A 57,368-nucleotide genomic window follows, 5' to 3' on the forward strand; every position below is an offset into this window, starting at 1 on the left:
ACGAGTTGGGCGAGTGGCTCTCGGCCGCGCAGGCCCGGGTGCCGGTCAAGGCCGTCGACCAGCCGCGCGTCGTGCTGTTCGCCGGCGACCACGGGCGCTCCTTCAGCGGGATCAGCGCGTTGTCGGTGATGTGGATGCCCTCCGGGCACACCTCCGTACAGCACTTCGTGATGTTGCAGTACCCCAGGCCGTGCTCGTCCTGGGCCGTCTTCTTGCGGTCCAGGCCGGTCTCCTCCGCCGCGTCCAGCGGGTGCATGTCCAGCTCGGCCACCCGCATGAGGAAGCGCGGGCCTGCGAACGCCGTCTTGTTCTCCTCGTGGTCGCGCACCACATGGCAGGTGTCCTGGCACAGGAAGCACTCGATGCACTTGCGGAACTCCTGCGAGCGGTCCACGTCCATCTGCTGCATCCGGTAGTCGCCCGCCTTCACCCCCGGCGGCGGCACGAAGGAGGGGACCTCCCGCGCCTTCGCGTAGTTGAAGGACACGTCCGTCACCAGGTCCCGCACCACCGGGAAGGCCCGCAGCGGGGTCACCGTGATCGTCTCCTCGCGCGAGAAGACCGACATCCGGGTCATGCACATCAGACGCGGCCGGCCGTTGATCTCCGCGCTGCACGAGCCGCACTTGCCCGCCTTGCAGTTCCAGCGGACCGCGAGGTCGGAGGCCTGGGTGGCCTGGAGGCGGTGGATGATGTCGAGCACGACCTCGCCGTCGTTCACCTCGACGGCGAAGTCCTCCAGCTCCCCGCCCTCCTGGTCGCCCCGCCAGACCCGGAAGGCCGCTTTGTAGCTGCTCACTCGTAGAGCTCCTCTTCGGCCAGGTACTTGACCAGCTCCTCCTTCTCGAAGAGGGCGAGCAGGTCGGGACGGATGGGCTCGGTCGTCGTACGGGTCAGCTCGATCTGGCCGCGCTCCGGGTCGGCGGCCGCCGGGTCCCCGGTCGGGTCGGCCAGCCGGCAGAGCAGATTGACCCGCCGCCACTCGCGCTCCATGGCGGGACAGTCCTCGCGGGTGTGGCCGCCGCGGCTCTCCGTGCGCTCCAGCGCGGCGCGTGCGACGCACTCGCTGACCAGCAGCATGTTCCGCAGGTCCAGCGCCAGGTGCCAGCCGGGGTTGAACTGCCGATGGCCCTCCACCCCGGCCCGCCGCGCCCGGGCCCGCAGCTCGGCGAGCTTGTCCAGGGCGTGCGCCATCTCGCCCTCGCGCCGGATGATGCCGACCAGGTCGTTCATCGCCTGCTGGAGCTCTTGGTGGAGGGTGTACGGATTCTCCGGCTGCGCGCCCTGCTCGGGCCCCTCCGCGCTGAACGGACGCAGCGCCTCCGCCGCGGCCGCGTCGATCTGGGCCTCCTCCACCGGCGGGCGCACGGCGAGCCCCTGGGCGTACTCCGCGGCGTGCTGACCCGCCCGACGGCCGAAGACCAGCAGGTCGGAGAGCGAATTGCCGCCGAGGCGGTTGGAGCCGTGCATACCGCCCGCGACCTCGCCCGCCGCGAAGAGGCCGGGCACGCCGACCGCCGCCGCGGTGTCGGACTCGACGGCGATGCCGCCCATCACGTAGTGGCAGGTGGGGCCGACCTCCATCGCCTCGGCCGTGATGTCGACGTCCGCCAGCTCCTTGAACTGGTGGTACATCGACGGGAGCCGGCGCCGGATGACCTCGGCCGGCATCCGGGTCGAGACGTCGAGGAACACTCCGCCGTGCGGGGAGCCGCGGCCCGCCTTCACCTCGGCGTTGATGGCCCGCGCCACCTCGTCGCGCGGCAGCAGCTCGGGAGGGCGCCGGTTGTTGTCCGGGTCCTCGTACCAGCGGTCGCCCTCCTCCTCCGACTGCGCGTACTTCTCCTTGAACACGTCGGGGACGTAGTCGAACATGAACCGCTTGCCCTCGGAGTTGCGCAGCACTCCGCCGTCGCCGCGCACCGACTCGGTGACCAGGATCCCCTTCACCGACGGCGGCCAGACCATCCCGGTCGGATGGAACTGCACGAACTCCATGTTGAGCAGCGGGGCGCCGGCGAGCAGCGCCAGCGCGTGCCCGTCCCCGGTGTACTCCCAGGAGTTCGAGGTGACCTTGAAGGACTTGCCGATCCCTCCGGTGGACAGCACGACCGAGGGCGCCTCCAGGACGAAGAAGCGGCCGGACTCGCGCTCGTAGCAGAAGGTCCCCGAGACCTTCTCCCCGTCCTTGAGGATGTGCGTGACCGTGCACTCCTGGAAGACCTTGAGCCGGGCCTCGTACTCCCCGAACTCCTCCTTGTCCTCCTGCTGCAGCGAGACGATCTTCTGCTGGAGGGTGCGGATCAGCTCCAGGCCGGTCCGGTCGCCGACGTGGGCGAGGCGGGGGTACTCGTGGCCGCCGAAGTTGCGCTGGGAGATCTTGCCGTCTTTCGTGCGGTCGAAGAGCGCGCCCCAGGTCTCCAGCTCCCAGACCCGGTCGGGGGCCTCGCGGGCGTGCAGCTCGGCCATCCGCCACTGGTTGAGGAACTTCCCGCCCCGCATCGTGTCGCGGAAGTGGACCTGCCAGTTGTCGCCGGCGTTCACATTGCCCATGGAGGCGGCGATGCCGCCCTCGGCCATCACCGTGTGGGCCTTGCCGAACAGGGACTTGCAGATCACCGCCGTACGGGCGCCCCGCTCGCGCGCCTCGATGGCGGCGCGCAGGCCGGCGCCGCCCGCTCCCACGACGACGACGTCCCACTGCTGCCGTTCGAGCTGCGTCATGTCAGGCACCCTCCATCTAGAACAGCCTCGGATCGTCGAAGGCGCCGGACGCGACGAGATACACGTAGAAGTCGGCGAGCGCGACGCTGATCAGCGACGCCCACGCCAGCACCATGTGCCGGTCGTTGAGCCTGCCGACCATGCCCCAGAGGCGGTAGCGCACCGGGTGCTTGGAGAAGTGCCTCAGCCGGCCGCCGACGATGTGCCGGCAGGAGTGGCAGGAGAGGGTGTACGCCCAGATCAGCACGATGTTGATCAGGAAGACGATGGTGCCGAGGCCCATGTGGCCCCAGGCGTACTCCTCGTCGCGGAAGGCGAGCACGGTGTCGTACGTGAGGATTCCGGCGACGGGGAGGGCGGTGTAGAAGAAGTACCGGTGGATGTTCTGCAGGATCAGCGGGAAGCGGGTCTCGCCGGTGTACTTCTTGTGCGGCTCGGCGACCGCGCAGGCCGGGGGAGAGGCCCAGAATCCCCGGTAGTAGGCCTTGCGGTAGTAGTAGCAGGTCAGCCGGAAGCCCAACGGGAAGATCAGGATCAGCAGGGCGGGGGACAGGCCCCACCAGCTGCCGAAGATCTCCCAGTTGGGCCCGCCGCGCATCGGCTCGCAGTTCTCGGCGAGACAGGGCGAGTAGAAGGGCGACACGTACGGCGCCGCGTAGTAGTCGGCGTTGGCGAACGCCCGCCACGTCGAGTAGACGACGAAGGCGAGCAGCCCGCCGGCGGTCAGCGCCGGGGCGAGCCACCAGCGGTCCGTCCGCAGATGGCGGGGGCCGATGGCCGCGCGCGTCGCGCCGTGTACGCCCGTATTGATTTGTGGTGGTTCGGTACCTGTGGCCAACGAAGGCTCCGTATGGAGTGGATTCGGGTATGGCTCCGGTCTGCCTGCCTTCTGCGGGCCGGGCCGTCAGGGGGCGTGCCGGTCGCGGGCGCCCAGTCCCTCGTCGTCCGAGTCCGTCCATAGCGCGTGGTTGTACGGAGCGTCCGGGATGGTCACCAGTTCGGTGCGGCCCGGGGTCTTCTGCTCGGCGCGCGGGGCCGGCCCGGCGGCACGCAGCTGATCGACGGTCTGCTCCAGCTGCGCCACGCGCTGGACGAGCTCGTCCAGGCGCTGCTGCATCGCCGTCAGGTCTTCCTGCTGGGACATGACTTGCCCTCACTTCCGCAGGGTGCGGTGGCATCGCTCATGCGCCTGCGAGTGTCGCGCGTCACATCCCCGCTTGTGAAGGGGACGTACGGGGATTCCCGGTGCATGCGCTGACAGCGCGCCCCTTGTGGTTCCGATCTCACTCCCACCAGTTTCTCCCTTCTTGCGGCGGTATGGCCGATTCTCCGTTGGGCCGCATGGGTGGCCTTGCGCCAAGGCGTCGCCGTGTCGCCGCCACCCTGTGTGCCCTGTCGACTTCAGTGAGTGGGAATCGGTGTGATCATCTCTAAATTCCACAAACCAGGACGAAGAGGTACAAGCCATGTCCCAGGTCGACGCGCTACGCGGGAGGACATGCTCCCGAACGCTCCGCTCCGTCGCGCTGCTCGCCGGCGGAGTGCTCGCGCTGCCCGCCCTGGCGGGCTGCAGCTCCGGCGACGGCGAGAGCGACGCCAAGGCCGCGGCCCAGGACATCGCCCCTGCCGCCCGCGACCGGATCAAGGACGGAGGCACACTGCGCTGGGCGGTCGACGCGATGCCCACCACGCTCAACGCCTTCCAGGCTGACGCGGACGCCACGACGAACCGGATCGCCGGGGCCGTGCTCCCCGCCCTGTTCACCCTGGACGCGCGCGGCCGCCCGCAGCGCAATGCCGACTATCTGGAGTCGGCCGAGATCGTCGACCGCGAGCCGAAGCAGGTCGTGCTCTACAAGCTCAACCAGGAAGCGGTCTGGAGCGACGGCCGGGAGATCGGCGCGTCCGACTTCGTCTCCCAGCAGCGGGCGCTGAGCGGCAAGGACTCCGCGTACTGGACCGCGCGCAACGCGGGCTACGAGCGGATCGAGAAGATCGAGCGCGGCGGCAACGACCTCGAGGTCAAGGTCACCTTCGACAAGCCGTACGCCGACTGGCAGTCCCTGTTCACCCCGCTCTACCCCAAGGAGGTGACCGCGACCCCGACCGCCTTCAACGACAAGGCCCGCAGCGCCCTCAAGACCACGGCGGGCCCCTTCCGGCTGGACAAGGTCGACGCCAAGGCGGGCACGGCCACCCTCGTCCGCAACACCCGCTGGTGGGGAGACCAGGCCAAGCTGGACACCCTGGTGCTGACGGCCGTGCCGCGCGACAAGCGCGCCGCCGCGCTCGCCGCGGGCAAGGTCGACATCGCCGACATCGACCGCAAGACGGCCGACCGCATCTTTCTGGCCACCCGGGACGCAGGCGCGGGCGGCACCCCGCTCGCCCACGGCCCGGCCGCCGACGTCACCCCCGCCGACGCGCTGAAGTCCTGGGCGGCGGCCAACGGCTCCGACGAGGAGAAGGCCGAGGCCGCGCTCAAGGCCCGCGAGGCCGCCGAGAAGGCGGCCGTCGCGTACGCCGCCGAGCAGGAGGGCCTGCGCGGCTACGTCGTACGGAAGTCGCTGGAGCCCGCCTACACCCAGCTCGCGCTGAACGGCGAGTCCGGGCCGCTCGCCGACGACCGGGTCCGCCGGGCCGTGGCCCGCGCGCTGGACCGTCAGGAGATCGCCGACGCCGTGCTCGCCCCGCTGGGGCTGCCCGCGGTCCCGCCCGGCAGCCATCTGGCGCTGGCCGGCCAGCGGGCCTACACCGACAACAGCGGAGCGCTCGGCGAGCAGAGCGCCCAGGAGGCGCAGGCGCTGCTGGCCGACGCGGGCTGGGTGCCCGGCGCGGCGCGCAAGCCGGCCGTCCCGGCCAAGGCGAAGCCCAGCAAGGCCGAGAAAGAACAGCAGAAGAAGAAAGAGGACACCGCGTCCGACGAGGGGATGTACATCGTCGGCGACGACAAGCCCGCCGCGGGCCGCGAGGCCGGCGACACCCGCATCCTCGCGCCCGCGCCGGCCGAGGCCCTGGAGGGCATGGCCGTCCAGCGCAGGGCGGCCTCCGCGTCTGCCTCAGCCTCGGCCTCTGCTTCTGCCTCTACCGGCGAAGCCAGGGGCGGCAAGGACGCCGAGGACGCCGAGGCCCGCACCCAGGCGAAGGAGAAGGGCGGCATGGCCGGCGCGTACGCCCCCCGCGGCACCGCGGCCCCCGCGCCCGCCCCGGCCGCCGGCAAAGGCGGCCCGCTCCGCAAGAACGGCAAGACGCTGACCTTGCGTTTCGTGCTCCCCTCCGGCCCCGGCTCGGAGTCGCTGCACACCGTGGGCGGCAAGATCGCCCATATGCTCGACCAGATCGGCGTGAAGACCGAGATCGCCAAGGTCTCCGACGAGAGCTACTTCAAGGACCACATCGCCTCCGGCGAGTACGACCTGGCGCTCTACTCCTGGCCCGCCACCGCCTACCCGGCCACCGACGCCCGCCCGATCTTCGCCAAGCCGGAGCCCGCCGCCGACGGCTCGCTGCTGGTGGAGCAGAACTACACCCGCGTCGGCACCGACTACATCGACCAGCTCTTCGCCCAGGCGGCCTCCGAGCTGGACGAGGACGAGTCCCGCGACCTGATGCGCAGGGCGGACGCCCGGATCTGGGCGGCAGCCGGGTCCATCCCGCTCTACCAGCGTCCCGAGCTGGTCGCGGCCAAGCCCAGGCTGGCCAACGCGGGCGCCTTCGGCTTCGCGGCGCCCCGCTATCAGGACATCGGGTTCAAGAAGTCGCAAACCGCGAAGGCGGCGAAGAAGTAGCAGGTCGCAACCTCAGAACTGCCTCAAGTTCCTTGCCCGCCGGCGACGCCGGCGGGCAGGATCGGGCCACCCATTGACCTGGCTCCACGCACCATCCCGCGTATCCCCCACACCCTCTGTGGTTCATCTCCCGATCGGCCCGGCAAGCCGCCCGCGCGGCGGCCCCGTACCATGGGACTCAGCCGTGGCGTGTCCGCCCGGCGGGCGGACGAGGCTACGACCGTCAGACGCCTGATCCCACGATCGAGAGAAGCGCCAGTCAGCATGCCCACGCGCCACGACATCCGTAACGTCGCCATCGTCGCCCACGTCGACCACGGCAAGACCACCCTGGTCGACGCCATGCTGAAGCAGGCCGGCGCCTTCGCCGCGCACGCCGCCGAGCACCTCGACGACCGCATGATGGACTCGAACGACCTGGAGCGTGAGAAGGGCATCACGATCCTGGCGAAGAACACCGCCGTCAAGTACCACCCCAAGGACGGCGGGGCCCCGATCACCATCAACATCATCGACACCCCCGGCCACGCCGACTTCGGCGGCGAGGTCGAGCGCGGCCTGTCGATGGTGGACGCGGTCGTCCTCCTCGTCGACGCCTCCGAGGGCCCGCTCCCGCAGACCCGCTTCGTGCTGCGCAAGGCGCTCGCGGCGAAGATGCCCGTCATCCTCTGCATCAACAAGACGGACCGCCCGGACTCCCGGATCGCCGAGGTCGTCGACGAGACGTACGACCTGTTCCTGGACCTGGACGCGACCGAGGAGCAGATCGAGTTCCCGATCGTCTACGCCTGCGCCCGTGACGGCGTCGCCTCGCTGACCAAGCCCGAGGACGGCACCGTCCCGACGGACAGCGACAGCCTGGAGCCGTTCTTCTCCACGATCCTCGACGCCGTCCCGGCCCCCGAGTACGACGAGGCCGCGCCGCTGCAGGCGCACGTCACCAACCTCGACGCCGACAACTTCCTCGGCCGTATCGCGCTGCTCCGCGTCGAGCAGGGCGAGCTGAAGAAGGGGCAGACCGTCGCCTGGATCAAGCGCGACGGCACGATGTCCAACGTCCGCATCACCGAGCTGATGATGACCGAGGCGCTCACCCGCAAGCCGGCCGAGAAGGCGGGCCCGGGCGACATCTGCGCGGTCGCGGGCATCCCCGAGATCATGATCGGCGAGACGCTGGCCGACCCGGAGAACCCGATCGCGCTGCCGCTGATCACGGTCGACGAGCCCGCGATCTCGATGACCATCGGCACCAACACCTCGCCGCTGGTCGGCAAGGGCGGCAAGGGCCACAAGGTCACCGCCCGTCTGGTGAAGGACCGCCTGGACCGCGAGCTGATCGGCAACGTCTCGCTGCGCGTGCTGCCGACCGAGCGCCCCGACGCCTGGGAGGTGCAGGGCCGCGGCGAGCTGGCGCTGGCCATCCTCGTCGAGACCATGCGCCGGGAGGGCTTCGAGCTGACCGTCGGCAAGCCCGAGGTGGTCACCAAGGAGATCAACGGCAAGCTGCACGAGCCGATCGAGCGCATGACGATCGACTCCCCCGAGGAGCACCTCGGCGCGATCACGCAGCTGATGGCGACCCGCAAGGGCCGCATGGAGACGATGACCAACCACGGCTCCGGCTGGATCCGCATGGAGTGGATCGTTCCGTCGCGTGGCCTCATCGGCTTCCGCACGGAGTTCCTGACGCAGACCCGCGGCACCGGCATCGCGCACTCCATCTTCGAGGGCCACGAGCCGTGGTTCGGCGAGCTGCGCACCCGTAACAACGGCTCGCTGGTCGCCGACCGCCCGGGCACGGTGACGCCGTTCGCGATGATCAACCTCCAGGAGCGGGGCGTCATCTTCACGGAGGCCGGCACCGAGGTCTACGAGGGCATGATCATCGGTGAGAACTCGCGCTCCGACGACATGGACGTGAACATCACCAAGGAGAAGAAGCTCACCAACATGCGCGCCGCGTCCGCGGACACCACGGAGAACGTGGTGCCGCCGCGCAAGCTGTCGCTGGAGCAGTCCCTGGAGTTCTGCCGCGACGACGAGTGCATCGAGGTGACCCCGGAGACCGTTCGCATCCGCAAGGTCGTCCTGGACCAGAAGGAGCGCGGCCGCACCGCCTCGCGCGCCAAGCGCAACTGACGCGCCTGACGAGTCCTCAGAGAACGGCCCGGCTCCCCGCGGAAAGCGCGGGGAGCCGGGCCGTTCGTCAATTCCTTTTCCTGGCCCAAGTGTCCGGATATCGACCTCGGCACTCCGGAACATGTATTAACGGTCCGTTTCGAGGGTGTCTGTCTGGACTCGCTTTGTCCGGATTTCGGGCGGCGGAGATCCGTCGATGTTGTCAAAACGAGACCCTTTAAGTGTGGTTTACGGCCCGACCGTACTTAATAGTTGGCTCCATTGAGCTCGGGTCAATGGGTCAGACGCTGTGGGGAGCGCCGACTCACGAGCACACTCGGGGCATGTGAAACGAGCGTCGTCAGGGGTGTCGGCGCGCGCCTTCTTTGCCCTTCTTGTAGTGATAAGTGGACTCATGAGGAGGAACCCATGCGCGGTGCCAAGAGCGCCAAGTGGGTAGCGGGTGCGATCGTCGTCGCCCTGGCAGCGACCGCCTGTGGCGGCGGCAGCGACAAGAGCGATGACATGAACGCTGGCAAGGCGGATCCCAACGGGATCCTGATTGCCCAGCTGAGCGAGCCGCAGAACCCGCTGCAGCCGGCGAACGCCAAGGAGAGCCAGGGCAGTCGCGTGCTGCGCGCGATCTTCTCCGGCCTCGTCGACTACGAGCCGGGCACCGGCAAGCTCGTCTACGTCAACGCCGAGTCGGTCACCCCCAACGAGGACTCGTCGGTCTGGACCGTCAAGCTCAAGCAGGGCTGGAAGTTCCACGACGGCACGCCGGTCACCGCGAAGTCCTACGTGGACTCGTGGAACTGGTCCGCCAACGTCAAGAACAACCAGACCAACTCCAGCTGGTTCCAGGACATCAAGGGCTACGAGGACGTCCACCCCGAGAAGGGTGACCCCAAGGCCACTGAGATGTCCGGTCTGAAGGTCGTCGACGAGAGCACCTTCACCATCTCCCTCACCGGCTCGGTCTCGTACTTCGCGTACAAGCTCGGCTACGACGTCTGGGCGCCGCTGCCCGAGGGCTTCTTCAAGGACCCGAAGGGCTACGGCGAGAAGCCGGTCGGCAACGGTCCCTACAAGTTCGAGACCTGGGACCACAAGAAGGTCATCAAGGTCCGCAAGTTCGATGGCTACACCGGGCCGAACAAGGCCAAGAACGGCGGCATCGACTTCAAGAACTACACCACCGCCGAGGCCGCCTACTCGGCCCTGCGCTCGGACCAGCTCGACTGGATCGAGCAGGTCCCGGTCACCTCGCTGAAGAACTACAAGCAGGACCTCGGCGACCGCGCGATCGACCAGGAGTACTCCGCGGTCCAGTCGATCGTCCCGGCGTTCTACACGGACCAGTTCAAGGACATCAACCCCAAGGTCATCCAGGGTCTGTCCATGGCGATCGACCGTGACACGATCACCAAGACGGTCCTCAACGGCACGCGTACCCCGGCCGACTCCTACGTCGCCCGCGGTGTGCTCGGCTACAAGGCCGGCGCGCTGGGCGACGTCGTGAAGTTCGACCCGGCCAAGGCCAAGGCCCTCATCAAGGAGGGCGGCGGCGTTCCGGGCAACAAGATCTCGATCCAGTTCAACGCCGACCAGCCGCACAAGCCGTGGGTCGACGCGGTCTGCAACTCGATCCGTCAGAGCACGGGCGTCGAGTGCATCGGCGACTCCAAGCCGGACTTCCAGGCCGACCTGAACGCGCGTGACAACAAGCAGGTCAAGTCCATGTACCGCGGTGGCTGGGTGCTCGACTACCCGGTCAACTCGAACTTCATGCGCGACCTGTACGGCACCACGGCCGCCGGTAACACCAGCGGTTACTCCAACAAGGAGTTCGACGAGCTGTCCGACAAGGCCGACAAGGCCAAGACGCTCGACGAGACGGTGAAGATGTACCAGGAGGCGGAGCAGCTCCTGAAGAACAACATGCCGGCCATCCCGCTGTGGTTCTACAAGAACAACTCGGGTCAGTCCAAGAACGTATTCGGCAAGATCGTCTACGGTCAGGACGGCGACCCCCTCTTCACCGACGTCCAGGTGAAGGCCAAGAAGTAAGCATCGGGAACCGAGGCCGGTGTCGCTGCTCCGGGAGGAGCGGCGGCACCGGCCCTCAGGCGTAGGCCCGGGGCTCTCCCCCACACCCCGCGGCGGAGAACACTCTGACTAGGCCATCGCCGACCCCTCACGGCATGGAGGCATGATGGGGCGTTACGTCGCAAGGCGACTGCTCCAGATGATCCCGGTGTTCATCGGGACCACTCTGTTGATTTTCCTCATGGTCCACATCCTTCCCGGCGACCCAATCCGGGCGATGTGGGGAGACAAGGCAGCCGACCCCGCACAGGTCGCGCAGCTGCGCCATGAGTTCGGGCTCGACCAGCCCTTGTGGAAGCAGTACATCGATTACATGCTCGACCTGTTCCAGGGCGACTTCGGCAAGACCTTCGGCGGTCGTCCCGTCAGCGAGGAGATGGCCGGGGCCTTCCCTGTCACGCTTCGGCTGACCGCGGTCGCGCTCATCATCGAGATGATCGTCGGTCTCGGCCTCGGCGCATGGGCCGGTCTGAAGGCCGGCAAGGCGCCCGACAGCGGCGTCCTGATCTTCACCCTGATCGTCATCTCGATCCCGGTGTTCATCCTCGGCTACCTGGCCCGCTTCCTCTTCGCCGACACACTCGGCTGGGTCGCGCCAAACGTCGAAGACTCCATGGACATCAGCCAGTTGTTCCTACCTGGCTTCGTCCTGGCCATGCTCTCCATGGCCTACGTCGCACGGCTGACGCGCACGACCTTCGCCGAGAACCTGCGCGCGGACTACATGCGCACGGCGCTCGCCAAGGGCCTGCCGCGCCGCCGCATCGTCGGCGTCCACCTGCTGCGCAACTCACTGATCCCCGTGGTCACCTTCCTCGGCACCGACATCGGCGGCTTCATCGGCGGCGCCGTCGTCACCGAGGGCATCTTCAACGTCCAGGGCGTCGGCAACCTGCTGTACAAGGCGCTTCAGCAGCGCGAGGGCGCCACCATCGTCGGTGTGGTCACCGTCTTCGTCCTGATCATTCTTGTGATCAACTTGATCGTCGACCTGCTGTACGCGGTCCTGGACCCGAGGATCCGGTATGCCTGACGTGACCAAGGCCACGACCGTCGACGCGAAGGTCGACGCCATCGCGCCCCCGAAGGCCGAAGCGGCCGCCGAGGCGCCGAAGAAGCAGGGCAAGCCCCGCGGACTGTGGGGCGACGCCTGGTACGACCTGCGCCACCGCCCGATGTTCTGGGTCTCGGCGACGCTGCTCGCCCTGCTGATCGTGATCGCGGCCTTCCCCGGCTGGTTCACCAGCGCCGACCCCCGGGCCGGCGATCTGACCAACCACTATCTGACCAAGCCGGAGCTGGGGCACTTCTTCAGCGCCGAGTGGTTCGGATACGACGCCCAGGGGCGCTCGATCTACGCGCGTGTCGTCTACGGCACCCGGGCGTCGATCCTCGTCGGCGTCGGCGTGACCCTGGTGATCACCTTCTTCGGCGGTCTGATGGGTCTGCTCTCCGGCTACTTCGGAGGCTGGCTCGACTCGATCATCTCCCGTATCACCGACATCTTCTTCGGCATCCCCTTCCTGCTCGGCTCGATGGTCGTCCTGAACGCCTTCACCGAGCGCAAGGTGTTCGTCGTGATCCTGGCGCTGGCCTTCCTCGGCTGGACCTCGATCTGTCGAGTGACCCGTTCCTCGGTGATCACGGCGAAGCAGGCGGACTATGTGACGGCGGCCCGCGCCCTCGGCGCAGGCACCAGCCGGATGCTGTTCCGCCATGTCCTGCCGAACGCGCTCGCCCCCACCATCGTCGTCGCCACCATCTCCCTCGGCGGCTTCATCTCGGCCGAGGCCACCCTGTCCTACCTCGGACTCGGTCTCGCCGACCCGACGATCTCCTGGGGCATCGACATCGCGTCCGGCAGCGAAGAGATCCGTAACAACGTTCATGTGCTGCTCTTCCCGGCCGGCATGCTGAGCCTCACGGTCTTCGCGTTCATCATGCTCGGCGACGCGGTCCGCGACGCCCTCGACCCGAAGCTGCGCTGAGGAGGGCGTACGTGACCATCATCGAAGAAACAGCAAGCGTCCCGGCGCCCCGCCACGGTGACTCCGACGGCACTCCGCTGCTCGAAGTCCGCGACCTGCACGTCGAGTTCCACACTCGCGACGGCGTCGCCAAGGCCGTCAACGGCGTCAACTACAGCGTCGACTCCGGCGAGACCCTCGCGGTCCTCGGCGAGTCGGGCTCCGGAAAGTCCGTGACCGCGCAGGCGGTCATGGGCATCCTCGACATGCCGCCCGGCAAGATCCCGCAGGGTCAGATCCTGTACCGCGGGCAGGACATGCTCACCATGAGCTACGAGGAGCGGCGGAAGATCCGCGGCCGGAAGATCGCGATGATCTTCCAGGACGCGCTCTCCTCCCTCAACCCCGTGCTCTCCGTGGGCTACCAGCTCGGCGAGATGTACCGGGTGCACCAGGGCCTGTCCAAGAAGGATGCCAAGGCCAAGGCCATCGAGCTGATGGACAGGGTGAAGATCCCGGCCGCCCAGGCCCGGGTCAACGACTACCCGCACCAGTTCTCCGGCGGTATGCGCCAGCGCATCATGATCGCGATGGCGCTGGCCCTGGAGCCGGACCTGATCATCGCCGACGAGCCCACGACCGCTCTGGACGTGACCGTCCAGGCCCAGGTCATGGACCTGCTCGCCGATCTTCAGCGCGAGTACAACATGGGCCTGATCCTGATCACCCACGACCTCGGCGTCGTCGCCGACGTCGCGGACAAGATCGCGGTCATGTACGCGGGCCGGATCGTGGAGACGGCGCCGGTCGACGAGCTCTACAAGCGACCCGCGCACCCCTACACGCGCGGCCTGCTCGACTCGATCCCGCGCCTGGACCAGAAGGGCCAGGAGCTCTATGCGATCAAGGGCCTGCCGCCCAACCTGCTGAAGATCCCGGCGGGTTGCGCGTTCAACCCGCGCTGTCCCAAGGCGGACGACCTCTGCCGTTCGGAGATTCCGGCCCTCGCGCCGGTGACCGAGCAGGACGGCGCCGAGCTGCCCGGCCGCGGAAGCGCGTGCCACTTCTGGAAGGAGACGATCCATGGCTGAGCTCAAGAAGACTGACGAGCCGACGGACGCCGTGGACGCCACCCCGAACGTCACCGAGGTCGAGACGGTCGACGCGCGCAGCGAGGAAGAGGCCGTCGCCGCTCTGGAGGCGAAGGTCGACCGGGGCGAGCCGATCCTCCAGGTGCGCAACCTGGTCAAGCACTTCCCGCTGACCCAGGGCATCCTCTTCAAGCGGCAGATCGGCGCGGTCAAGGCCGTGGACGGGGTCTCCTTCGACCTCTACCAGGGCGAGACCCTCGGCATCGTCGGCGAGTCCGGCTGTGGCAAGTCCACGGTCGCCAAGCTGCTGATGACGCTGGAGACGGCGACCGCGGGCGAGGTCTTCTTCAAGGGCCAGGACATCACCAAGCTGTCCGGGCGCGCGCTGAAGGCGGTCCGCCGGAACATCCAGATGGTGTTCCAGGACCCGTACACCTCGCTCAATCCGCGTATGACGGTCGGCGACATCATCGGCGAGCCCTTCGACATCCACCCGGAGGTGGCGCCCAAGGGCGACCGCCGCCGCAAGGTGCAGGACCTGCTGGACGTCGTCGGTCTCAACCCGGAGTACATCCACCGGTACCCGCACCAGTTCTCCGGCGGCCAGCGCCAGCGCATCGGCATCGCCCGGGGCCTGGCTCTCAACCCCGAGATCATCATCTGCGACGAGCCGGTCTCCGCGCTCGACGTGTCGGTCCAGGCTCAGGTCATCAACCTGATGGAGAAGCTCCAGGACGAGTTCAACCTCTCCTACCTCTTCATCGCGCACGACCTGTCGATCGTCCGGCACATCTCGGACCGGGTCGGCGTGATGTACCTCGGCAAGATGGCCGAGATCGGCACGGACACACAGATCTACGACCACCCGACGCACCCCTACACCCAGGCGCTGCTGTCGGCGGTCCCGGTGCCCGACCCGGCCGCCCGCGAGGGCCGCGAGCGGATCATCCTCACCGGCGACGTCCCGTCGCCGGCGAACCCGCCGTCCGGCTGCCGCTTCCGCACCCGGTGCTGGAAGGCCGAGGACAAGTGCGCGACCGAGACGCCGCTGCTGGCGATCCCGCAGCGGTTCGTCGGCGCGGACACCCCGGCGGCGCATGAGTCGGCGTGTCACTTCGCCGAGGAGAAGGACGTCGTCCACGCGGCGTAGCCCGTCAGTTCCATACGAAGGACGCCCCGGCCGACAGGCTGGGGCGTCCTTCGTCGTCTGCGCTCGTCCGTACGGGCGTAGAGAATGTGCGCTCTCTTGATGCATGGGGTGATATTTGGGCCTAAGTCGCACCGAGGACTCGGGAGGAACTCCATGCGTTCAGCCACGCACGCCAAGTGGGCCGCATGCGTTGCGGCGGTCGCCCTCGCGGCCTCGGCCTGCGGCGGCGGGAGCGACAGCGGCGGCGGCAGCGGCGCCGACGGGATCGTGAGCTCGTCCTGGGGCGATCCGGCGAACCCGCTGGAGCCGGCCAACACCAACGAGGTGCAGGGCGGCAAGGTCATGGACATGATCTTCCGCGGTCTCAAGCGGTACGACCCCAAGACCGCCGAGGCCAAGGACATGCTCGCCGAGAAGATCGCGACCACCGACGGGATCAGCTTCGCCGTCACGATCAAGGACGGCTGGACCTTCAGCAACGGCGAGAAGGTCACCGCCCAGTCCTTCGTGGACGCCTGGAACTACGGCGCGAACCTGAAGAACAACCAGCGCAACGCGTACTTCTTCGGCTACATCGACGGCTATGAGCAGGTCCACCCGGCCAAGGGCCGGCCCACCGCCGACACCCTGAGCGGCCTCAAGGTCGTCGACGCCCTGAACTTCACGATCAAGCTCAACCAGAAGTTCTCCACCTTCCCCGAGACCCTCGGCTACGCCGCCTTCTCGCCGCTGCCCCAGGCCTTCTTCAGCGACCACGAGGCCTGGCTCGCCAAGCCGATCGGCAACGGCCCCTACGCCGTCGACTCGTACGCCAAGGGCGCGAAGATGGCCCTGCGGAGGTGGGACGGCTACCCCGGTCCTGACAAGGCGCAGAACGGCGGCATCGACCTCAACGTCTACACGGACAACAACACCGCCTACACCGCCCTGACGGCCGGCACCCTCGACCTCGTCGACGACGTGCCCGCCGCACAGCTGCGCAACGTCAAGGCGGACCTCGGGGACCGCTATATCAACACCCCCGCGGGCATCATCCAGACGCTCGCCTTCCCCTTCTACGACAAGGCGTGGGACACGCCCGACGGGGCGAAGGTCCGCACCGGCCTGTCCAGGGCGATCAACCGCCAGCAGATCACCGACACCATCTTCCAGAAGACACGTACGCCCGCGACCGACTGGACCTCGCCCGTCCTCGGCGAGGACGGCGGCTTCAGCACGACGCTGTGCGGCGAGGCCTGCGAATACGACCCCGCCGAGGCGAAGAAGCTGATCGACGAGGGCGGCGGCATCCCCGGCGGCCAGATGAAGCTCACGTACAACGCGGACACCGGCTCGCACAAGGAGTGGGTGGACGCCGTCTGCAACAGCATCAACAACGCGCTCGGCAACGACGGCGCCTGCGTCGGCAACCCGATCGGAACCTTCGCCGACTTCCGCGGCCAGATCACCCAGTCCAAGATGCCCGGGCCCTTTCGGGCCGGCTGGCAGATGGACTACCCGCTGATCCAGAACTTCCTCCAGCCGCTCTACTACACCAACGCCTCGTCCAACGACGGCAAATGGTCCAACGAGCGGTTCGACGACCTGGTCGACCAGGCCAACGCCGAGACCGACCCGGCGAAGGCCGTGGACCTCTTCCAGCAGGCCGAGGAGGTCGTAAGGGACCAGATGGCGGCGATCCCGCTCTGGTACCAGAACGGCAGCGCCGGCTACTCGGAGCGCGTCTCCAACGTGGCGCTGAACCCCTTCAGCCTCCCCGTCTACAACGAGATCAAGGTCGCCTGACGCGGCGGACGGCACCCGGCCCGGCGCGCGCCCCTTGCGCCGGGCCGCACCCATCCCTGGACCGACCGACCGCCCCACCGACCGACTCAACGACCGACTGCCAGACCGACCGACTGACCGATCCCGGAGCCCTGGGAGCCCTTCATGGGACGTTATGTGATCCGGCGTCTGCTGCAGATGATCCCGGTCTTCTTCGGCGCCACGCTGCTGATCTTCCTCATGGTCAACGTGATGGGCGACCCCATCGCCGGACTCTGCGGCGACCGGCAGTGCGACCCGGCGACCGCCGCCCAGCTGCGCAAGGAGTTCGGCCTCGACAGGCCCCTGTGGCAGCAGTACGCGACCTACATGGGCAACGTCTTCACCGGCGACTTCGGCACCGCGTTCAACGGCCAGGAGGTCACCGAGCTGATGGCCGAGGCGTTCCCGGTCACGCTCCGGCTCACCCTCGTCGCCATCTTCTTCGAGATCGTCATCGGCATCACGCTCGGCGTGCTCACCGGTCTGCGCCGCGGCCGTCCCGTCGACACCGGGGTGCTGATGCTCACCCTCGTGGTCATCTCCGTGCCGACCTTCGTCACCGGACTCGTCCTCCAGCTGCTGCTGGGCGTCGAGTGGGGGATCATCCAGCCCGCCGTCTCCGCCGAGGCGCCCCTCGACGAGCTGCTCGTCCCCGGTCTGGTGCTCGCCTCGGTCTCCCTCGCGTACGTCACCCGGCTCACCCGCACCTCCATCGCGGAGAACGCCCGCTCCGACTATGTGCGCACCGCCAAGGCCAAGGGACTCCCCAGACGGCGCGTCGTCAACAAGCACCTGCTGCGCAACTCGCTGATCCCGGTGGTCACCTTCATCGGAACCGATATCGGCGCGCTGATGGGCGGGGCGATCGTCACCGAGCGGATCTTCAACATCCACGGCGTCGGCTACCAGCTCTACCAGGGCATCCTGCGCCAGAACACCCAGACCGTCGTCGGCTTCGTGACCGTGCTCGTGATCGTCTTCCTGCTGGCGAATCTGCTGGTCGACCTCTTGTACGCCGTTCTCGACCCGAGGATCCGCTATGCCTGAGCCCCAGCGCCCGTACGACGACGACCAGGCGATGGCTCCCACCGGCGCCGGCGGCGGGATGGACCTCGCCATGAGCGAGGGAGAGACGCTCGAGAAGACGCCCGGCGGGCCGCTGGGCACCGGGCCCGCCGAGAAGCCCCGCAGCCTGTGGTCCGACGCCTGGCGGGACCTGCGGCGCAACCCCGTCTTCATCGTCTCCGGCCTGATCATCGTCTTCCTCGTCGTCATCTCGATCTGGCCGTCGCTGATCGCCTCGCAGAACCCGCTCTCCTGCGATCTGGCCAAAGCCCAGCAGGGCTCCCAGCCCGGCCACCCGTTCGGCTTCAACGGGCAGGGCTGCGACGTCTACACCCGTACCGTCTACGGCGCGCGGACCTCGGTCACCGTCGGCGTCTGCGCCAGTCTCGGCGTGGCGCTGCTCGGCTCCGCGCTCGGCGGCCTCGCCGGATACTTCGGCGGCGCCTCGGACGCGGTCCTGTCCCGGATCACCGACGTCTTCTTCGGCATCCCCGTCGTCCTCGGCGGCCTGGTGCTGCTCTCCGTGGTCACCAGCACCACGGTGTGGCCCGTCATCGGCTTCATGGTGCTGCTGGGCTGGCCGCAGATCTCCCGTATCGCGCGCGGCTCGGTCATCACCGCCAAGCAGAACGACTACGTCCAGGCGGCGCGGGCGCTCGGCGCCTCCCACTCCCGGCTCCTGCTCCGGCACATCAGCCCCAACGCCGTCGCGCCGGTCATCGTCGTGGCGACCATCGCGCTGGGCACGTACATCTCGCTGGAGGCGACCCTGTCCTACCTCGGCGTCGGGCTGAAGCCGCCGACCGTCTCCTGGGGGATCGACATCTCGTCCGCCTCGCCGTACATCCGCAACGCCCCGCACATGCTGCTCTGGCCGGCCGGGGCGCTGGCCGTCACCGTGCTCGCGTTCATCATGCTTGGCGACGCGGTGCGCGACGCCCTCGACCCCAAGCTGCGCTGAGGAGCCCGCCATGCTGCTCGAAGTGCGCGATCTGCGCGTGGAGTTCCACACCCGCGACGGCGTCGCCAAGGCCGTCAACGGCGTGAACTACTCGGTGGAGGCGGGCGAGACGCTCGCCGTGCTGGGCGAGTCCGGGTCCGGGAAGTCCGTCACCGCGCAGGCGGTCATGGGCATCCTGGACACGCCCCCCGGGAAGATCACCGGCGGCGAGATCCTCTTCCAGGGCAAGGACCTGCTCCGGCTGGGGGAGGAGGAGCGGCGCCAGATCCGCGGGGCCGGGATGGCCATGATCTTCCAGGACGCGCTCTCCTCGCTGAACCCGGTGCTGAGCGTGGGCGACCAGCTCGGCGAGATGTTCGTCGTCCACCAGGGGATGAGACGCAAGGCGGCGCGGGCCAGGGCCGTCGAGCTGATGGAGTGGGTGGGGATCCCCGGAGCGCGGGAGCGGGTGGGGCAGTATCCGCACCAGTTCAGCGGGGGCATGCGCCAGCGGATCATGATCGCGATGGCGCTGGCCCTGGAGCCCGCGCTGATCATCGCGGACGAGCCGACGACCGCGCTGGACGTCACCGTCCAGGCCCAGGTGATGGACCTGCTGGCCAAGCTGCAGAGCGAGCTCGCCATGGGGCTCGTCCTGATCACCCACGACCTGGGCGTCGTGGCGGACGTCGCCGACAAGATCGCGGTGATGTACGCGGGGCGGATCGTCGAGACGGCCCCGGTCCACGACGTCTACAAGGCCCCCGCCCACCCCTACACCAAGGGCCTGCTGGCCTCGATCCCGCGCCTGGACCACAAGGGCCGCGAGCTGTACGCCATCAAGGGCCTGCCGCCGAACCTGACGAGCATCCCGTCCGGCTGCGCGTTCCATCCGCGCTGCCCGCTGGCAAGGGACCGCTGCCGGGCGGAGACGCCGCCGCTGTACGAGGTGTCGCACGAGCGCGGCAGCGCGTGCCACTTCTGGCAGGAGGCCCTCCGTGGCTGAGGCGATCCTCGAGGTCCGCGACCTGGTCAAGCACTATCCGCTGACCCAGGGCATCCTCTTCAAGCGGCAGATCGGCGCGGTCAAGGCGGTGGACGGGGTTGACCTCGATCTGGCGGCGGGCGAGACGCTGGGCATCGTCGGCGAGTCCGGCTGCGGCAAGTCCACGCTCGCCAAGATGCTCGTCCATCTGGAGCGGCCGACGGCGGGGGCGATCCGCTACCGGGGCGAGGACATCGCCAAGCTGTCCGGGCGCGCGCTGAAATCGGTCCGCCGGAACATCCAGATGGTGTTCCAGGACCCGTACACCTCGCTCAACCCGCGGATGACGGTCGGCGACATCATCGGCGAGCCGTACGAGATCCACCCCGAGGTCGCTCCGAAGGGCTCGCGCCGGCAGAAGGTGCAGGACCTGCTGGACGTCGTCGGGCTCAACCCGGAGTACGTCAACCGGTACCCGCACCAGTTCTCCGGCGGCCAGCGCCAGCGCATCGGCATCGCGCGCGGCCTCGCGCTCCAGCCGGAGATCATCGTGGCCGACGAGCCGGTCTCCGCGCTGGACGTCTCGGTCCAGGCGCAGGTGATCAATCTGCTGGACAAGCTCCAGAACGAGTTCAGCCTCAGCTACGTCTTCATCGCCCACGACCTGTCGATCGTCCGGCACATCTCCGACCGGGTGGGGGTGATGTACCTGGGCCGGATCGTGGAGATCGGCACGGACGCGGAGATCTACGACTACCCCACGCATCCGTACACCCAGGCGCTGCTCTCGGCGGTCCCGGTCCCCGACCCGGAGGCGCGGGAGCACCGCGAGCGCATCATCCTCACCGGAGACGTCCCCTCCCCGGCGAAGATCCCCTCGGGCTGCCGCTTCCGCACGAGGTGCTGGAAGGCGCGGGAGCGCTGCGAGCTGGAGGTGCCGCTGCTGGCGGTGCCGGCGGTGCTCCGCCTGGGGGAGGGTCCGGCGAGGCATGCGTCGGCGTGCCACTTCGCGGAGGAGAAGAGGGTGGTGCCCTAGCCGCACCCTCAGCCTCGCGGGCTGCCTGCGCAGGGCATGTTGCTCCCGCCCCGGGGGTACGGCCTGCGGCCGTGTCCTCAATCGCCGGACGGGCTGGGTTTCCCCGGGCGTGGGCGCGCACATTCAGCCTCGTGGGGGTCCCCCCGGACGAAGTCTGGGGGAGTTTGAGGCGCGGGGTCCGGGGCGGAGCCCCAAAATCAGCCTCGCCGGCGTTTGAGGCGCGGGGTTCGGGGCGGAGCCCCGCGGGCGGCCCGCACAGGGCACGTCACCCTCGCTCCAGGGGGCTACGCCCCCGTACGGCCTGCGGCCGTGTCCTCAAGCGCCGGACGGGCTGAAATGGCGCGCCGGTCCTCCGGAAAGTGGCAGGCCGTCAGGTGGCCCTCCTCGTTGCCGGGGAGACGGGTCAGCGGGGGGATCTCCTCCGCGCAGCGGGACTGGGCCTTCCAGCAGCGGGTCCGGAAGCGGCAGCCCGACGGAGGCAGGATCGGCGACGGCACGTCTCCGGTCAGCCGGATCCGCCCATGAGCCGCCCCCGCCCCCTCCGCCCCCTCGCCCAGCCTCGCCTCCGGAACCGCCGAGAGCAGCGCGTGCGTGTACGGATGACGCGGCCGGCGGTAGATCGAGTCCCGGTCTCCCAGCTCCACCACCCTGCCCAGGTACATCACCGCGACCCGCTGCGAGAAGTGCCGTACCACCGCCAGATCGTGGGCGATGAAGAGAAAGGCGATGCCCAGCTCCCGCTGGAGCTCCTGGAGCAGGTTGACGACCTGCGCCTGGATGGAGACGTCCAGCGCCGAGACCGGCTCGTCCGCGACGATCAGCTTGGGCTCCAGCGCCAGCGCCCGCGCGACGCCGATGCGCTGGCGCTGGCCGCCGGAGAATTCATGCGGGAAACGGTTGTAGTGCTCGGGGTTGAGCCCGACGATCTCGAGCAGCTCCCGGGTGCGGGCCTCCCGCCCGCCCGGGGGCCGGATGCCGTTGATCTCCATCGGGCCCGAGACGATCTTGCCGACCGTCTGCCGCGGATTCAGCGAGGAGTACGGATCCTGGAAGATCATCTGGATCTCCGCGCGCACCGGCGCGAGCGCTCTGCGGTCCGCGTGGCTGATGTCCCGCCCCCGGTAGACGATCCTCCCGGCCGTCGGCTCAAGGAGCCGCGTCAGCAGCCGCCCCGTCGTGGACTTTCCGCACCCGGACTCGCCGACGAGCCCGAAGCTCTCGCCTTCGTACAGCGTCAGATCGACGCCGTCGACCGCCTGCACGGCCCCGACCCGCCGCTTGAAGGGGAAGCCGCCCATGATCGGGAAGTGCTTGGTCAGCCCCTCCGCCGTCATCAGCACCCGTCGGCCGTCGCGTGGAGCGGGGACGGTCGCCTCTCGCACCTCGTGCGCCATGTCGTGCCTCCCTATCCCAGCCGCGGCTTGATCTGCTGGGCGAACACGGTCCGCCGCTGCTCGACCGTCAGATGGCAGGCCGCGCCCCGCCCTTCGCCCAGCTCGGGCCGTACGTCCTCGCAGCTCGCGCCCCCGACCAGCGGCGGGAATCCGCACCGCGGATGGAAGGGGCACCCCGACGGCGGCGCGAGCAGACTCGGCGGCGCGCCCGGGATCGGCGTCAGCGGCTCCGAGACGTCCGAGCCGAGCCGCGGCATCGACCCCAGCAGCCCCCAGGTGTACGGATGCTGGGGCGCCCGCAGGATCTCCCGTACCGTGCCCCGCTCCACCGCCCGCCCCGCGTACATCACCAGCAGATCGTCCGCGATGTCGGCGACCACCCCCAGATCGTGGGTGATCATGATGATCGCCGAGCCGAACTCCTGCTGGAGGTCGCGCAGCAGATCGAGGATCTGCGCCTGAACGGTCACGTCCAGCGCGGTCGTCGGCTCGTCCGCGATCAGCAGCGCCGGGTCGCACACCAGCGACATCGCGATCATCGCGCGCTGCCGCATGCCCCCGCTGAACTGGTGCGGATAGTCGTGCGCGCGCAGCTTCGGCTGCGGGATGCCGACCTTGTCCAGCATCTCCACCGCCCGCGCCCACGCCTCGCGCCGGGAGGCGCCGGTGTGCTTGCGGTACGGCTCGGAGATCTGCCGGCCGATCGTGTAGTACGGCGACAGCGCGGTCAGCGAGTCCTGGAAGATCATCGCCGCCTTGTTGCCGCGCAGCCGCTCCAGCCTCCGCTCCCCGGCGCCGGTCATCTCCTGCCCGTCCAGCACGATCTCGCCCCTGGTCTCGGTGAACTTGGGGTCGTGCAGCCCGAGGACGGACAGGCTGGCGACGGACTTCCCGGAGCCGGACTCGCCGACGATGCCGAGGGTCCGGCCGCGCTCCAGATCGAAGGAGATCCCGTCGACCGCCTTGACGACGCCGTCCTCGGTGAAGAAGTGGACGTACAGATCGCGTACGGAGAGAAAGGGGCGGTCGGCCTCGGGCTCCGGCGGGCGACTGCTCTTGGTCACGGTGGTCACGATGCTCAGGACTCCTAGGCCAGCCGCACACGCGGATCGAGCAGGGCGTACACCGCGTCCACGACGATGTTGAAGAAGACGATCGCCGCCGCGCTGATCAGCATCACGCCCATCAGCATCGGCAGATCGGTGAGCTGTACGGACTTCACGGCCAGCTGCCCGAGGCCGTGCAGCGTGAAGGTGTACTCGGTGATCATCGCGCCGCCGAGCAGCGACCCGAGGTCCATGCCGAAGATGGTCAGCACCGGGGCGACCGCGCCCCTCATGGCGTACCGGAAGAAGACCGTCCGGCGTGCGAGCCCCTTGGCGCGGGCGGCACGCACATGCTCCTCCTGGAGCTGCTCGACCATCAACGAGCGTGACAGGCGGCTGTAGTTGGCGATGAAGATCATGGACAGCACCAGCCAGGGCAGCAGCATTCCGCTGAACCAGCGCGCGGGGTTCTCGGTGAACGGCCGGTACTCCGGCTGGTCCATGATGCCGAGGTCGGAGACGAAGAACGCGAGGCAGAGCACGCCGACGAAGTAGATCTGGAGCGAGGAGCCCAGCAGCGAGAGCGAGCTGAAGAACTTGTCCACCCAGGTCCCGCGGCGGGCGGCGGCCAGCAGGCCGATGCCGACGCCGACGGTGAGGAAGACGGCCGCGCCGCCGACGGCCAGCGAGAGCGTGGTGGGCAGCCGGTCCAGGATGGTGCCCCAGACGGGCTCCTGGTTGACGAAGGAGTAGCCGAAGCAGGGCGCGTCGCAGGGCCCGACGGAGAAGTCGCGGCCGGCGAAGATCCCGACCATGAACTGCCAGTACTGCACGGGGATCGGCTTGTCGAGGCCGAGGTTGCTGTTGATGAGCGCGAGGGCCTCGGGATCGCAGTTCTTCCCGCAGGCCAGCCGGGCGGGCTCGGCGGGCAGCGCGAAGAACAGGAAGAAGGTGACCGCGCTGATCACCAGAAGGATGACGAGCGCGCCGAGCGTGCGGCGGACGAGGAATCTCAGCATGGCTTCGCGGGCTTCCGGTGAGAGGGACCGGGGAGGACCAGGGAGGACTGGGGAGTACCGGGGGAGGGCGGCGCCGGGCGCGACCTGGCGGAGACCCCGGGGCCCCGGGGGAGGCGCCCCGTCCGCGCACGGGCGGGGCGCCCCGATGCCCTGGGCCGGCTGGGCCGGTCGCGGACGGCTACTTCACGAAGACGGCGGTCGGGTCCACGGCCCCGTACGGCTCATGGAACTTCACACCGCCGACGCCCGAGCCCCAGAGCGTGAACAGCCGGTTGTAGAAGATCGGCACCTGAGGCACCTCCTCGGTGAGGATCTTCTGGCTGATCTTGATCCACTCCGAGCCGGCCTGGTCGATGTCGCCGATCTTCTCCGCCTTGGCGATGTCCGCGTTGACGGAGGCGGAGTCGAGGTGCGCGTAGTTCGCCGAGTCGTCGTAGACGTTCTTGCCGTCGTACAGCGGCGGCACGACGGTCGAGGCCGACGGCCAGTCGGCGCCCCACGAGGAGCGGTAGGCGTCGAACTGGTTCTTCACCTTGCCGATCTGCGTGTAGTACGTCGTGGAGTCGATCTCCTTCTTCTCCACCTGGAATCCGGCCTTCTCCAGCGCCCGCTCCACGACCACCGCGGAGTTCTGCGCGGGACCGGTGTTGGCGTAGGCGTAGACGATCGTCTTGCCCTCCTGCCCGGCCTCCTTCAGCAGCGCCTTCGCCTTCTCCGGGTTGCCCGCCGGGTACTTCTTCTTCTCGAACGGGTCGAAGGGCTGGTATCCCTTGAGCGTCGGGCCGACCAGACCGCCCGCCACCTCGCCGGCCTTCACTCCGCCGTACTGCTGGAGCACCTGACCCGAGGGCCACGCCCAGGCCAGCGCCTGCCGCACCCGCTTGTCCTTCAGCCGGTCCATGTTGAAGCTGACGACGTCGACGTACGGCTGGGTCTTGGTGAACGACCTGGCCATCGCGTCCTTGTTCTTGAGGACCGTGGAGATCAGCGAGGGGTCGACCGCGTTGGTGAACGTCATCCCGGTCCGGTCGGCGCCCTGCCCGGCGACCAGCCGGCGCGTGGAGTCCACCCACTGGTGGCCGAAAGTGACCGAGAACTTGTCGACGTACTGATGGCGCACGGCGTCGGTCTTCGGGTCCCAGCTGGGATTCCTGACGAACTCGATGCCCTTGTCCGGCTTGAAGTTCTGGATCTTGTACGGGCCTGAGGCCACCGGGGCCTTGTCGTACCTCTCCTGGGTGTCCTTGGCCGCCGGCACCGCCGTGATGTTCGGCATGGCGACCGCGAACGGCACCTCGGCGCGCGGCTGGTCGAAGTGGAAGACGATCGTCTTGTCGTCCGGCGTCTCCAGCACGCTGTCCGGCAGATGCTTGCCCTTGTACGGGCCGTCCGGAAGCGCCTTACGGAAGGTCTGGCCGGGACCCGAGAGCCACTGCTGAAGGTAAGTCGGGCCGCTGACCTGGTACTTCGCATACAGCCGCTCGACGCCGTGCCGCACGTCCCGGGACGTGATCGGCGTGCCGTCCTCGAACTTCAGCCCGTCCTTGAGGGTGTACGTCCAGGTCTTGCCGCCGTCCGTCGACTTGCCCGTGTCGGTGGCGAGGTCGCCCACCAGCGTCACCTTGCCGGTCGCGTCGTCGACCTTGTACGTGGTGAGCGTGCGGTTGAAGAGCGTCTGCATGATCAGCTCGTCGCTGACGTAGATCTGCCCGGGGTCCAGATGCTCGAAGGCGTCGCGCTGGAGCACGGTGACCGTGCCGCCCTTCTTCGCGCCCGGGAGATCGGGGGCGGGACCGGTGGAGTCCTGGGCGGTGCCGATGGAGATGGTCTGCTGCTTGATCTCGGGCTCCTTGGACGGCTTGTCCTTGCCGTCGCCGCCGCCGCTGCTGCAGGCGGAGAGCACGAGAGCGCCGGCGGCGACCGCGATGGCCGGGATCCGCACTCTGCGCGAAAGGGTGGTGGACGTCATGGTCTTCATGCACCTGCCTCATGGGACGGAACACTGAATGACGTGCGACGAGCCGTGCGATGTGCGTTGCGGTGCGCCGTGCTGTGCCGTGCTTTTGTGCCCTGCCCTGCCGTGCGTCAGTGCTTGGTCTTCGGGTCGATGGCGTCCCGGACCGAGTCCCCGAGAAGGTTGAAGGCGACGACGAAGATCACCATGGCGATGCCGGGGAAGAACATGTACGTGATGTCGCCCTCGTAGAACTCCGCGCCCTTGGCGAACATCCGCCCCCAGTCCGGCGTCGGCTCCACGAGCCCCACCCCGAGGAAGGAGAGCCCGGCCTCCAGGGTCACGAAGTTGGGCAGCATCAGCGTGGACTGCACCAGGATCGGCGTCGTCACATTGGGCAGCAGCTCCTTGCGGATGATGCGCCAGGGCGGAGCGCCGGTGACCTTGGCCGCCTCGACGAACTCCCGCTCGCGCAGGCTCAGCACCTGCGACCGCAGCAGCCGGGCGAGCGTCATCCAGCCCAGCAGCCAGAGCACCAGCACCAGCGCCGTGACCCGGAAATAGGTCGGGGTCTCCTTCTGCGGGCTCACGAAGAGCGCGGTGACCACCGGCATGAAGGCGACGAAGAAGAGCTGCTGCGGGAAGGAGAGCAGAAGATCGATGAACCGGCCGAGGAAGTAGTCGGTACGGCCGCCCATATAGCCTGCCGTGACGCCGACGAGGATTCCCGTGAGCGTGGACAGGACGGTCGCGGCCAGACCGATCAGCAGCGACGTCCGGATTCCGTACACCAACTGCATCAGCACGTCGCGGCCCAGCCGCGGTTCGATGCCGAACCAGAATTCGCCGTCGATTCCGCCGTTCGGCTTCATCGGGTAGCTGGTGATCGGGTCGAGTAATTCAGGGCGGTCGAGGCCGTACGTCGTGTACGGATCCTTTCCGTACAGCCAGCCGATCACCGGGGCGAGCGCCGCGACGAGGAAGAAGAAGAGCACGACGTACGCGGCGAGCACGCCGGTGCGGTCGCGTTTGAAACGCCGCCACGCCAGCTGGCCGGGAGACCGGCCGACCAGGCTCCGGTCCTCCGTGGCCGGCGCGACAGGAAGAGCGCCGGCGTCGGCGTCCGGGATCGCCCCGGGGACGCCGGACTCGGCACGGGATGGAATCGTCACGTCTGTTCACGCCCCCGCACATTCATGGCTCACGGTTCATGGCTCGCGTTCATGACGTACGTGCAGCCGTCGCGGACATCGAAGAAATGCCGCGGGGTTGAGCGGACTGTGGCAATGGCGCTCTACGCGAGTCAAGAGTCGGGGAGCGGAAGCCGTGATATCTGCGCGTATCTTGAGCGAAGGTTTTGCAGATCGACGTGACGGCGTGCTTGACAGTCCGTCAGGGCGAGCGACATAGCTCGATAAATGCCCATCAAACTCGTTAACACACAGGCAACTTGACTGTCGCAACTCCGATATACGAACGCGCCACCCTGAACAGCGTACGGCCGTGCGGGTGCCGTAGACCGGCCGGGTCCTCGCCATGGGGCCCCGGCCGGTCGCACCCCCCTCCCCGCAAAGGGCGGCTATGCCCTGAAGGCCCTTGTTCAACGCTGAGCAGCGATGCACCATCGCACTGTGACTCTTACACGGGGGGCCCGGATCACCGGCGCGGTGCTGTGCGCCGTGCTCGCGCTCATCACGGGCGCATGGATCGTCCGGGATCTCACGGTGGCGGACGGTCCGCTCGACCTCTGGCGCTTCTGGACGGGCGCCGGCGTCCGCGGCATGGCCTTGGAGCCGCTGGCGACGACGCTGGTGGACCCACTGCTCCTGGTGGTCTGCGTCGTGACGGCCGTCGTCGTCCTGCGCTCGTCGATCGCGGCGGCGGTGCTGGTCGCCGCGGGAGTGATCACCCTCGCGGTACGGCTGCCGGGACTGTGGGTCCTCAGCTCCTCCTGGATGGACCTCCAGGCCACGGACGACCTGCGCACCCGCGCGCTGTACTGCGCCTTCGCGGCGCTCGGCCTGGGCGTCGGCCTGCTCATCGCCGCGGCGGCGGGCCGCCGGCCGGCGGACGCCGACGAGCCGGCGCCGACGCGGCTGGGCGAGCGGGTGTCCGTGCCGGCGGGGGTGCTGCTCGTCGCGGCGGCGATCGTGCTGACGGCGTGGGAGATCGACGCGGCGCGGCAGTACCGGGGGCGGGTCGAGTACGCCGACCGGTTCACCGGCAGCGAGTCCATCAGGCTCGCCCTGCTGGGGACGCCGCCGGGCTGGCTGATGGCCTCGATCGCGGCCATAGCGGCGACGGCGGGCGTGGGCGCACTGACCCGAACGGTCTCCGCGCGCCCGCTGGGCCTGGTCGCGGGCCTGTTCCTGACGGCCCTGGGCGGAGCGAACGTCCACACGGCAGCCCGCCACGACCTCCTGACACACCTCGGCGACCTGCCGTCGAGGGAGGGCCTCGTGGTCCTCTCCTGGCTGTTCGAACTCGCGGCGGGCGCGACGATCCTGCTCACGCTCTCCCGCGCATCGCCCCCAACCCAAGAGACGCCCCCACCCCCTGTCCCCTGGTCCCCTGGCCCTCCACCCCCTTCAACCCGGCCCCCAGGCTGGTAGGGGGTGTGAGTGCGCGGGTCGCCCCGGCTGGAGGTTCTGTCCTAAATCGCCGGACGGGCTGGATGTGCGGGTCGCCCCGGCTGAAGGCTTCGTCCTCAATCGCCGGACGGGCTGAATAGCTGCCGGGCGGCTGATTTTCAGCCCGTCCGGCGTTTGAGGACCGGGGTCCGGGGCGGAGCCCCGCGGGAGGGCCGAGCCTGTCAGCCCGGTCCGGCGGGGCTGATTTTCAGCCCGTCCGGCGTTTGAGGACCGGGGTCCGGGGCGGAGCCCCGCAGGAGAGCCGAGCCCGTCGGCCCGGCCCAGCAGCGTCGCGCCCCCCTCAGCCCGTTGGGGGTCCCCCCGGACGAAGTCTGGGGGAGATTGAGGACAAGAAGCGGGTAGGGGCGGGGAGGGGCAGACCCCCCCTACCCCTACCCCAACCCCAACGCTTCCCGCACAAACCCCACCTGCACCACCAGCAACCTCTCCGCCACATCCTCCTGCCGCGTCATATGCGTCACCCCGCTCAGCGGCAGCACCTCGTGCCGCCTGCCCGCCGCCAGCAGCGCCGACGAGAGGCGCAGCGTGTGCGCCATCACCACGTTGTCGTCCGCCAGGCCGTGGATGATCATCAGGGGGCGGGCCGGCTCCTGCGCCCCCGACAGGCCCTCGTCGGTGACCAGGGAGTTCGTCGCGTAGACGTCCGGCTGCTTCGACGGATCGCCCAGATAGCGCTCGGTGTAGTGGGTGTCGTACAGCCGCCAGTCCGTCACCGGCGCCCCGGCCACCGCCGCGTGGAAGACGTCGGGCCGCCGCAGCACCGCGAGGGCGGCGAGGTAGCCGCCGTAGGACCAGCCGCGGATCGCGACCCGGTCCAGGTCCAGCGGGAAGGACGTCGCCAGGGCGTGCAGCGCCTCGATCTGGTCGTCGAGGGTGAGCGGGAAGTCGTCCTTGATCGCCTTCTCCCACGCGGGAGAGCGGCCCGGCGCGCCCCGCCCGTCCGCCACGATCACCGCGAAGCCCTGGTCCGCGAACCACTGCGAGGTGAGGTGCGCGTTCTGCGCGGCGAGCACCCGCTGGCCGTGCGGCCCTCCATAGGGGTCCAGAAGGACCGGAAGCAGCCCATCCGACTTCTTGTACTCCGTGGGCAGCAGCACCGCGCACGGAATCCGGTGCGCCCCCGCCTCGCACAGCCGCACCTTCGCGCTCAGCACCGGCTGCTCCGCGTGCGAGGCGACCATCGCGATCTGCTTCCCCTCCCGCAGGACCTGCACGGACGCCCCGCTCGCCTCCGTACGCGAGGACGCCAGCACCGTCACCCCGCCGGACCGCACCGCCGAGTGGACCCCCGGACCCTCCGAGACCCGCTCGACCCCCAACTCGTTGACCCGGTACACATGGACTTCGCCGACCTCGGGGTCCGCCGCCGTCTCGCCCGCCGTCGCCGAGATCAGGACGTCGCTCTCGCCGATGTCCAGCACCGCGCGCGGATGCAACTGCGCCCCGGTCAGCGTCCGGTCGCCGACCGCCAGCACCCGCGCGCCGCCCTCGTCCGTGATCCGTACCAGCCGCCCGTCCGGCGCCCAGGCGGGCGCCCCGGGGAACAGATCCAGCCACACCGGGTCCTCGTCGACGTGCACGGTCCTCGTCGCGCCCGACGCCGTGTCCACGGCCAGGAACAGCTGGGTGCGCTGGTCCCGCGCCTGCACCAGCAGCAGCGGAGCGCCCGCGGCCGACCAGTGCACCCGCGCCAGATACGGGTAGCGCGCCCGGTCCCAGGTCACCTCCGTGCGCTCGCCGTCCAGCGTGTAGAGGAACAGCCGCACCTCGGCGTCGGGCGTCCCGGCCGCCGGATAGGCGATCTGCTGAGGCTCCTGCCCCGGATGCGCCGGATCGGCGATCCACCAGCGCCGTACGTCCCGTTCGTCCACGCGGGCCACCAGCAGCCGGTCCGACTCGGGCGCCCACCAGAAGCCGCGCGAGCGGTCCATCTCCTCGGCCGCGATGAACTCCGCGAGCCCATAGGTCGTGTGCTCGTCCTCGGGCTCGGCCAGCGCCCTGTCCCCCTCGCCCTCCGCGCCCGTCACCCGCAGCGCGCCCTGCGCCGTGTACGCGATGTGCCGCCCGTCGGGGGAGGGCCGCGGGTCGATCACCGGCCCCGGCGTCGGCAGCTCGCGCGCGGTCCCGGCCCGCAGCTCGGCCGTGAACAGCCGTCCCGACAGTGCGAAAGCAGCCAATTCCACGGTCTGGTCCACCGCGTAGCCGACGATCCCCGCCGACCCCTCGCGGCTGCGCTCGCGCCTGGCCCGCTCCTGGGCCGACAGCTCCTCGTCCGCACCGCCGAGCAGCGCCTGCGGATCCGCCGCGAGCCGCTCGGCCGGCCGACCCCCCTCCGGATCCAGATCGAGCACCCATAGCCGTCCGGTCCGGTCCGTCCCGGACGTGGAGCGGATGAACACCACCCGACCGCCGTCCGGCGACACCGTGAAGGCCCGGGGCGCCCCGAGCGTGAAGCGCTGGGTCCTGGCGTACTGACGTGGGAAGGAGAGCTGCCTCGTGGTCATGCGACCGAACCTAGCGTTCGTGCGCCCCCATGTGCTGCTGTGCACCGATCGATGCGTTGGCACGGATAGTTATGATCCGTAGCGCAAGGTGGGTATGAATCCCCTGGCACATGCGACCTGCCCGTTCCGGACCGAGTATCTGTGGAGGTGAACCGCCGTGGCACTCTCGATTTCGGCGGTGGTGCTGCTGGCGATCGTCGTCTTCCTGCTGGTCCGGAAATCCGGGCTGAAGGGCGGGCATGCGGCGGTCTGCGTGTTGCTCGGGTTCTATCTGGCCAGCTCGTCCGTCGCGCCGACCATCACCGAGCTGACGACCAACGTGGCAGGCATGATCGGCGGCATCAAGTTCTAGCGCGGCGGGCCAGGCCGCGCGGCGCGTCCCGCCTCGTAGGCTGTCCCGTATGAAGGATCTGCCCGCCCGCCGTCTGCTGCTGGTGCACGCGCACCCGGACGACGAGTCGATCAACAACGGCGCGACCATGGCGCACTATGCCGCCGCCGGCGCCCAGGTCACCCTGGTGACCTGCACCCTCGGCGAGGAGGGCGAGGTCATCCCGTCCGACCTCGCTCATCTCGCGCCCGACCGGGAGGACCGCCTCGGCCCCCACCGGATCGGCGAACTGGCCGCCGCGATGAAGGAGCTCGGCGTCGAGGACCACCGGTTCCTCGGCGGGCCGGGCCGCTTCCGCGACTCCGGGATGATGGGCGTGGCGCAGAACCACCGCACGGGCGCGTTCTGGAACGCCGACGTGGACGACGCCGCCGCGCATCTGGTCGAGGTGATCCGCGAGGTGCGGCCCCAGGTGCTGGTGACGTACGACCCGCACGGCGGCTATGGGCACCCGGACCACATCCAGGCGCACCGGGTCGCGATGCGCGCGGCCGAGCTGGCCGCCGACCCCGGCTTCAGGGGCGACCTCGGCGAGCCGCACGCCGTCTCCAAGATCTACTGGAACCGCGTGCCGCGCTCCGTCGCCGAGGAGGGCTTCGCACGGCTGCACGATGCGGGCGGCGCGGACTTCCCGGGCATCGCGTCGATCGACGACATTCCAGGCGTGGTGGACGACTCCGAGATCACCGCGGAGATCGACGGCACGCCGTACGCCGAGCGGAAAGCCGCCGCAATGCGCGCCCATGCCACCCAAATCGCCGTGGACGGACCCTTCTTCGCACTCTCCAACGATCTGGGACAGCCGATCTTCGCCATGGAGTACTACCAGTTGGTCCAGGGAGAGTCCGCGGCGCCGGCGGGCGCACGCGAGCACGACCTCTTCGCGGGGGTGGCGGAGCAGTGAGCGGCGGCAGCGGACACGACGCGCCCGGGGCGTGGCTGGCCCAGTCGCCCAAGCCCGGCCGGATCGCCGCGTACCTCGGCCTCGCCGTCCTCGGTGCGGTCGTCGGCGTCGCGGGCTCGCTGGTCCAAGGGGCGTGGATGCCTGCCGGGTTGCTGCTCGCGCTGCTCGGCGCGGCAGGGCTGTTCTATGGCGCGCGGCGCGCTATGGGCACCCAGCTCGGCGTGGTCGTGCCGGCCGTCGGCTGGCTGACGGCGGTCGTGCTGCTGAGCATCGGCCGGCCCGAGGGCGACGGGCTGTTCTCCGCGGGGCTCGGCCCGCTCGTGTTCATCCTCGGAGGAATGGCCGTCGCTGTGATGTGTGCCACCATGACCGGGCCGACGCAACCGGGTTCGGGGCCCAGCCGACTTGGCAAGTGAGGGGCCTGCGGGACCCCCGGCACGCGGCCGGACCTGCGGACCCCTATGGTGGGTCGCTCCAAGGGGTGGGAAGCCGCTGAACTGACCATGCCCGTACGGTCGGCGGAATGTCGCTTTCCACAGTCCAGGGTGTGTGTTGGCGGCGTTCAGTATGGTGGTGCGCGCCGCCGAGCCGCCCACAGCAGTAGCAATCCAGTAAGAAACGGGCGGCGAGGCCAACCGGGAGAACCTGCTTTGAGTCGTGAAACTGACAGTTCGTCCTCCGGCCCCCAGGGGCGCGGTGGAGCTGCGTACCCCTCGGGGACACCGCCGTACGGATCCCGCCAGTATCCGTCGCTGCATCCCACGCAGGACGCTCCGGACGAGGGCGCGGGCGCCGCTCCCGAGCCGCAGCCGGATGAGCCGAAGACCGAGACCACGCTGACGACGCGTATCCGGATCAACATTCCGGGCTCGCGGCCGATTCCGCCGGTCGTGATGCGTACGCCGATGAGCGACGTGGACGCCAAGGCGGCCAAGTCCGGCAAGTCCGGAGTCTCCTCGTCGTCGCCTTCGTCGGCTTCGACCGCGTCGTCCGCATCCTCCTCGGGCTCCGTCCCGGGCGCACGCCCGGGCGACGGCGAGAGCGAGCGCACCGGCGGGACGCCCTGGCCCGAGTCGCCGCAGACGACTCAGGAGACGCCGATCCCGTCCGCCGAGCCGGCGGGCGAGGACAAGGCGCCGACGAGCGACTGGTTCGCGCCGCGCAAGTCGCCGGCTCCCGGCCCCGACGCGAGCGGCTCCGGTCCTGCTCCTGGTTCTGGTCCTGCTTCCGGTTCCGGCTCCGTGCCCGGCGGCACGAACGGCGCGGGCCTCGCCGCCCTCGCCGGCCAGCCGTCCGCGCCCTCTGGCCCCTCCGGTCCGTCCGCGCCTGGGCGGCCCGCCGCGGCCGAGCGACCGGGCGCCGGGCTGCCGTACTTCTCGGACGGCGGCACGTCCGCCGAGCCGGGCGCGCCCGCCGGCCCCGCCGGAAACGGCTTCGCCCCCGCGACTTCCGCCGGCCCCGCCGGAAACGGCTTCGCGCCCGGACGCAACACGCCTCCGTTCGGCGTGCGTCCCCCCGGAGCGTCCGACCGGCCTGCCGGGCCCACGGCCGGCCCGTCCACCGGCAGCATGCCCATCGTCCCCCGCCCCGGCGGCTCGGGCCCGCAGAACCCCGGCGCAGCCCCCGGCGGCCCCGTCGGCGCACCCCGGATGTCCGACGACACCGCGATCCTGACCCCGCAGCAGCCCGCGCCCGACGGCGGCGGCCATGTCTCGGGCGACACGCTCACCAGCGGCATCCCGGTCGTCTCGCCGGAGCACCACCGCTCCCCGTTCCCGCCGCAGGGCGGCCCGGGGACGGGCCCTGGGACCGGCTCGAATCCGCTCGCGCCCCGGATCCCGTCGCCGTACGAGCCCGAGGACTTCTCCGCGCCGGAGTTCGCCGGCGGTCCCGGCGCGGCCGGCGGCCCGGTCGTGCCCGTCCCGGATCCCGCTGAGACCACGCCCGCGTCCCGGCCCGCGCCGCCCGCCAAGAAGGGCCGCTCCAAGCTGGTCCTCGTCGGCGTGGGCGTGTTCGTCCTGGTCGGGCTCGCGTACGGCGCGGGGCTGCTGCTCAACCACTCCGACGTGCCGAAGAGCACCACGGTCCTCGGCGTCGACATCGGCGGCGGCACCAAGGACGAGGCGGTCAACAAGCTCGACCGCGCCCTCGGCAAGCGCGCGGCCGCCCCGCTCCAGCTCTCCGTCGGCGGCAAGAAGACGCAGCTCGCCCCGGACAAGGCCGGTCTGACTCTGGACAGCCAGGCCACGGTCCGCGCCGCCGCGGGCAACGACTACAACCCCGTCTCGGTGATCGGCTCCCTCTTCGGCGGCGAGCGCGTCGCCGAGCCGGTGATCGTCGTCGACGAGGAGAAGCTCGGCGTCGCCCTCACCGACCTGGCGGGCGTCTCGGGCTCGGCGACCGAGGGCACGATCAACTTCGTGCCCGGCAAGGCCGTCGGGGCGCCCGGCAAGGCGGGCCAGACGCTGGACGTCGGCCGTTCGATGATCTCGGTCAAGGACGCGTACCGCGCCCAGGTCGAGACCGGCAAGCCGAACGTCGTCGAACTGCCCGTCGCCACCCGCCAGCCGACCATCACCCAGGCCGAGATCGACCAGGCGATGAAGTCGTTCGCGGAGCCCGCGATGTCCGGCCTGATCACGATCAAGGCGGGCGGCAAGCAGATCCAGTTCGGCCCCGCGAAGTCGCTGCCGAAGATCCTCTCCATGAAGCCCATCGACGGCAAGCTGGTCGAGGTCTACGACAAGCAGGCGATCGAGGAGCTCCTGGCGGGCGTCTTCGACGGCATCATGATCACCAAGGGCGACGGCAAGCAGCACGAGGTCACCGCCGACGACGTGGCCCAGGCGATGGGCCCGGCCCTGCGCGGCAAGACCCCAGCGGAACGCACGGCGATCATCGCGCTGAACCCGAGCTGATCGGGGTCCTCGCTTCCTGTCGGAGCTTCCGCCGGTCCAGGCGGAGGCTCCGACAGCCGTGGCTGCGCGTATGCGGCGCGGACCATCGCGAGGTCGATGACTTTGGGTCTCCACGCGAGAACCCGCTGCCATTGCGCAGCCACGACGTCCCCAGCAAGGACGATCCCCTCAACGTGGGAGCCCCCACCTCCCGTCACAGGTCCCGCGCCGTCCCCTCGATGGCGGGCCCGCAGTCCTCGGGGAGGCTCTCGACGACGAGTGCAAACGCCTCCTCGAGGGTGTCGACATGACCGAGGCTGCCGACACCGAGCGGGCCCCTGACCCAGAATTGACCGTTCTTCCCCTGGGGATACACGGAGCCCCCGACAGGAGTGGAATTTGGTCGCTGTGCGAAGAACATGACGCCGTGGCTCACTCCGGGAAAGAGCCTCCGAAGGTATGGCTGCGCGTACGCGGCACGGACCACGGCGGGGTCGACCACGTCGTCTCCGTCCTCGATGAGGCGGCGCCATTGAGCGGCCACGATGTCTGCGACCGACGTGATGCTCTCGCTGTCGCTCACAGGTCCTCCGTCGTGCCGATGATCGCCGGGCCGCAGTCGGCGGGAAGGTTGGCGGCGAACACACCGCCTACGTTCTCAGTCACGTGATGTCGTCACCTCGTCAGTCCGATCCCGCGAAGTCGCCGCCGAAGATGCGTCCATGACGCCACGTCACCGTACCTGCCGGCCCTACTTCCAGGGGACCGTGAGCCAGGGGCTCTCCGCGTCGCTCGTGAGGATGCGGTGGGCGTCCAGCACCTCGGTGTACCACTCGCCGAAGCCCTCCTCGTCGAAGTGGAGGCAGCGGCCCAGGACGAAGGCCGTCGAGAACTCCTCCCACGAGTCGTACTCGGCCTGTGCGGCCTGTGCGGCGCGTATCAGCGCGTCCTCGGCCTCGGCGAGGTCGCAGTAGCGGGCGCCCAGTCCCCAGCGCGCCATGCTCGCGGCGCGGCCGTAGTCCCAGGCGAGAACGGTCCGTACGTACCCGTCGGCAGGCAGCAGCCCGTCGGCCCTGAAGCGCGCCTCGTACCGCAGGATCCGCCCGACGAGCTGCTGCATCGCCTCGATCCCGCCGGGGACGCCGCTGTCGCCGGTCTCCTGCTCGCGGCGGAGCATGGCCCGTTCGACGAGCGCTCGCCACAGGGTGACGTCGACGGGTGCGCCGTACTCGTCCACCAGGATCTGGCGCAGCTCCAGCACGAAGTCCCAGAACGGGCTGATCACACCGCCGTTCAGCAGCCGCTCCTGGCTGCCCTGCCAGTCCTCCCGGTCCGTCACGCCCCACCATGTGTCCAGGCGGTGCCGCTCCTGGGCGTAGCCCTGGCCGTGATGGGTCGGCAGCGCGTTCCACAACTCCCCGTTGCGCACGTTCAGATGCGCCGCGCAGCCCAGCCCCCGCACCACGGCCTCCTCGGTCGGACCGCCCACGCGCAGCGTGCGCAGGTTGCCCGCCTCGGTGTTGGCGGTCCGGGCGTCGTGCTCGCGCCACAGCGCGCGCTCCGAAGGAGTGCCCGGCAGGAACATCTCGCTCGGCGTACCCGGGTTGACGGCGAGCCAGGCGGTGTCGTCGTGCCACACCTCGGCTGTCCACCCCAGGCTGACGGAGAAGTAGACCGTGTCCGCCGCCGGCACGGGCAGCTCGCCCTCCGTCAAGAACGCGTAGCACTCGCGCCCGGTCCGCCCGTCCACGTACGGAGTCCGTATGACGGTCTCCGGATCGTCGTCGGCGTCGTCGCGCGCCATGGCATGGAACAGCTGCGTCCCGGCCAGCACATCGAGATACGTCTCCCGGTCCCCCCGCACCTTCGCCGCGTACAGCTGTTTCTCCACGTCGGTCGGCGCCTGCCATGCACTGGTGGTCATGGCACCGAACCCTACAAACTCAGTTCAGCATCGCCCGCGCCGCCCGCGCCCTGCCGCGGATCGCGGCCGCCGTCGTCGGCTCGACCGCCGCCACCACGTCCGCGTACGCGTCCAACTCCGCCGCCCCGGCCAGGAACTCGCCGCGCTCGACCAGCAGTTGGGCGCGCTCATAGCGCAGGCGGGCGGGGTGGGAGGGCAGCAGGAGGGAGAGCTCGACGGCCCATAGGGCCACGTCCGTGCGCTCCGGGCGGGCCGCGGCCCAGGCGCGGATGTTGTTCAGGATGCGGACCATGATCTCCAGCGGATCGGCGGGCGTCAGCATCGACGGGTCGAGCGGCGCGCCCGTCGCGCCCGCCACCAGGAGCTCCGTGTCCGCGCCGGTGAGGAGGCGGCCGCCCGCGAAGGGGTCGGCGAGGATCTGCTCGTGCGGGGCGCCGAAGCCGACGACGAAGTGGCCGGGGAGCGCCACTCCGTACACCGGCGCGCCCGCCCGGCGCGCGACCTCGATCCAGACCACCGAGAGCAGGATCGGCAGTCCGCGGCGGCGGCGCAGGACCTCGTGCAGCAGAGAGGACTCCAGGCGCTGGTAGTCGGCGGGGGAGCCCCTGAAGTCGCACTGGCCGCCGAGGAGCGCCGCCAGCGCCGACGCCCAGGCCGGCGGGGTGGCCAGGCCGAAGGGGAGCAGCCCGGCCAGCCGGTCCAGCTCGATCTGGGCCTCGTCCTCGCCGCCCTCGCCCAGCGCGGGATCCGCCTCCGCGCCGACCAGCAGGCACAGCAGCGCGAGGTCCGGCCGCTCAGAGCGGACCTCCTCGGCGAACCGGCGCCGCCGCTCGGCGGCGCCGCCGTCGCCCGAACGGTCGCCGGAACGACCGCCGGGCAGGTCACCGGACCAGTCGCCGGACCAGTCGGGGGACTCGTCGGGGGATTCGTGCATACGCGACTCGTACCCGCCTAGGCAGATCGGAAGTGGTGGTAGCGGTGGTGGACCGTGAAGCCCATTCCCTCGTACAGCGCACGCGCCCCTTCATTGTCCGACTCCACCTGGAGCCACGCCGCCGAAGCGCCCTCTTCCAGTGCCCGCCGGGCCAGAGCCGTCATCACCGCGGTCGCCAGACCCAGCCGGCGCGCCTCGGGGGCCACCTCCACCGCCATGAAGCCCGCCCAGCGGCCGTCGACCACGCACCGCCCGATCGCCGCCGGGGCGTCGCCCGGCCCGCCCTGACCGGGTACGGCGGCGAACCAGACCGAGGGACCGCTCTCCAGCACCCGCAGCACATGGGGGCCGGGCGACACGGAGCGCTGGTAGCGCCGCAGCCACGCCTCGTCCACGGAGCGTGCCAGGCGTACGGCGGAGACGTCCGCGTCCAGGTCGCCGACCGGGGCGAGCCCGCCGGTCCGCACCTCCGCCGAGACCTCGCGCAGCCAGCCGCGCGCCTCGAGCTGCGCGCAGAGCTCCTCCTGCGTCCCCGCCGCCCCGGTCGAGGTCTGTATATAGGGGGGCAGCGACCGCCGCCCGTACCACTCGCGCACCCGCTCCAGCGCGTCGTCGAGCGGCAGCCCAGGGTCGCCGAGCGGCAGCACCGAGTTGGCGCGCCGGGTGAACCCGGAGGACGCCCGCAGCTCCCACTCGCCGAGCCGCTCGCTCTCCACCGGCTGCCAGGACCGCGCGATCACCCGCGCCAGCTCCGCGAAGTCCGCCGCCGGTCCCCGCCGCCGGGCCGGCGCGGAGGGGACGACCTTGCCCGCGACCAGGGACGATTCCGGGATGCGGACACTGTCTCCGCTACGGCGTGTGATCAGCAGCACACCCTCGTACCAGGATGTGAGAACACCAACCGTGTCGGTGAACTTCTCGGTCCCCGCTCCAGGGCCGGTCAAGCACCGCACCGACACCCGTTTGCCCACGTCAGCAGGTGTAATACGGACCTCGAGCCGTCCGCCCGCAGTGAATTCCACAGCTCTGTCAGCCCCTCCTGTTCGGATCGTCCCCAAGAACGGAGATACTAGGGGCGGGCATCGACGACGCCGCGCTCCCGCGCAATGCCAGCCCTACCGAGGAGGAACGACAGCGTGACCTACGTCATCGCGCAGCCTTGTGTCGACGTCAAGGACAAGGCGTGCATCGAGGAGTGCCCCGTCGACTGCATCTACGAGGGCTCCCGGTCCTTGTACATCCACCCGGACGAATGCGTCGACTGCGGGGCATGTGAGCCGGTCTGCCCGGTCGAGGCCATCTTCTACGAGGACGACACTCCCGAGGAGTGGAAGGACTACTACAAGGCGAACGTCGAGTTCTTCGACGAGCTCGGCTCGCCCGGTGGCGCCTCGAAGCTGGGCCTGATCGAGCGGGACCACCCCTTCATCTCCGCCCTGCCGCCGCAGAACCAGTAGTCAGAGCCAATAGGCAGAACGCGTAGGCAGAGCCGGCAGGCAGTCAGTAGCCATACGCGGCCTGCAGTGCGCCGCTCCCGGTCCCGTACGGTTCGTCGTCCGTACGGGGCCGAGGCGTTTGCCCTCCCGGCCGCACGAGCGCGTACGCCTCACGAGCCAGCGCACGAGCACACGCACACGTCACGAGCACACGCACACGTCACGAGCACGAGTCACGAGAACGAGAAAGAGAAGCCTGTGTCCGCAGTCTCTTCACGCCTCCCCGTCTTTCCCTGGGACAAGCTCGAGCCGTACAAGGCGACGGCCGCCGCCCACCCCGACGGCATCGTGGACCTCTCCGTCGGCACGCCCGTCGACCCGGTCCCCGAGCTGATCCAGAAGGCCCTCGTCGACGCGGCCGACTCGCCCGGCTATCCGACGGTGTGGGGCACGGCCGATCTGCGGGACGCGCTCGCGGGCTGGGTCGAGCGCCGGCTCGGCGCGGTCGACGTCGCGCACACCAACGTCCTGCCCGTCGTCGGCTCCAAGGAGCTCGTCGCCTGGCTGCCCACCCAGCTCGGCCTCGGCCCGGGCGACAAGGTGGCCTACCCGCGGCTGGCCTACCCGACGTACGAGGTGGGCGCGCGCCTGTGCGGCGCCGAGCCGGTGGTCTACGACGACCCGACCGAGCTCGACCCCGCCGGCCTCAAGCTGCTCTGGCTCAACTCGCCCTCCAACCCGACCGGCCGGGTGATCCCCAAGGACGAGCTGATCCGCATCGTCGCCTGGGCGCGCGAGCACGGCGTGCTCGTCTTCAGCGACGAGTGCTACCTCGAGCTGGGCTGGGAGGCCGAGCCCGTCTCCGTCCTGCACCCGGACGTCTGCGGCGGCGTCTACGAGGGGATCGTCGCCGTCCACTCGCTCTCCAAGCGCTCCAACCTGGCCGGCTACCGCGCCGCCTTCATCGCGGGCGACGCGGCCGTGCTCGGCGAGCTGCTCCAGATCCGCAAGCACGGCGGCATGATGACCCCCGCCCCGGTGCAGGCGGCGACCGTCGCGGCCCTCGGCGACGACGTGCACGTCGCGGAGCAGCGGGCGCGGTACGCCGCCCGGCGCGCCGCTCTGCGCACGGCGCTGGAGGCGCACGGCTTCCGCATCGAGCACAGCGAGGCGAGCCTTTACCTGTGGGCGACGCGGGACGAGCCGTGCTGGGAGACGGTCGCCTACCTGGCGCAGCTGGGCATCCTGGTCGCGCCCGGCGACTTCTACGGAACGGCCGGCGAGCAGTTCGTGCGCGTGGCGTTCACGGCGACCGACGAGCGCGTCGAGGCGGCGGTCAAGCGGCTCGGCGCCTGAGCGGCTACGGACGCGCCCGCACGGTCTGCCGACGTCCGTCCGTACCTCCGTACGCACGAAGGGGCCCCGGGAGCATGTGCTCCGGGGCCCCTTCGGCTCGCGCGGGGACTGGCTCCGCGGGCTGAGGGCTAGAGGGGCGCGTCCACCGGCAGGCCGCCTTCGGTGAGACCCCCAGCGCCGCCGAGGGACTCGGTCGCGGTGCCGGCGGTCTCGCCGAGGGTGCTGCCCGCCTTGCCCGCGGTGTCGCCGGCGGCCTTCTGCGCCGCCGGGGTCGTCTCCTTGCCGGCCTTGCTGACCGAGTCGACCGCGCCGGCGCCCGTGGTGCCCGCCTTGTCCGAGGCGCCGGTGACCACGTTGCCGAGGCCGCCCGTGTCGGGCGCGCTGATCGGGCTCGAGCCGCCGAGCGGGGCGGCGCCTGACAGGTCCACGGCGCTCGCCGATCCGGCCGCACCGACCACGGGGGCTGCTCCCGCCGCGATGAGCAGCGCGGCACGGGCGATCCGACGGGTCAGGGGGAGGGACATGTTGCTCCTTGAGACGAGAAGACGTGTGGATGGTGCCTGTCCATCGTTCGGACGCCATGACAACCGCTCCAAGGGGCGGGGAAGTTGCGGTGGGTCAACGTAAAGAGTTGGTAATGCGTCGCATTATCTGCTGTGGATAAAGACGGGCAAACATTCCATTGAGGAATCGCCTGCCGAACCGTCACTTCCCGTTGTCTGTAAGGGATTCGAGTGTCCGGACCCGGTGTGTGCGAAATGCCGGCCGGGGTCTCGTACGGCCGCGGCCGCAGTGCTGCTTCCGAGTGAGCGGTCGGACTAGCGAGCGATGCGCATACGGACCTCGCCCGCACCCGAACGTGCCGTCTCGCCCTCGGCGGCCGCGGGCTCCTCCGCCTGCCGCCAGCCCCGCTCGGACTCCTTCGAGCTCCACACCCGGCCCCCGAAGGAGACCTCCTCGATGTGCAGCTCCTCCGCCCGGGCCACCGCCCAGTGCGCCAGCTCCCAGCCGCGCTGCTGCCCGGCCCCGCCGCCGTCCGTCCGCAGGCCCGACCGCAGGCGGCCTTCGACCGGCACGGACAGCTCGCGAGCGGCCGGCGCGCCGGTCCGCCCGGCGGACGCGCCCTTCGGCAGCACCTCGGGCCCAAAAGCGCGCACCAGCTCGGACCGCACCTTCCCCGCGTCGCCCGCCTCCGCGTCGCCCCTGCGGGACTCGCAGGTCAGGGCCGCCGACGCGCGCCCGGTGAGGGCCGCGGCCAGCAGGCCGGCGTTCGGCTCGTGCTTCGCGTACGCCTGCGGGAAGCCGCTGCGCTGCACGCGCTGCGCGGCGACCGTCAGGGGCAGCCGCGAGTAGCCGGGGACCTCGGCGAGACGCTCGTAGAACCGCTCGGAGGCGTACACCGGGTCGAGGATCTGCTTCGGCGTGCCCCACCCCTTGGACGGGCGCTGCTGGAAGAGGCCGAGAGAGTCCCGGTCGCCGTGCTTGATGTTGCGCAGAGCCGACTCCTGGAGCGCCGTCGCCAGCGCGATGGTGACCGCCCGCTCGGGCAGGCCCCGGGTGGTGCCGACCGCGGAGATCGTCGCGGCGTTCGCGGCCTGCTCGGCGCTGAGCTCGTACGTCGGTCCCTCGCCGTCCGCCGCGCGCACGGTGCAGCGCGGAGCGCCGCCGCCGGTCACGTACTGCACCACCACATAGCCGACGAGGGCCAGCAGCACGGCGAGCGCGGCCGCGATGCGCATGGTGCGGCCGCGCCGGACGGGAGAGGCGGTCTCGGACACGCTGCCCACCGTACTGGAGCCCGGGTTAAGGTCGGAGCCATGCCTGACACCGTGCTTGACCTCACTCTCGACGGCCCCGCGCTCACCGCCGCCCTGGTCGACTTCCGCTCGGTCAGCGGCGAGGAGAAGCCGCTCGCCGACGCGATCGAGCAGGCGCTGCGCGCCCTGCCCCACCTCACCGTCGACCGGCACGGCAACAACATCGTGGCCCGCACCTTCCTGGGGCGCAGGGAGCGCGTGGTGCTGGCCGGGCACATCGACACGGTCCCGATCGCGGACAACCTGCCCTCCCGGCTGGACGAGAACGGCATCCTGTGGGGCTGCGGCACCAGCGACATGAAGTCCGGCGTCGCCGTCCAGCTGCGCATCGCCGCGACGGTCCCCGAGCCCAACCGCGACCTCACCTTCGTCTTCTACGACAACGAGGAGGTCGCCGCGGACCTCAACGGCCTCGGCCATGTGGCCACCGCCCACCCCGACTGGCTGGAGGGCGACTTCGCCATCCTGCTCGAGCCGTCCGACGCCCAGGTCGAGGGCGGCTGCCAGGGCACCCTCCGCGTTCTGCTGCGCACGGCGGGCGAGCGGGCGCACTCCGCGCGCAGCTGGATGGGGTCCAACGCCATCCACGCCGCCGGCCCGATCCTGGCCCGCCTCGCCGCGTACGAGCCGCGCCGGCCGGTCATCGACGGGCTGGAGTACCACGAGGGCCTGAACGCGGTACGGATCGAGGGCGGCGTCGCCAACAACGTCATCCCCGACGCGTGCACCGTGGTGGTCAACTACCGGTACGCGCCCGACCTCTCGCCGGCCGAGGCCGAGGCCCACGTCCGCGAGGTCTTCGCGGACTGCCCGATCACCGAGTTCGTCGTCGACGACCACAGCAACGCGGCGATGCCCGGGCTCTCGCACCCGGCCGCGGCGGCGTTCATGGAGGCGGTCGGCGGGACGGCGAAGCCCAAGTTCGGCTGGACGGACGTCGCCCGCTTCAGCGCGCTGGGCGTGCCCGCGGTCAACTATGGACCGGCCGATCCTCTCTTCGCGCACAAGCGGGACGAGCATGTGGCGATCGAGAAGATCGTCCACTGCGAGAACCGGCTGCGCGACTGGCTCACCGCCTGAGCGGTCGCCTGAGCGATCATCCCGCCCGGCCACCCCGATTTTCGCCTTTCGCGACGTCGACCGCCCTACCCTTGCCCAAAGCGATGTTGTTCGGCGGAGGGAGCGGGTCATGGTCAACTCCGAGGGTCTGCGGGCGCTGGAAGAGCAGCGGCTGGGACCGGTGCTGCGCCGTAGGGAACAGGTGAAGCCGGGCACCACGGACCAGCGGCTGCTGGACACCGAGGGCGACTCCGAGTGGGTGCACACCGACCCCTGGCGGGTCATGCGCATCCAGTCGGAGTTCGTGGAGGGCTTCGGCGCGCTGGCCGAACTGCCGAGCGCGATCAGCGTCTTCGGCTCGGCCCGCACGGTGCCCGGCTCCCCCGAGTACGAGTCGGGCGTCCGCATCGGCAAGGCCCTGGTCGACGCCGGCTTCGCGGTGATCACCGGCGGGGGGCCGGGCGCGATGGAGGCGGCGAACAAGGGGGCGCGGGAGGCGAAGGGCGTCTCGGTGGGGCTGGGCATCGAGCTCCCCTTCGAGCAGGGCCTCAACCCGCATGTCGACATCGGTGTGAACTTCCGCTACTTCTTCGTCCGCAAGACGATGTTCGTGAAGTACGCGCAGGGGTTCGTGGTCCTGCCCGGCGGCCTGGGCACGCTGGACGAGCTGTTCGAGGCCCTGACCCTGGTCCAGACCCGCAAGGTGACGCGCTTCCCGATCGTGCTGTTCGGCACGGAGTACTGGAGCGGGCTGGTGGAGTGGCTGCGGGACACGGTGGTGGCGCAGGGGAAGGCGTCGGATTCGGATCTGCTGCTGTTCCACGTGACGGACGACGTGGAGGAGGCGGTGGCGATGGTGACGAAGGAGACGGGGAGGTAGGGAGCGGGGTCTTAGCGGGTGGGGGTGGGGTGCGGGTCGGGTTGCCGCTGCGCGGGGCCTTTCCCCACCCCGCCCCTTCCCGAACCGGGGCTCCGCCCCGGACCCCGCGCCTCAATCGCCGGCGAGGCTGAAATGCACGCCTCAATCTCCCCCAGACTTCGTCCGGGGGGACCCCCACGGGGCTGAATTTCCAGCCCGTCCGGCGTTTGAGGACACGCCCGTAGGGCGTACGGGGGCGTAGCCCCCGGGGTGAGGGTGACATGCCCTGTGCGGGCGGCCCGCGGGGTGCTGCCCCGGACCCCGCGCCTCGATCTCCCCCAGACTTCGTCCGGGGGGACCCTCACGGGGCTGAATTTCCAGCCCGTCCGGCGATTGAGGACACGCCCGTAGGGCGTACGGGGGCGTAGCCCCCGGGGTGAGGGTGACATGCCCTGTGCGGGGCGGCCCGCGCGGCGCTGCCCCGGACCCCGCGCCTCAAACTCCCCCCAGACTTCGTCCGGGGGGACCCCCACGAGGCTGGAATTGGCGGCCCCGTCGCGACTGCAGCCGCGGGGCTAGGCCAGGCCCCGCCTCGCCACCGACGGAGGGCGGTGGCCTGCGATCGTCGCGACCATGTCGAGGACCTGCTTCGTCTCCGCCACCTCGTGGACGCGGTAGACCTGCGCGCCCAGCCATGCCGAGACCGCCGTCGTGGCGAGCGTGCCGATGACGCGTTCCTTGACCGGCTTGTCGAGCGTCTCGCCGACGAAGTCCTTGTTCGACAGGGAGACCAGCACCGGCCACCCCGTGTCGACCATCTCCTCGAGCCGGCGGGTCGCCTCCAGGGAGTGGCGGGTGTTCTTGCCGAAGTCATGGCCGGGGTCGATCATGATCGCGTCCTTGCGGACGCCCAGCTCCACCGCCCGCTCGGCCAGCGAGAGCGTGACACGAAGGATGTCCGCCATCACGTCGTCGTACGCGATCCGGTGCGGGCGCGTACGCGGCTCCGCGCCGCCCGCGTGGGTGCACACCAGCCCCGCTCCGTACCGCGCGGCGACCTCGGCGAGCTTCGGGTCGACCCCGCCCCACGCGTCGTTCAGCACGTCCGCGCCCGCCTCGCAGACCGCCTCGCCGACGTCGTGGCGCCAGGTGTCGACGCTGATCACCACGTCCGGGAAGCGCCGACGCACCTCGGCCACGAAGCCGACCGTGCGCCGCGCCTCCTCTTGTGCCGTCACTTCCTCGCCGGGTCCGGCCTTGACGCCGCCGATGTCGATGATGGCGGCGCCCTCGGACACCGCCTGCTCCACGCGGGCGAGCGCCGGCTCGTCGCGGAAGGTGGCGCCCTGGTCGTAGAAGGAGTCAGGCGTCCGGTTCACGATCGCCATGATCACCGGCTCGTGCGCGTCGAACTCGCGCTTTCCCAGCCGCAGCATCTGCTGTTTCCTCCTCAGGTCGTTCGCCTGCGACCCTAACTGTCAGACTCCCGTGGCACGATCTGCACCGGACAGTTTCCGTTCGGGGAGAGGCTCGCTCGTGTTCTTGTTCTTGCTGATCGCGATGGTCGTGGTCGTCGGCGCGGTCACCCTCGCCGTGGTCGGCGGCGGCGACAGCGCTGCCCTTCCCGAGGTCGCGCCCGAGCAGCTGGTCGACCCGCTGCCCGACGACCGCCCCCTCGGGCGGGCCGACGTCGACGCCGTGCGGCTGCCCGTCGTCGTGCGCGGATACCGGATGGCGGAGGTCGACGACGTGCTCGGCCGGCTCGGCGCGGAGCTCGCCGAGCGGGACGCCCGCATCGCCGAGCTCGAGTCCGCGCTGGCCGGGGCGCAGGCCACCGCCGGGGGCAGGCGAGACCTGTTCACCAAGCCGGGCGAGGAGTCCGACCGGTGACCGGCGGCGGCGCGGTACCGGGCCCCGACGGCAGGCTGCGCTGCCCCTGGGGCCTGTCCACCGAGGACTACATCGCGTACCACGACGAGGAGTGGGGCCGGCCGCTCCACGGCGACGACGCGCTGTTCGAGCGGCTCTGCCTGGAGGCGTTCCAGTCCGGACTGTCCTGGATCACGATCCTGCGGCGGCGCGAGGGCTTCCGCCGCGCCTTCGACGACTTCAAGATCGCGTCGGTGGCCGCGTACACCGAGGCCGACGAGGAGCGGCTCCTCGCCGACGCCGGGATCATCCGCAACCGCGCCAAGATCACGGCGACGCTCGCCAACGCGCGCGAGCTCGCCGGCTGGTCCGCCGGCGAGCTGGACACGCTGATCTGGTCGTACGCCCCCGATCCCGCGAACCGACCCGCCCCGCGCACGATCGCCGACGTCCCGGCCGTCACCGACGAGTCGACGGCGCTGTCCAAGGCGTTGAAGAAGCGCGGCCTGCGCTTCATCGGGCCGACGACGGCGTACGCCCTGATGCAGGCGTGCGGGCTCGTAGACGACCATCTGAGCGACTGCGTCGCCCGCGGGGCCGCCGGGGCCTAGGTCCGGGCCGGTTCCGACCTGTGGCGGCCGTTGCCGGGCTCGTCCTGGCCGTCTTGGCCGTCCTAGCCGTCCTGGGCCGGTTCCGGCTGGTCGCGGCTGGTCTCGGTCCGGGCCCCGCGGGTTCCGCGCCGCTCGTGCGGCTCAGCGGCCGAGGTACTTCGGCTGCTCCTTCGCGATGAACGCCTGGACCGCGATCGCGTGGTCCTCCGAGGCGCCCGCCCGCGTCTGGAGCTCGTCCTCCTTCGCGATCGTCTCGCCGAGGGAGTGGCTCGCTCCGTAGGCGAGGGACTCCTTGATCGCCGCGTACGCCACGGTCGGTCCTTCGGCCAGGGCGCGGGCCACCGCGGCGGCCTGGGCGGGCAGCTCGTCGGCCGGCACGACCTTGTTCGCGATGCCCAGGTCGTACGCCTCCTGCGCCGAGATGGAGCGCGGGAAGAGCAGCAGGTCCGAGGCGCGGCTGGCGCCGATCAGCCGGGGGAGGGTCCAGGAGATCCCGGAGTCGGCGGTCAGCGCGACGCCCGCGAAGGAGGTGTTGAACTTCGCGGTGTCGGCGACGATCCGGTAGTCCGCGGCGAGCGCGAAGCCGAAGCCGGCGCCCGCGGCGACGCCGTTGACCCCGGCGACGACGGGCTTGGGCATCTCGGTGAGGGCGCGGACGATCGGGTTGTAGTGGTCCCGCACGGTGTCCATGGTGTTGCGGGTGCCCGACTCGCGGTCGGACGCGAGCAGCGAGATGTGCTCCTTGAGGTCCTGGCCCACGCAGAAGGCGCGCCCGGTGGCGGTGAGCAGTACGGCGCGTACGGCGGGGTCGGCTGCGGCCGCCTGGGCCGCGTCGCGGAGAGCGACCTTGGCCTCGACGTTCATCGCGTTCATGGCGTCGGGCCGGTTGATCGTGATCGTGGCGAGTCCGTCGCTCACCTCGTACAGCACGGTGTCGGCCATGGAAGGTCCCCTTTGCGGCTCAAACGGCGGTGTTCGGCTTGTCCAGACGTGGTTCAGGGCCCAGCATGGCGGAGATCATCAGGCTCGAACATGTGACCTGCGTCAAACAATCACCGGTGTCGGCTGTGGGCGCGGTGGCGAAGTATCGCAGGCGGATCGCCGAATTGAGTGGTTTTGCGAAAGCGCGTTGCGCAAGCGATGCCGACTGATGTTGGTCATCGGGTCCTGCGATGCGGGATAATGACCTGGAAGCAATGTGTTCGATGCCGGTGACACAGCGCCTGTCATGGGGCCGCCGGCTGCGATGAGCTGGTTTCAGGAAGGGGAACGAGCATGGCGGCCATGAAGCCGCGGACGGGCGACGGCCCGCTCGAGGTGACCAAGGAGGGGCGGGGCATCGTCATGCGCGTTCCGCTCGAAGGCGGCGGTCGGCTTGTCGTCGAGCTGACTCCGGACGAAGCTGACGCGCTGGGCGACGCCCTGAAGAAGGTCGTCGGCTGACGGAGAAGCAGGCGCCCACACTTTTCGCTGCCCTGGTCCGCGGAAGCGGCCGGGGCAGCGGTGTGTTTGGGGGTGGGTCTTCGGCGGGGCGCGCTGGGAGAGTCTGAGCCGCGCTCGGCTCGGGTTCGTCCTCAAGCTCCCCCAGACTTCGTCCGGGGGACCCCCAACGGGCTGGAAATTCAGCCTCGCCGGCGTTTGAGGCGCGGGGTCCGGGGCGGAGCCCCGCGGGGGCGGCGACTGTCCGTGCCGGCTCCCCGGGCGGAGGTCCGTCCTCAAGCTCCCCCAGACTTCGTCCGGGGGGACCCCCAACGGGCTGGAAACTCCGGGCGGGCTGAGGGCGCCGGACCAGCCTGCGAAAGAGGTCAGGCTCGGCGGACCGCGCAGAGGAGGCCGTCTCCCACTGGGAGCAGGGACGGGATCAGCTCCTGGCTCTCCCTTACCGCGCGGAGCAGTTCGCGGACGCGGAGGATCTCCGCCGGCTGGGACGCGGAGTCGACCGTGCGGCCGTCGGCGAAGACGCCCTCGAAGCAGACAAGGCCCCCTGGTCGCAGCAGGCGCAACGATTCAGCGAGATAGTCCAGCGACTCCAGCCGGTCGCCGTCGCAGAACACGAGGTCGTATCCGCCGTCCGCCAGCCGGGGCAGTACGTCCAGCGCCCGGCCGGGGATGAACCGCGCGCGGTTCGCGGCGAATCCCGCCGTGCGGAACGCCTCCCGTGCGAACTGCTGCCTGTCCGGCTCGGGGTCCACCGTGGTCAGCACGCCGTCGGGCCGCATGCCGTGCAGCAGGTAGATGCCCGAGACGCCCGTTCCGGTGCCGATCTCGGCCACCGCTTTCGCGTCCGCCGTAGCGGCCAGCAGTCGCAGCGCTGCGCCGGTGCCTGGCGACACAGAGGGCAGCCCTGACTCCCGGGCCCGGTCACGGGCCCAGCGCAGAGCTTCGTCCTCGGCGACAAAGGCGTCGGCGAACGCCCAGCTCGTCTGCCGGTTGGCGGTGATGGCCCTCTCCTGTCCCCGTAGTTGGCGCGACGCTGACTGTATCCGCTGCACCCGGGAACCCGCAGATGGGACCAGGCGTTATGGATAGGCAGGGGGGAACGCATGGATCACGGCTTGAAGCAGGGGCGGAAGCAGCACCCAAATTCGCGTAAAGATTCTTATCCGGAGCTAACGGGCGAGGTGGCTATGGTAGGGGCTCCGCTGGACACCACCAGAGCCGACAGGGGAGGTGCGGCTGCACCTGCGGATCGGAGAGGAGTGCTGCGGCGCCTTCTTCGCCCGGCGGGTGAGCCGAAATCCGTGACCTACATTGCTGACCAGTCCCTCCCCCACAGCCCTGAGGGCGTGGGAGGTGCCACCACTGCCGACTCCGCAGCTACTGCGACCTTCGCTTCGGACGCGGAGTCGCAGGCGTGGACGCCGCCCACCTGGGAGGAGATCGTCAGCACGCACAGCGGCCGCGTCTACCGCCTTGCCTACCGCCTCACGGGCAACCAGCACGACGCCGAGGACCTCACCCAGGAGGTCTTCGTCCGGGTCTTCCGCTCGCTGTCGACGTACACCCCCGGCACCTTCGAGGGCTGGCTCCACCGCATCACCACCAATCTCTTCCTGGACATGGTCCGGCGCAAGCAGCGCATCCGCTTCGACGCCCTCGGCGACGACGCGGCCGAGCGGCTGCCCAGCCGTGAGCCGTCCCCCCAGCAGGTCTTCAACGACACCCACTTCGACGCGGACGTCCAGCAGGCGCTGGACACCCTCGCGCCGGAGTTCCGCGCCGCCGTGGTGCTCTGTGACATCGAGGGGCTGTCGTACGAGGAGATCGCCGCCACGCTCGGCGTGAAGCTCGGCACGGTCCGCAGCAGGATCCACCGCGGCCGTTCGCATCTGCGCAAGGCACTGCAGCACCGCTCTCCCGAGGCCCGCGCGGAGCAGCGCACGCTGGCGGGTGCGATCGGCCTGGTAGGGGAGGGCGGACCGGCGTGAGCGGCACAAGTCCGACCCCGGCGGAGCAGCACTTGGGGGACCGGCTCGCCGCGCTCATCGACGGCGAGCTGAAACACGACGCCCGTGACCGGGTGCTCGCCCATCTCGCGACCTGTCCCAAGTGCAAGGCCGAGGCCGACGCCCAGCGCAGCGTGAAGAGCGTCTTCGCCAGCACCGCCCCCCCGCCGCCCTCCGAGGGGCTGCTCGCTCGTCTTCAAGGCCTGCCCGCCGGCCCTCCCGGAGGTGATGACACCGGCGCGGGGGGTCCTTTTGACGGGGGGCGCATCGCCGACGGCGTCTTCGGCGCGCTGAACCCGTCCGCGGGCCGCGGCCGCGGCTCTCGCGGCGCCGAGGGCGCGACCTTCGGCTATGTCCCCGGCGGCGCGCACGCGACGGTCCTGCCCGAGGGATCGGGCGGCGGCTTCCGCATCCATGACGTGGGCCGCCCCGAGGCGGACCGCTCGCCGTGGCGCGGCAGGAGGTTCGCCTTCGCCGCCGCGAGCGCGGTCTCCTTCGCCGCCATCGCCCTGGGCGCCGCGCTGCCGCTGGACGGCTCCGCGCCGACCACCGCCAGAGGCGACGGCTCGGGGAACAAGGTCACTCCGCTGCGTTCCGCCACCCCGCCCGCGGGCAATGTCGGCTCGAACGGCCCGACCGGGTCCACCAGCGTCCGCGGCACGGAGGCCGAGCGCCGCCGCAGCGGGGGCAACGGCCTGGCCAGGTCCGAGACCCGTCCGGTGATAGCCGGCGCCCCCAGCCTGCTCCCGCCGGCGCAGCCGCCGGGGCACCCGTTCCCGGCCGCGTTCCTGAGCGGCTCGTCCTCGTCGGTCTCCGCCGTGTCGCCGTTGATACGGCCCACGGGGTCGGCGTTCCAGCTTGCGACGGCCCCGGCAGCCACCCCGTCGGTCACACCCGGCCCCACCCATCTCTCCGCGCCGACGGAGTCTGGTCTGCCCCTGTCGTCCCGCCGCTGACCGGGAGCCTGCGCGGAGATTCGCAAACCTGGTTGAATCCTCTGAGGGGTGCCCCACAGGGGCGCTGCAGTGGCCGGAGTTTGCGGGGAGAGCATGGACGACGGGAAGCCCACCGGACCGAAGGCGAAGTGGTGGAGCCGGCCCAGTGTGGGACGTGCGACTCACTCCGCGCCCGAGCCGGAGGCGCCGCTGTCGGCGACGGCACAGCCGACAGCACAGCCGACGCCTGAGCAGGCTTTCGACACAGCTGTGGAGTCAGCTGTGGAGGAGACGGCTGTGGTGTCGGCCGGGGAGACGACGGGATCGACCGAGGCGGGACCGACCATGACGATGGGACCGGCCGAGGCGACCGGAGGGACCGACACGACCGGGCAGGCTGCGGCGACCGGATCGACCGAGGCGACGACGGAGCTGCCTCCCTTTCCGGCGCCCGCGCCCGCTGCCGACCCCGCGCCCCAGGCCGCCGCGTCCGTACCGCCCGAGCACGCGCAGCCCGCTCCGGCGGCGGGCCGGCCGAAGCCGCTGCACGACCCCGACCCGTACGGCACCCCGCCGTACGGCGGCCCCGGCCCCTGGGCCCCCGCGCCCCCCGTGCAGCGCCCGGTCCCGACCCCGGCACAGGGCACTCCGATACCGCCCCAGCACACCCAGGCGCCGCCCCAGCACGCCCAGGCCATGGCGCCGCCGGCGCCTCAGCCTCATATGCCTCCCGTCCCGGCCCCGGCACCGGTCCCGCATCAGCACCACGCCCAGCAGCCCCACGCACCCCACCCCCACGCTCCCCAGCCCCCGCAGCCCGAGGACCGGCCGCAGCCGCTGAACTCGCTCACCCTCCAGTACGACCCCTGGAGCACCGCCGGGCAGCCGCTGACCCACCCCGGCGAGCCCCCGAAGAAGAAGCGCCGCTCCGGCTCGCTCGTCATGGGCGCCGTGCTGCTCGCGCTCGTCGCAGGCGGCATCGGCGGCGGCATCGGCGCGTACATCGAGCGCAACGGCGGCATCACCCAGATCGAGCTTCCGCAGGCCGGCCGCGACGACGGCGACCGCGCGCCGGACAGCGTCGCCGGAATCGCCGCCAGCGCCCTGCCCAGCGTGGTCACCCTGCACGTCAGCGGCGGCGGAGAGCAGGGCACGGGCACCGGCTTCGTACTCGACGAGCAGGGCCACATCCTGACCAACAACCACGTCGTCGACCCGGCCGGGGCCGCCGGCGACATCACGGTCACCTTCAGCGGCGGCGAGACGGCCGGCGCGAAGCTGGTCGGCAAGGACAGCGGCTACGACCTCGCCGTCGTCAAGGTCTCCGGCGTCTCCGGCCTCAAGCCGCTGCCGCTGGGCAACTCCGACAACGTGCGGGTCGGCGACCCGGTCGTCGCCATCGGCGCGCCCTTCGACCTCCAGAACACCGTGACCTCGGGCATCATCAGCGCCAAGGAGCGCCCGATCACCGCGGGCGGCGAGAAGGGCGACGGCAGCGACGTCAGCTATGTCGACGCGCTGCAGACCGACGCCCCGATAAACCCCGGCAACTCCGGCGGTCCGCTGGTCGACGCCAAGGCCCATGTCATCGGCATCAACAGCGCCATCCGGGCCGCGGACAGCGGCGCCGGGGCCGACGGCGGCCAGGCGGGCTCCATCGGACTGGGCTTCGCGATCCCCATCAACCAGGGCAAGCGCGTCGCCGAGGAGCTGATCAACACCGGCAAGGCGACGCACCCGGTGATCGGCGTCAGCCTCGACATGAAGTACACCGGCGACGGCGCGCGCGTCGGCGACAAGGGCAAGGACGGCTCGCCGTCCGTCACCCCCGACGGGCCGAGCGCCAAGGCCGGGATCGAGCCGGGCGACGTCATCACCAAGATCGACGGTCAGCGGGTGCACAGCGGCGAGGAGCTGATCGTCAAGATCCGCGCCCACCGCCCCGGCGACCAGCTGGAACTCTCCCTGCTGCGCGACGGCAAGGAGCTCGCCAAGACCTTGACGCTCGGCTCCGCGGACAGCTCGTGAGGGCGGCGGGGTCGGCGTGCGCGGGCTCGGCCGGACGGGTCCCCGGCAGGTACCGCGCGGACAGGATCGGCGGGTACCGTGGATCGGGCCCGGATCCCATCCGACCTGCGGGCGGCACAGAACACGAGGAGCAGCAGGGTGTTCAATGACATAGGCGCGTTCGAGCTGGTGGCGCTCGTGGTCCTGGCCGTGCTCATCTTCGGCCCCGACAAGCTGCCCAAGGTCATCCAGGACTTCACCCGCTTCATCCGGAAGATCCGCGACTTCTCCGAGAGCGCGAAGCACGACATCCGCAGCGAACTGGGCCCGGAGTTCAAGGACTTCGAGTTCGAGGACCTCAATCCCAAGGCGTACCTCCGCAAGCAGCTGAACGAGAACGAGGACCTCAAAGAGCTCAGGGAGCTCCGCAGCAGCTTCGACCTGAAGAAGGAGATGGGCGACGTCGCCGACGCGGTGAACGGGAAGGAATCCGATTCCTCCGTCCCGGCAGTCGTGAACGGCTCCTCAAGCGGCCCCGACCTGCTCAAGAAGCGCGAAAAGCTCGATCAGGACGAGCGTCCGCCCTTCGACGCAGACGCCACCTGAGTACTGTCAATCCCTCTTAGCGGGGACAGGGTGGCTATTCTCCATCTGTCCGGGATCGAGGACGCCCGAGGGGGGCGGGTCCGTTCCGGGCCTCGGAGACAGAGGAGGCGGCCGGGTAGATGGAGACGACGAGTCGGGTAGCGGCGCAAGGCACGGCCAGCGACGATTCCCCTGCCATGGGCGGGGACAGCCCGCTCAGAGCGCAAGGGGGTACGGCGTCCCGGCGCACGGTCGACGGATACCTGCGGGCGTCGTTCCCCTGGTACGGACTGGACGAGGCGTTCACAGGCCCGCGTTGGCTGATGCAGGTCGGGGCCGCCGCGGACGGCACCGTCCAGCACGGCGCGGTGGGCCACGGCGACACGCCGTCGATACGGTCCGAGGCGGGCGGCGGCGCGGACAAGGAGCGCTTCGCTGTGGTCGTCACGGTGGCCGCGAGCCCCGTCAGGCGCAGCGGCGACGGTACGGGCGTGCTGGACGCCACCACGGTGTCCTCGGCGGCGTGGCTGGCCGGCTCCGGCCTGCTGGCGCACACCTGGCCCCCTCAGATGGACCACTCGCTGCGCGACGACTGGCTGGACCAGCAGACGGAGACCGCGTTCGAGCTGGCCGACGATCTGACGGGCCCGGACTGGTCGTCGCTGTCGCTGCCGGTCGACGGAGAGCCGACGCCGTTCCACTACCGCGAGTCGGAGTTCGGCTGGGTGCTGGCCGGTCCGACGCAGGGCGGAGTGCACATCGGCGCGTACGGGCGCGGGATGAGCGCGTACGGTCTGGCGTTCTCCGCGGTGAAGGACATCCAGGAGTACGCCTAGCGGCCGGGAGCACGCTGTAGAGAGAGCAGAGCTCGGGCCGGGAGAACGGCCGGTCAGAGCTCGGGCTACGACGAAGGGGGCGCCGCTCACCGTGAGCGGCGCCCCCTTCGGGCGTGTGCGGCGGGTACGAGCCCCGCCCGCACCTCAGCAGGACGAGTCGCCCCTCAGGACGTGTCGCGCGTCAGAACTTGTTGCGCGGGGTGATGCCCAGCGACATGCCGGACAGGCCGCGCTGACGGCCGCCGAGCTTGCCGGCGATGGAGCGCAGCGCCGAGCCCGCCGGGGAGTCCGGGTCCGTCAGGACGACCGGCTTGCCCTCGTCGCCGCCCTCGCGCAGCCGTACGTCGATCGGGATCGAGCCGAGGACCGGCACGTTCGCGCCGGTCGTCTTGGTCAGCCCCTCGGCGACCCGCTGGCCGCCGCCGCTGCCGAACACGTCGACCATCTCGTCGCAGTGCGGGCACGGCAGGCCCGCCATGTTCTCCACGACGCCCACGATCTTCTGGTGCGTCTGCACGGCGATCGAGCCGGCCCGCTCGGCCACCTCGGCCGCCGCCTGCTGCGGGGTGGTGACCACCAGGATCTCGGCGTTGGGCACCAGCTGGGCCACGGAGATCGCGATGTCGCCGGTGCCGGGCGGCAGGTCGAGCAGGAGGACGTCCAGGTCGCCCCAGTACACGTCCGCCAGGAACTGCTGGAGGGCTCGGTGCAGCATCGGGCCGCGCCAGACCACCGGGGTGTTGCCCGGGGTGAACATGCCGATCGAGATGACCTTCACGCCGTTCGCCGACGGCGGCATGATCATGTTCTCGACCTGGGTCGGCTGGCCGTACGCGCCCAGCATGCGCGGTACGGAGTGTCCATAGATGTCGGCGTCGACGACGCCCACCTTCAGCCCGTCGGCCGCCATGGCCGCCGCCAGGTTGACCGTCACGGAGGACTTGCCGACGCCGCCCTTGCCGGAGGCCACCGCGTACACGCGGGTCAGCGAGCCGGGCTTGGCGAAGGGCACCTCGCGCTCGGCCGTGCCGCCGCGCAGCGAGGCGGCCAGCTCGCGACGCTGCTCGTCGCCCATGACGTCGAGGTCGACGGCGACGCGGGCGACGCCCTCGACGCGCGCGACCGCGTCCGTCACGTTCTTGGTGATCGTCTCGCGCATAGGACAGCCGGAGACGGTGAGGTACACCGTGACGGCCACCGCGCCGTCCGGGCCGATCTCGACCGACTTGACCATGCCGAGGTCGGTGATCGGGCGGTTGATCTCGGGGTCGTTCACCGTCGCCAGTGCTTCGAGCACCGCGTCTTCCGTAACCATATGGACGATGGTACGGCGCTGAGCGGCGCCGCCGGGATGCGCGTCAGCGGTCGCCTTCGTCACTCTCGTGCTCGGGCGCGGGCGGGAATAGACGGCGCTCGTCCAGATCCTTGATCAGGTCCTGGAACTCGGAGCGGATCCAGTCCCGGGTGGCGACCTCGCCGAGGCCCATCCGCAGCGCAGCGATCTCCCGGGTCAGATACTCCGTGTCCGCGATGGACCGCTCGTTCTGCTTGCGGTCCTGCTCGTGGGTGACCCGGTCGCGGTCGTCCTGGCGGTTCTGCGCGAGCAGGATCAGGGGCGCCGCGTACGAGGCCTGGAGCGAGAGCATCAGCGTCAGAAAGATGAAGGGGTACTCGTCGAACCGCAGGTGCTTGGGCGCACTGACGTTCCACACCACCCACAGCATGACGATCACCGTCATCCAGACGATGAACCGTCCCGTCCCCAGAAACCGCGCGATCCGCTCGGAGAAGCGGCCGAACGCCTCGGGGTCGTAGTCCGGCAGCAGGGCCCGGCGCGGCCGGCGCGGCAGGTCGAGGCGGACCCGGTGGCGCGGCGCCGCGCTCGCCCCGGACGGCAGCCGCTCCTTCGCCTCCGCGCGCTCCCCCGACCCGTGCTCGCTACCCATCCGCCGTCCCCCGCCCGGAGGGCGAGCGCACGGCCGCGTCGGCCTCCGCCGGCTCGGACTCCACCTGCCCGGTCTCCACCTGCCCGGACCCGTCGAACTCCGTCTCGCGCCAGTCCTCCGGCAGCAGGTGGTCCAGCACGTCGTCGACGGTCACCGCGCCCAGCAGCGAGCCGCTCTCGTCGACCACCGGCGCCGCCACCATGTTGTAC

Annotated in this window: 52 protein-coding genes (1 of these 52 running past the window's edge); 30 read left to right on the forward strand and 22 right to left on the reverse strand. The window is 70.4% G+C overall.

Going from position 1 to position 57,368, the window contains the following annotated elements; all coding sequences use genetic code 11:
• From AB0M39_RS19010 to AB0M39_RS19025, 4 genes are all read right to left on the reverse strand, one after another.
• Positions 1-799 (reverse strand): succinate dehydrogenase/fumarate reductase iron-sulfur subunit (locus AB0M39_RS19010; protein WP_365365704.1); only part of this gene is annotated, 799 nt, incomplete at its 3' end.
• Positions 796-2,724: a fumarate reductase/succinate dehydrogenase flavoprotein subunit gene (locus AB0M39_RS19015; protein WP_365365706.1), complete on the reverse strand. Its 1,929-nt coding sequence runs from the start codon at positions 2,722-2,724 to the stop codon at positions 796-798. The genes AB0M39_RS19010 and AB0M39_RS19015, both read right to left, overlap by 4 nt.
• Positions 2,725-2,740: 16 nt before the next feature.
• Positions 2,741-3,562 carry a hypothetical protein gene (locus AB0M39_RS19020; RefSeq protein ID WP_365365708.1) on the reverse strand — a complete coding sequence of 274 codons (822 nt, stop codon included), beginning with the start codon at positions 3,560-3,562 and terminating at the stop codon, positions 2,741-2,743.
• Positions 3,563-3,628: 66 nt separating this feature from the next.
• Entirely contained in the window at positions 3,629-3,868 is a 240-nt protein-coding gene (locus tag AB0M39_RS19025) for a hypothetical protein (RefSeq protein ID WP_365365710.1), read from the reverse strand.
• A 322-nt stretch (positions 3,869-4,190) separates the two neighbouring features.
• On the opposite strand from AB0M39_RS19025, the gene AB0M39_RS19030 reads away from it, so the two are divergent.
• The 12 genes from AB0M39_RS19030 to AB0M39_RS19085 all read left to right on the forward strand — a co-directional run bounded on the left by AB0M39_RS19030 (position 4,191) and on the right by AB0M39_RS19085 (position 20,779).
• Positions 4,191-6,512, forward strand: coding sequence for an ABC transporter family substrate-binding protein (locus AB0M39_RS19030; protein WP_365365712.1), 2,322 nt, complete (start codon positions 4,191-4,193; stop codon positions 6,510-6,512).
• 264 nt (positions 6,513-6,776) lie between these two features.
• Positions 6,777-8,651, forward strand: a complete 1,875-nt coding sequence (gene typA / locus AB0M39_RS19035) for a translational GTPase TypA (RefSeq protein ID WP_365365714.1) — start codon at positions 6,777-6,779, stop codon at positions 8,649-8,651.
• A gap of 408 nt (positions 8,652-9,059) precedes the next feature.
• Positions 9,060-10,700: an ABC transporter substrate-binding protein gene (locus AB0M39_RS19040; protein ID WP_365365716.1), complete on the forward strand. Its 1,641-nt coding sequence runs from the start codon at positions 9,060-9,062 to the stop codon at positions 10,698-10,700.
• Positions 10,701-10,845: 145 nt separating this feature from the next.
• Positions 10,846-11,772: an ABC transporter permease gene (locus tag AB0M39_RS19045; protein WP_365365718.1), complete on the forward strand. Its 927-nt coding sequence runs from the start codon at positions 10,846-10,848 to the stop codon at positions 11,770-11,772.
• Positions 11,765-12,727, forward strand: coding sequence for an ABC transporter permease (locus AB0M39_RS19050; RefSeq protein WP_365365720.1), 963 nt, complete (start codon positions 11,765-11,767; stop codon positions 12,725-12,727). The genes AB0M39_RS19045 and AB0M39_RS19050 overlap by 8 nt, the downstream gene beginning before the upstream one ends.
• Before the next feature lie 11 nt (positions 12,728-12,738).
• Positions 12,739-13,797 carry an ABC transporter ATP-binding protein gene (locus tag AB0M39_RS19055; protein WP_365365722.1) on the forward strand — a complete coding sequence of 353 codons (1,059 nt, stop codon included), beginning with the start codon at positions 12,739-12,741 and terminating at the stop codon, positions 13,795-13,797.
• Positions 13,790-14,947, forward strand: coding sequence for a dipeptide ABC transporter ATP-binding protein (locus AB0M39_RS19060; RefSeq protein WP_365365724.1), 1,158 nt, complete (start codon positions 13,790-13,792; stop codon positions 14,945-14,947). The genes AB0M39_RS19055 and AB0M39_RS19060 overlap by 8 nt, the downstream gene beginning before the upstream one ends.
• Positions 14,948-15,100: 153 nt before the next feature.
• Complete coding sequence (locus AB0M39_RS19065) at positions 15,101-16,732, forward strand: ABC transporter substrate-binding protein (RefSeq protein WP_365365726.1); 1,632 nt, start codon at positions 15,101-15,103, stop codon at positions 16,730-16,732.
• A gap of 144 nt (positions 16,733-16,876) precedes the next feature.
• Positions 16,877-17,800, forward strand: a complete 924-nt coding sequence (locus tag AB0M39_RS19070) for an ABC transporter permease (RefSeq protein WP_365365728.1) — start codon at positions 16,877-16,879, stop codon at positions 17,798-17,800.
• Positions 17,793-18,779 (forward strand): ABC transporter permease, encoded by a 987-nt coding sequence (locus tag AB0M39_RS19075; RefSeq protein ID WP_365365730.1) that lies wholly within the window; start codon positions 17,793-17,795, stop codon positions 18,777-18,779. The genes AB0M39_RS19070 and AB0M39_RS19075 overlap by 8 nt, the downstream gene beginning before the upstream one ends.
• 10 nt (positions 18,780-18,789) lie before the next feature.
• Positions 18,790-19,764, forward strand: coding sequence for an ABC transporter ATP-binding protein (locus tag AB0M39_RS19080; protein ID WP_365365732.1), 975 nt, complete (start codon positions 18,790-18,792; stop codon positions 19,762-19,764).
• Positions 19,757-20,779 carry a dipeptide ABC transporter ATP-binding protein gene (locus AB0M39_RS19085; RefSeq protein WP_365365734.1) on the forward strand — a complete coding sequence of 341 codons (1,023 nt, stop codon included), beginning with the start codon at positions 19,757-19,759 and terminating at the stop codon, positions 20,777-20,779. The genes AB0M39_RS19080 and AB0M39_RS19085 overlap by 8 nt, the downstream gene beginning before the upstream one ends.
• 284 nt (positions 20,780-21,063) lie before the next feature.
• Here AB0M39_RS19085 and AB0M39_RS19090 read toward each other — a convergent pair whose 3' ends face one another.
• The 5 genes from AB0M39_RS19090 to AB0M39_RS19110 form a co-directional block, all read right to left on the reverse strand.
• Complete coding sequence (locus AB0M39_RS19090) at positions 21,064-22,173, reverse strand: oligopeptide/dipeptide ABC transporter ATP-binding protein (RefSeq protein WP_365365736.1); 1,110 nt, start codon at positions 22,171-22,173, stop codon at positions 21,064-21,066.
• Positions 22,174-22,184: 11 nt separating this feature from the next.
• Entirely contained in the window at positions 22,185-23,246 is a 1,062-nt protein-coding gene (locus tag AB0M39_RS19095; RefSeq protein ID WP_365365738.1) for an ABC transporter ATP-binding protein, read from the reverse strand.
• A gap of 14 nt (positions 23,247-23,260) precedes the next feature.
• A complete protein-coding gene (locus AB0M39_RS19100; RefSeq protein WP_365365740.1) occupies positions 23,261-24,238 on the reverse strand; it encodes an ABC transporter permease in 978 nt (325 codons plus the stop codon).
• A 178-nt stretch (positions 24,239-24,416) separates the two neighbouring features.
• Positions 24,417-26,207, reverse strand: a complete 1,791-nt coding sequence (locus AB0M39_RS19105; RefSeq protein WP_365365836.1) for an ABC transporter substrate-binding protein — start codon at positions 26,205-26,207, stop codon at positions 24,417-24,419.
• A gap of 116 nt (positions 26,208-26,323) precedes the next feature.
• Positions 26,324-27,265, reverse strand: coding sequence for an ABC transporter permease (locus AB0M39_RS19110; RefSeq protein WP_365365838.1), 942 nt, complete (start codon positions 27,263-27,265; stop codon positions 26,324-26,326).
• A gap of 558 nt (positions 27,266-27,823) precedes the next feature.
• On the opposite strand from AB0M39_RS19110, the gene AB0M39_RS19115 reads away from it, so the two are divergent.
• Positions 27,824-28,804 (forward strand): hypothetical protein, encoded by a 981-nt coding sequence (locus tag AB0M39_RS19115; RefSeq protein ID WP_365365742.1) that lies wholly within the window; start codon positions 27,824-27,826, stop codon positions 28,802-28,804.
• Positions 28,805-29,214: 410 nt separating this feature from the next.
• Here the strand turns inward: AB0M39_RS19115 and AB0M39_RS19120 are convergent, their stop codons facing one another.
• Positions 29,215-31,347, reverse strand: coding sequence for an alpha/beta fold hydrolase (locus AB0M39_RS19120; RefSeq protein ID WP_365365744.1), 2,133 nt, complete (start codon positions 31,345-31,347; stop codon positions 29,215-29,217).
• Between the two features lie 157 nt (positions 31,348-31,504).
• On the opposite strand from AB0M39_RS19120, the gene AB0M39_RS19125 reads away from it, so the two are divergent.
• The 4 genes from AB0M39_RS19125 to AB0M39_RS19140 all read left to right on the forward strand — a co-directional run bounded on the left by AB0M39_RS19125 (position 31,505) and on the right by AB0M39_RS19140 (position 35,560).
• Positions 31,505-31,699: a hypothetical protein gene (locus tag AB0M39_RS19125; protein ID WP_365365746.1), complete on the forward strand. Its 195-nt coding sequence runs from the start codon at positions 31,505-31,507 to the stop codon at positions 31,697-31,699.
• A gap of 49 nt (positions 31,700-31,748) precedes the next feature.
• Positions 31,749-32,642 carry an N-acetyl-1-D-myo-inositol-2-amino-2-deoxy-alpha-D-glucopyranoside deacetylase gene (gene mshB / locus AB0M39_RS19130; protein WP_365365748.1) on the forward strand — a complete coding sequence of 298 codons (894 nt, stop codon included), beginning with the start codon at positions 31,749-31,751 and terminating at the stop codon, positions 32,640-32,642.
• Positions 32,639-33,058, forward strand: a complete 420-nt coding sequence (locus AB0M39_RS19135) for a DUF6113 family protein (RefSeq protein ID WP_365365750.1) — start codon at positions 32,639-32,641, stop codon at positions 33,056-33,058. Before mshB ends, AB0M39_RS19135 begins: the two co-directional genes overlap by 4 nt.
• Positions 33,059-33,292: 234 nt before the next feature.
• Positions 33,293-35,560: a hypothetical protein gene (locus tag AB0M39_RS19140; protein ID WP_365365752.1), complete on the forward strand. Its 2,268-nt coding sequence runs from the start codon at positions 33,293-33,295 to the stop codon at positions 35,558-35,560.
• A 193-nt stretch (positions 35,561-35,753) separates the two neighbouring features.
• Here AB0M39_RS19140 and AB0M39_RS19145 read toward each other — a convergent pair whose 3' ends face one another.
• The 4 genes from AB0M39_RS19145 to AB0M39_RS19160 form a co-directional block, all read right to left on the reverse strand.
• Positions 35,754-36,122, reverse strand: coding sequence for a DUF6193 family natural product biosynthesis protein (locus tag AB0M39_RS19145; protein ID WP_365365754.1), 369 nt, complete (start codon positions 36,120-36,122; stop codon positions 35,754-35,756).
• Positions 36,123-36,290: 168 nt separating this feature from the next.
• On the reverse strand, positions 36,291-37,463 hold the full coding sequence (locus AB0M39_RS19150) for a DUF1266 domain-containing protein (RefSeq protein WP_365365756.1): 1,173 nt from the start codon (positions 37,461-37,463) through the stop codon (positions 36,291-36,293).
• 19 nt (positions 37,464-37,482) lie between these two features.
• Positions 37,483-38,397, reverse strand: a complete 915-nt coding sequence (locus AB0M39_RS19155; protein ID WP_365365758.1) for a transglutaminase-like domain-containing protein — start codon at positions 38,395-38,397, stop codon at positions 37,483-37,485.
• A 17-nt stretch (positions 38,398-38,414) separates the two neighbouring features.
• Positions 38,415-39,419 carry a GNAT family N-acetyltransferase gene (locus AB0M39_RS19160; RefSeq protein ID WP_365365760.1) on the reverse strand — a complete coding sequence of 335 codons (1,005 nt, stop codon included), beginning with the start codon at positions 39,417-39,419 and terminating at the stop codon, positions 38,415-38,417.
• Between the two features lie 114 nt (positions 39,420-39,533).
• On the opposite strand from AB0M39_RS19160, the gene fdxA reads away from it, so the two are divergent.
• Both fdxA and AB0M39_RS19170 read left to right on the forward strand, forming a co-directional pair.
• Positions 39,534-39,854, forward strand: coding sequence for a ferredoxin (gene fdxA, locus AB0M39_RS19165; RefSeq protein WP_365365762.1), 321 nt, complete (start codon positions 39,534-39,536; stop codon positions 39,852-39,854).
• 237 nt (positions 39,855-40,091) lie between these two features.
• Entirely contained in the window at positions 40,092-41,189 is a 1,098-nt protein-coding gene (locus AB0M39_RS19170; protein WP_365365764.1) for a bifunctional succinyldiaminopimelate transaminase/glutamate-prephenate aminotransferase, read from the forward strand.
• A gap of 128 nt (positions 41,190-41,317) precedes the next feature.
• On the opposite strand, the gene AB0M39_RS19175 is transcribed toward AB0M39_RS19170, so the two are convergent.
• Together AB0M39_RS19175 and AB0M39_RS19180 are read right to left on the reverse strand one after the other, a co-directional pair.
• A complete protein-coding gene (locus AB0M39_RS19175; RefSeq protein ID WP_365365766.1) occupies positions 41,318-41,713 on the reverse strand; it encodes an ATP-binding protein in 396 nt (131 codons plus the stop codon).
• A gap of 294 nt (positions 41,714-42,007) precedes the next feature.
• Positions 42,008-42,967, reverse strand: a complete 960-nt coding sequence (locus AB0M39_RS19180; RefSeq protein WP_365365768.1) for a hypothetical protein — start codon at positions 42,965-42,967, stop codon at positions 42,008-42,010.
• Between the two features lie 39 nt (positions 42,968-43,006).
• Here AB0M39_RS19180 and dapE point away from each other — a divergent pair, with 39 nt between their 5' ends.
• On the forward strand, positions 43,007-44,086 hold the full coding sequence (gene dapE, locus AB0M39_RS19185) for a succinyl-diaminopimelate desuccinylase (RefSeq protein WP_365365770.1): 1,080 nt from the start codon (positions 43,007-43,009) through the stop codon (positions 44,084-44,086).
• A gap of 109 nt (positions 44,087-44,195) precedes the next feature.
• Positions 44,196-44,945, forward strand: a complete 750-nt coding sequence (locus AB0M39_RS19190; RefSeq protein WP_365365772.1) for a TIGR00730 family Rossman fold protein — start codon at positions 44,196-44,198, stop codon at positions 44,943-44,945.
• 554 nt (positions 44,946-45,499) lie between these two features.
• Here the strand turns inward: AB0M39_RS19190 and folP are convergent.
• Entirely contained in the window at positions 45,500-46,360 is an 861-nt protein-coding gene (gene folP / locus AB0M39_RS19195) for a dihydropteroate synthase (protein WP_365365774.1), read from the reverse strand.
• Positions 46,361-46,460: 100 nt separating this feature from the next.
• Between folP and AB0M39_RS19200 the strand changes: the two genes are divergently transcribed.
• Entirely contained in the window at positions 46,461-46,814 is a 354-nt protein-coding gene (locus tag AB0M39_RS19200) for a DivIVA domain-containing protein (RefSeq protein ID WP_365365776.1), read from the forward strand.
• Positions 46,811-47,404, forward strand: coding sequence for a DNA-3-methyladenine glycosylase I (locus AB0M39_RS19205; protein ID WP_365365778.1), 594 nt, complete (start codon positions 46,811-46,813; stop codon positions 47,402-47,404). Before AB0M39_RS19200 ends, AB0M39_RS19205 begins: the two co-directional genes overlap by 4 nt.
• 141 nt (positions 47,405-47,545) lie before the next feature.
• Here AB0M39_RS19205 and AB0M39_RS19210 read toward each other — a convergent pair whose 3' ends face one another.
• Positions 47,546-48,346: an enoyl-CoA hydratase-related protein gene (locus AB0M39_RS19210; protein ID WP_365365780.1), complete on the reverse strand. Its 801-nt coding sequence runs from the start codon at positions 48,344-48,346 to the stop codon at positions 47,546-47,548.
• A gap of 65 nt (positions 48,347-48,411) precedes the next feature.
• Between AB0M39_RS19210 and AB0M39_RS19215 the strand changes: the two genes are divergently transcribed.
• A complete protein-coding gene (locus AB0M39_RS19215) occupies positions 48,412-48,555 on the forward strand; it encodes a hypothetical protein (RefSeq protein WP_365365782.1) in 144 nt (47 codons plus the stop codon).
• A 124-nt stretch (positions 48,556-48,679) separates the two neighbouring features.
• Positions 48,680-48,847: a DUF3117 domain-containing protein gene (locus AB0M39_RS19220; protein ID WP_003966491.1), complete on the forward strand. Its 168-nt coding sequence runs from the start codon at positions 48,680-48,682 to the stop codon at positions 48,845-48,847.
• A 362-nt stretch (positions 48,848-49,209) separates the two neighbouring features.
• Here AB0M39_RS19220 and AB0M39_RS19225 read toward each other — a convergent pair whose 3' ends face one another.
• Complete coding sequence (locus AB0M39_RS19225; RefSeq protein WP_365365840.1) at positions 49,210-49,887, reverse strand: O-methyltransferase; 678 nt, start codon at positions 49,885-49,887, stop codon at positions 49,210-49,212.
• Between the two features lie 144 nt (positions 49,888-50,031).
• Here AB0M39_RS19225 and sigE point away from each other — a divergent pair, with 144 nt between their 5' ends.
• The 5 genes from sigE to AB0M39_RS19250 all read left to right on the forward strand — a co-directional run bounded on the left by sigE (position 50,032) and on the right by AB0M39_RS19250 (position 55,213).
• Positions 50,032-50,832 carry an RNA polymerase sigma factor SigE gene (gene sigE / locus AB0M39_RS19230; protein ID WP_365365784.1) on the forward strand — a complete coding sequence of 267 codons (801 nt, stop codon included), beginning with the start codon at positions 50,032-50,034 and terminating at the stop codon, positions 50,830-50,832.
• The gene (locus tag AB0M39_RS19235) at positions 50,829-51,806 is read left to right on the forward strand and encodes a zf-HC2 domain-containing protein (RefSeq protein ID WP_365365786.1); all 978 of its coding nucleotides are present in this window, start codon (positions 50,829-50,831) and stop codon (positions 51,804-51,806) included. The genes sigE and AB0M39_RS19235 overlap by 4 nt, the downstream gene beginning before the upstream one ends.
• A gap of 93 nt (positions 51,807-51,899) precedes the next feature.
• A complete protein-coding gene (locus AB0M39_RS19240; protein ID WP_365365788.1) occupies positions 51,900-53,813 on the forward strand; it encodes a trypsin-like peptidase domain-containing protein in 1,914 nt (637 codons plus the stop codon).
• A gap of 138 nt (positions 53,814-53,951) precedes the next feature.
• Complete coding sequence (locus AB0M39_RS19245; protein ID WP_365365790.1) at positions 53,952-54,398, forward strand: sec-independent translocase; 447 nt, start codon at positions 53,952-53,954, stop codon at positions 54,396-54,398.
• Positions 54,399-54,574: 176 nt separating this feature from the next.
• A complete protein-coding gene (locus tag AB0M39_RS19250; protein ID WP_365365842.1) occupies positions 54,575-55,213 on the forward strand; it encodes a hypothetical protein in 639 nt (212 codons plus the stop codon).
• Positions 55,214-55,394: 181 nt separating this feature from the next.
• On the opposite strand, the gene AB0M39_RS19255 is transcribed toward AB0M39_RS19250, so the two are convergent.
• The 3 genes in view from AB0M39_RS19255 to AB0M39_RS19265 are tightly spaced (at most 43 nt apart) and all read right to left on the reverse strand, a layout consistent with a single transcriptional unit that may run on beyond the window.
• The gene (locus AB0M39_RS19255) at positions 55,395-56,528 is read right to left on the reverse strand and encodes an Mrp/NBP35 family ATP-binding protein (RefSeq protein ID WP_365365792.1); all 1,134 of its coding nucleotides are present in this window, start codon (positions 56,526-56,528) and stop codon (positions 55,395-55,397) included.
• Positions 56,529-56,571: 43 nt separating this feature from the next.
• The gene (locus tag AB0M39_RS19260) at positions 56,572-57,159 is read right to left on the reverse strand and encodes a DUF1003 domain-containing protein (protein WP_365365794.1); all 588 of its coding nucleotides are present in this window, start codon (positions 57,157-57,159) and stop codon (positions 56,572-56,574) included.
• Positions 57,152-57,368, reverse strand: the 3' portion of a protein-coding gene (locus AB0M39_RS19265) for a CBS domain-containing protein (RefSeq protein WP_365365796.1). 1,127 nt of this gene lie beyond the right edge of the window; only the last 217 of its 1,344 coding nucleotides appear in the window; the start codon falls outside the window, past its right edge; it ends in the stop codon at positions 57,152-57,154. The genes AB0M39_RS19260 and AB0M39_RS19265 overlap by 8 nt, the downstream gene beginning before the upstream one ends.

The sequence above is a fragment of the Streptomyces sp. NPDC051907 genome, assembly GCF_040681075.1.
In the GTDB taxonomy this organism is placed as follows: Bacteria; Actinomycetota; Actinomycetes; order Streptomycetales; family Streptomycetaceae; genus Streptomyces.

Excerpts from the sequence above, each read along its gene's own strand:
- AB0M39_RS19015 (WP_365365706.1), bottom strand. The coding sequence starts at position 2,724 with ATGACGCAGCTCGAACGGCAGCAGTGGGACGTCGTCGTCGTGGGAGCG.
- AB0M39_RS19025 (WP_365365710.1), bottom strand. The coding sequence starts at position 3,868 with ATGTCCCAGCAGGAAGACCTGACGGCGATGCAGCAGCGCCTGGACGAG.
- AB0M39_RS19030 (WP_365365712.1), top strand. The coding sequence starts at position 4,191 with ATGTCCCAGGTCGACGCGCTACGCGGGAGGACATGCTCCCGAACGCTC.
- typA (WP_365365714.1), top strand. The coding sequence starts at position 6,777 with ATGCCCACGCGCCACGACATCCGTAACGTCGCCATCGTCGCCCACGTC.
- AB0M39_RS19040 (WP_365365716.1), top strand. The coding sequence starts at position 9,060 with ATGCGCGGTGCCAAGAGCGCCAAGTGGGTAGCGGGTGCGATCGTCGTC.
- AB0M39_RS19045 (WP_365365718.1), top strand. The coding sequence starts at position 10,846 with ATGGGGCGTTACGTCGCAAGGCGACTGCTCCAGATGATCCCGGTGTTC.
- AB0M39_RS19050 (WP_365365720.1), top strand. The coding sequence starts at position 11,765 with ATGCCTGACGTGACCAAGGCCACGACCGTCGACGCGAAGGTCGACGCC.
- AB0M39_RS19060 (WP_365365724.1), top strand. The coding sequence starts at position 13,790 with ATGGCTGAGCTCAAGAAGACTGACGAGCCGACGGACGCCGTGGACGCC.
- AB0M39_RS19065 (WP_365365726.1), top strand. The coding sequence starts at position 15,101 with ATGCGTTCAGCCACGCACGCCAAGTGGGCCGCATGCGTTGCGGCGGTC.
- AB0M39_RS19070 (WP_365365728.1), top strand. The coding sequence starts at position 16,877 with ATGGGACGTTATGTGATCCGGCGTCTGCTGCAGATGATCCCGGTCTTC.
- AB0M39_RS19075 (WP_365365730.1), top strand. The coding sequence starts at position 17,793 with ATGCCTGAGCCCCAGCGCCCGTACGACGACGACCAGGCGATGGCTCCC.
- AB0M39_RS19080 (WP_365365732.1), top strand. The coding sequence starts at position 18,790 with ATGCTGCTCGAAGTGCGCGATCTGCGCGTGGAGTTCCACACCCGCGAC.
- AB0M39_RS19090 (WP_365365736.1), bottom strand. The coding sequence starts at position 22,173 with ATGGCGCACGAGGTGCGAGAGGCGACCGTCCCCGCTCCACGCGACGGC.
- AB0M39_RS19100 (WP_365365740.1), bottom strand. The coding sequence starts at position 24,238 with ATGCTGAGATTCCTCGTCCGCCGCACGCTCGGCGCGCTCGTCATCCTT.
- AB0M39_RS19105 (WP_365365836.1), bottom strand. The coding sequence starts at position 26,207 with ATGACGTCCACCACCCTTTCGCGCAGAGTGCGGATCCCGGCCATCGCG.
- AB0M39_RS19120 (WP_365365744.1), bottom strand. The coding sequence starts at position 31,347 with ATGACCACGAGGCAGCTCTCCTTCCCACGTCAGTACGCCAGGACCCAG.
- mshB (WP_365365748.1), top strand. The coding sequence starts at position 31,749 with ATGAAGGATCTGCCCGCCCGCCGTCTGCTGCTGGTGCACGCGCACCCG.
- AB0M39_RS19150 (WP_365365756.1), bottom strand. The coding sequence starts at position 37,463 with ATGACCACCAGTGCATGGCAGGCGCCGACCGACGTGGAGAAACAGCTG.
- AB0M39_RS19155 (WP_365365758.1), bottom strand. The coding sequence starts at position 38,397 with ATGCACGAATCCCCCGACGAGTCCCCCGACTGGTCCGGCGACTGGTCC.
- AB0M39_RS19175 (WP_365365766.1), bottom strand. The coding sequence starts at position 41,713 with ATGTCCCTCCCCCTGACCCGTCGGATCGCCCGTGCCGCGCTGCTCATC.
- dapE (WP_365365770.1), top strand. The coding sequence starts at position 43,007 with ATGCCTGACACCGTGCTTGACCTCACTCTCGACGGCCCCGCGCTCACC.
- AB0M39_RS19190 (WP_365365772.1), top strand. The coding sequence starts at position 44,196 with ATGGTCAACTCCGAGGGTCTGCGGGCGCTGGAAGAGCAGCGGCTGGGA.
- folP (WP_365365774.1), bottom strand. The coding sequence starts at position 46,360 with ATGCTGCGGCTGGGAAAGCGCGAGTTCGACGCGCACGAGCCGGTGATC.
- AB0M39_RS19210 (WP_365365780.1), bottom strand. The coding sequence starts at position 48,346 with ATGGCCGACACCGTGCTGTACGAGGTGAGCGACGGACTCGCCACGATC.
- AB0M39_RS19215 (WP_365365782.1), top strand. The coding sequence starts at position 48,412 with ATGGCGGAGATCATCAGGCTCGAACATGTGACCTGCGTCAAACAATCA.
- AB0M39_RS19220 (WP_003966491.1), top strand. The coding sequence starts at position 48,680 with ATGGCGGCCATGAAGCCGCGGACGGGCGACGGCCCGCTCGAGGTGACC.
- sigE (WP_365365784.1), top strand. The coding sequence starts at position 50,032 with ATGGTAGGGGCTCCGCTGGACACCACCAGAGCCGACAGGGGAGGTGCG.
- AB0M39_RS19240 (WP_365365788.1), top strand. The coding sequence starts at position 51,900 with ATGGACGACGGGAAGCCCACCGGACCGAAGGCGAAGTGGTGGAGCCGG.
- AB0M39_RS19250 (WP_365365842.1), top strand. The coding sequence starts at position 54,575 with ATGGGCGGGGACAGCCCGCTCAGAGCGCAAGGGGGTACGGCGTCCCGG.
- AB0M39_RS19255 (WP_365365792.1), bottom strand. The coding sequence starts at position 56,528 with ATGGTTACGGAAGACGCGGTGCTCGAAGCACTGGCGACGGTGAACGAC.
- AB0M39_RS19260 (WP_365365794.1), bottom strand. The coding sequence starts at position 57,159 with ATGGGTAGCGAGCACGGGTCGGGGGAGCGCGCGGAGGCGAAGGAGCGG.